49 protein-coding genes, 1 tRNA gene and 3 pseudogenes (1 of these 53 running past the window's edge) are annotated in these 57,671 nt (G+C 70.9%); 35 read left to right on the top strand and 18 right to left on the bottom strand.

What is annotated here, in order from left to right; genetic code table 11:
- The 3 genes from pepN to F0L68_RS05265 form a co-directional block, all read left to right on the top strand.
- Positions 1-2,538, top strand: partial view of an aminopeptidase N gene (gene pepN, locus F0L68_RS05275; protein ID WP_149848290.1) — the 3' portion only. It extends 24 nt beyond the left edge of the window; only the last 2,538 of its 2,562 coding nucleotides appear in the window; the start codon falls outside the window, past its left edge; the stop codon is at positions 2,536-2,538.
- Between the two features lie 101 nt (positions 2,539-2,639).
- On the top strand, positions 2,640-2,870 hold the full coding sequence (locus F0L68_RS05270; protein WP_149848288.1) for a hypothetical protein: 231 nt from the start codon (positions 2,640-2,642) through the stop codon (positions 2,868-2,870).
- Positions 2,860-3,174 (top strand): type II toxin-antitoxin system PemK/MazF family toxin, encoded by a 315-nt coding sequence (locus tag F0L68_RS05265; protein ID WP_149848287.1) that lies wholly within the window; start codon positions 2,860-2,862, stop codon positions 3,172-3,174. Before F0L68_RS05270 ends, F0L68_RS05265 begins: the two co-directional genes overlap by 11 nt.
- 74 nt (positions 3,175-3,248) lie before the next feature.
- On the opposite strand, the gene F0L68_RS05260 is transcribed toward F0L68_RS05265, so the two are convergent.
- From F0L68_RS05260 to F0L68_RS05250, 3 genes are all read right to left on the bottom strand, one after another.
- On the bottom strand, positions 3,249-3,761 hold the full coding sequence (locus F0L68_RS05260; protein WP_438672248.1) for a DUF5130 family protein: 513 nt from the start codon (positions 3,759-3,761) through the stop codon (positions 3,249-3,251).
- Positions 3,748-4,017: an aa3-type cytochrome oxidase subunit CtaJ gene (gene ctaJ / locus F0L68_RS05255; protein ID WP_149848284.1), complete on the bottom strand. Its 270-nt coding sequence runs from the start codon at positions 4,015-4,017 to the stop codon at positions 3,748-3,750. The genes F0L68_RS05260 and ctaJ overlap by 14 nt, the downstream gene beginning before the upstream one ends.
- Positions 4,018-4,249: 232 nt before the next feature.
- Complete coding sequence (locus F0L68_RS05250) at positions 4,250-5,629, bottom strand: MFS transporter (protein WP_149848283.1); 1,380 nt, start codon at positions 5,627-5,629, stop codon at positions 4,250-4,252.
- Positions 5,630-5,922: 293 nt separating this feature from the next.
- Here F0L68_RS05250 and F0L68_RS05245 point away from each other — a divergent pair, with 293 nt between their 5' ends.
- Positions 5,923-6,483 (top strand): DUF2345 domain-containing protein, encoded by a 561-nt coding sequence (locus tag F0L68_RS05245; RefSeq protein WP_149848282.1) that lies wholly within the window; start codon positions 5,923-5,925, stop codon positions 6,481-6,483.
- Positions 6,484-6,527: 44 nt separating this feature from the next.
- On the opposite strand, the gene F0L68_RS05240 is transcribed toward F0L68_RS05245, so the two are convergent.
- Positions 6,528-7,049 carry an HNH endonuclease gene (locus F0L68_RS05240; protein ID WP_149848321.1) on the bottom strand — a complete coding sequence of 174 codons (522 nt, stop codon included), beginning with the start codon at positions 7,047-7,049 and terminating at the stop codon, positions 6,528-6,530.
- 311 nt (positions 7,050-7,360) lie between these two features.
- Here F0L68_RS05240 and F0L68_RS05235 point away from each other — a divergent pair, with 311 nt between their 5' ends.
- The 4 genes from F0L68_RS05235 to F0L68_RS05220 all read left to right on the top strand — a co-directional run bounded on the left by F0L68_RS05235 (position 7,361) and on the right by F0L68_RS05220 (position 12,570).
- Positions 7,361-9,493, top strand: a complete 2,133-nt coding sequence (locus tag F0L68_RS05235) for a prolyl oligopeptidase family serine peptidase (RefSeq protein ID WP_438672247.1) — start codon at positions 7,361-7,363, stop codon at positions 9,491-9,493.
- Positions 9,490-10,431: a mechanosensitive ion channel family protein gene (locus F0L68_RS05230; RefSeq protein ID WP_149848281.1), complete on the top strand. Its 942-nt coding sequence runs from the start codon at positions 9,490-9,492 to the stop codon at positions 10,429-10,431. The genes F0L68_RS05235 and F0L68_RS05230 overlap by 4 nt, the downstream gene beginning before the upstream one ends.
- A gap of 80 nt (positions 10,432-10,511) precedes the next feature.
- A complete protein-coding gene (locus tag F0L68_RS05225) occupies positions 10,512-10,895 on the top strand; it encodes a globin (protein ID WP_149848280.1) in 384 nt (127 codons plus the stop codon).
- A 79-nt stretch (positions 10,896-10,974) separates the two neighbouring features.
- Complete coding sequence (locus F0L68_RS05220) at positions 10,975-12,570, top strand: glycoside hydrolase family 13 protein (RefSeq protein WP_149848279.1); 1,596 nt, start codon at positions 10,975-10,977, stop codon at positions 12,568-12,570.
- 11 nt (positions 12,571-12,581) lie between these two features.
- On the opposite strand, the gene F0L68_RS05215 is transcribed toward F0L68_RS05220, so the two are convergent.
- From F0L68_RS05215 to F0L68_RS05185, 7 genes are all read right to left on the bottom strand, one after another.
- Positions 12,582-13,385 carry a hypothetical protein gene (locus F0L68_RS05215; RefSeq protein ID WP_149848278.1) on the bottom strand — a complete coding sequence of 268 codons (804 nt, stop codon included), beginning with the start codon at positions 13,383-13,385 and terminating at the stop codon, positions 12,582-12,584.
- 43 nt (positions 13,386-13,428) lie between these two features.
- Positions 13,429-14,064 (bottom strand): DUF8010 domain-containing protein, encoded by a 636-nt coding sequence (locus tag F0L68_RS05210; RefSeq protein WP_149848277.1) that lies wholly within the window; start codon positions 14,062-14,064, stop codon positions 13,429-13,431.
- A 132-nt stretch (positions 14,065-14,196) separates the two neighbouring features.
- Entirely contained in the window at positions 14,197-14,628 is a 432-nt protein-coding gene (locus F0L68_RS05205) for an acyl-CoA thioesterase (RefSeq protein ID WP_149848276.1), read from the bottom strand.
- Positions 14,629-14,801: 173 nt separating this feature from the next.
- On the bottom strand, positions 14,802-19,778 hold the full coding sequence (locus F0L68_RS05200) for an NAD-glutamate dehydrogenase (RefSeq protein ID WP_149848275.1): 4,977 nt from the start codon (positions 19,776-19,778) through the stop codon (positions 14,802-14,804).
- A 194-nt stretch (positions 19,779-19,972) separates the two neighbouring features.
- Positions 19,973-25,873, bottom strand: a complete 5,901-nt coding sequence (locus F0L68_RS05195; protein ID WP_149848274.1) for a diguanylate cyclase domain-containing protein — start codon at positions 25,871-25,873, stop codon at positions 19,973-19,975.
- Positions 25,874-25,924: 51 nt separating this feature from the next.
- Positions 25,925-27,601 (bottom strand): energy-dependent translational throttle protein EttA, encoded by a 1,677-nt coding sequence (ettA, locus tag F0L68_RS05190; protein ID WP_149848273.1) that lies wholly within the window; start codon positions 27,599-27,601, stop codon positions 25,925-25,927.
- A 419-nt stretch (positions 27,602-28,020) separates the two neighbouring features.
- Positions 28,021-28,542, bottom strand: coding sequence for a single-stranded DNA-binding protein (locus tag F0L68_RS05185; protein WP_188316401.1), 522 nt, complete (start codon positions 28,540-28,542; stop codon positions 28,021-28,023).
- Between the two features lie 239 nt (positions 28,543-28,781).
- Here F0L68_RS05185 and F0L68_RS05180 point away from each other — a divergent pair, with 239 nt between their 5' ends.
- Genes F0L68_RS05180 through F0L68_RS05170 form a run of 3 tightly spaced genes read left to right on the top strand, consistent with a single transcriptional unit; the run spans position 28,782 to position 31,224 of the window.
- Complete coding sequence (locus F0L68_RS05180; RefSeq protein WP_223198508.1) at positions 28,782-29,426, top strand: TetR/AcrR family transcriptional regulator; 645 nt, start codon at positions 28,782-28,784, stop codon at positions 29,424-29,426.
- The gene (locus F0L68_RS05175; protein ID WP_149848270.1) at positions 29,423-30,364 is read left to right on the top strand and encodes an ATP-binding cassette domain-containing protein; all 942 of its coding nucleotides are present in this window, start codon (positions 29,423-29,425) and stop codon (positions 30,362-30,364) included. Before F0L68_RS05180 ends, F0L68_RS05175 begins: the two co-directional genes overlap by 4 nt.
- Before the next feature lie 20 nt (positions 30,365-30,384).
- A complete protein-coding gene (locus F0L68_RS05170) occupies positions 30,385-31,224 on the top strand; it encodes an ABC transporter permease (protein ID WP_149848269.1) in 840 nt (279 codons plus the stop codon).
- A gap of 81 nt (positions 31,225-31,305) precedes the next feature.
- Here the strand turns inward: F0L68_RS05170 and F0L68_RS05165 are convergent, their stop codons facing one another.
- Positions 31,306-33,342, bottom strand: a complete 2,037-nt coding sequence (locus F0L68_RS05165) for a bifunctional copper resistance protein CopD/cytochrome c oxidase assembly protein (protein WP_223198507.1) — start codon at positions 33,340-33,342, stop codon at positions 31,306-31,308.
- Positions 33,343-33,857: 515 nt separating this feature from the next.
- On the opposite strand from F0L68_RS05165, the gene F0L68_RS05160 reads away from it, so the two are divergent.
- The 5 genes and pseudogenes from F0L68_RS05160 to F0L68_RS05140 all read left to right on the top strand — a co-directional run bounded on the left by F0L68_RS05160 (position 33,858) and on the right by F0L68_RS05140 (position 38,174).
- Positions 33,858-33,933: transfer RNA gene (locus tag F0L68_RS05160), tRNA-Arg, on the top strand.
- Between the two features lie 77 nt (positions 33,934-34,010).
- On the top strand, positions 34,011-35,840 hold the full coding sequence (locus tag F0L68_RS05155) for a tyrosine-type recombinase/integrase (RefSeq protein WP_149848268.1): 1,830 nt from the start codon (positions 34,011-34,013) through the stop codon (positions 35,838-35,840).
- 78 nt (positions 35,841-35,918) lie between these two features.
- Positions 35,919-36,101, top strand: a pseudogene (locus F0L68_RS44860) (DUF2510 domain-containing protein); the annotation flags it as partial.
- A gap of 66 nt (positions 36,102-36,167) precedes the next feature.
- Entirely contained in the window at positions 36,168-37,508 is a 1,341-nt protein-coding gene (locus F0L68_RS05145) for an outer membrane protein assembly factor BamB family protein (RefSeq protein ID WP_149848267.1), read from the top strand.
- Positions 37,509-37,820: 312 nt separating this feature from the next.
- Complete coding sequence (locus F0L68_RS05140; RefSeq protein ID WP_223198506.1) at positions 37,821-38,174, top strand: hypothetical protein; 354 nt, start codon at positions 37,821-37,823, stop codon at positions 38,172-38,174.
- Between the two features lie 166 nt (positions 38,175-38,340).
- Here F0L68_RS05140 and F0L68_RS05135 read toward each other — a convergent pair whose 3' ends face one another.
- Positions 38,341-38,946: a M15 family metallopeptidase gene (locus F0L68_RS05135; protein ID WP_149848266.1), complete on the bottom strand. Its 606-nt coding sequence runs from the start codon at positions 38,944-38,946 to the stop codon at positions 38,341-38,343.
- A gap of 304 nt (positions 38,947-39,250) precedes the next feature.
- Here F0L68_RS05135 and F0L68_RS05130 point away from each other — a divergent pair, with 304 nt between their 5' ends.
- Positions 39,251-39,580: a DHCW motif cupin fold protein gene (locus F0L68_RS05130; protein WP_149848265.1), complete on the top strand. Its 330-nt coding sequence runs from the start codon at positions 39,251-39,253 to the stop codon at positions 39,578-39,580.
- A 160-nt stretch (positions 39,581-39,740) separates the two neighbouring features.
- Positions 39,741-39,854, top strand: a pseudogene (locus F0L68_RS44855) (transposase); the annotation flags it as partial.
- Here the strand turns inward: F0L68_RS44855 and F0L68_RS44850 are convergent.
- Positions 39,846-39,968 (bottom strand): SWIM zinc finger family protein, encoded by a 123-nt coding sequence (locus F0L68_RS44850; protein ID WP_223198514.1) that lies wholly within the window; start codon positions 39,966-39,968, stop codon positions 39,846-39,848. The pseudogene F0L68_RS44855 and the gene F0L68_RS44850 overlap by 9 nt on opposite strands.
- Positions 39,969-40,078: 110 nt before the next feature.
- Here F0L68_RS44850 and F0L68_RS05120 point away from each other — a divergent pair, with 110 nt between their 5' ends.
- The 14 genes and pseudogenes from F0L68_RS05120 (at position 40,079) to F0L68_RS05055 (ending at position 49,903) form a co-directional block, all read left to right on the top strand.
- Positions 40,079-40,459 (top strand): hypothetical protein, encoded by a 381-nt coding sequence (locus tag F0L68_RS05120; RefSeq protein ID WP_149848263.1) that lies wholly within the window; start codon positions 40,079-40,081, stop codon positions 40,457-40,459.
- A gap of 27 nt (positions 40,460-40,486) precedes the next feature.
- Positions 40,487-40,756, top strand: coding sequence for a hypothetical protein (locus F0L68_RS05115; RefSeq protein WP_149848261.1), 270 nt, complete (start codon positions 40,487-40,489; stop codon positions 40,754-40,756).
- A gap of 57 nt (positions 40,757-40,813) precedes the next feature.
- Positions 40,814-40,963: pseudogene (locus F0L68_RS05110) on the top strand (WhiB family transcriptional regulator); the annotation flags it as partial.
- 210 nt (positions 40,964-41,173) lie between these two features.
- Positions 41,174-41,440 carry a M35 family metallo-endopeptidase gene (locus F0L68_RS05105; protein WP_223198513.1) on the top strand — a complete coding sequence of 89 codons (267 nt, stop codon included), beginning with the start codon at positions 41,174-41,176 and terminating at the stop codon, positions 41,438-41,440.
- Between the two features lie 119 nt (positions 41,441-41,559).
- Positions 41,560-42,534: a hypothetical protein gene (locus F0L68_RS05100; protein ID WP_149848260.1), complete on the top strand. Its 975-nt coding sequence runs from the start codon at positions 41,560-41,562 to the stop codon at positions 42,532-42,534.
- A 170-nt stretch (positions 42,535-42,704) separates the two neighbouring features.
- Positions 42,705-43,910, top strand: coding sequence for a hypothetical protein (locus F0L68_RS05095; RefSeq protein ID WP_149848259.1), 1,206 nt, complete (start codon positions 42,705-42,707; stop codon positions 43,908-43,910).
- A gap of 18 nt (positions 43,911-43,928) precedes the next feature.
- The gene (locus F0L68_RS05090) at positions 43,929-44,273 is read left to right on the top strand and encodes a hypothetical protein (protein ID WP_149848256.1); all 345 of its coding nucleotides are present in this window, start codon (positions 43,929-43,931) and stop codon (positions 44,271-44,273) included.
- Complete coding sequence (locus F0L68_RS05085; protein ID WP_223198505.1) at positions 44,270-45,091, top strand: ESX secretion-associated protein EspG; 822 nt, start codon at positions 44,270-44,272, stop codon at positions 45,089-45,091. Before F0L68_RS05090 ends, F0L68_RS05085 begins: the two co-directional genes overlap by 4 nt.
- A gap of 38 nt (positions 45,092-45,129) precedes the next feature.
- Positions 45,130-45,558, top strand: a complete 429-nt coding sequence (locus F0L68_RS05080) for a YbaB/EbfC family nucleoid-associated protein (protein ID WP_149848255.1) — start codon at positions 45,130-45,132, stop codon at positions 45,556-45,558.
- Positions 45,555-45,866 (top strand): type VII secretion target, encoded by a 312-nt coding sequence (locus F0L68_RS05075; protein WP_149848253.1) that lies wholly within the window; start codon positions 45,555-45,557, stop codon positions 45,864-45,866. Before F0L68_RS05080 ends, F0L68_RS05075 begins: the two co-directional genes overlap by 4 nt.
- Positions 45,866-47,122, top strand: a complete 1,257-nt coding sequence (locus F0L68_RS05070) for a hypothetical protein (RefSeq protein WP_149848252.1) — start codon at positions 45,866-45,868, stop codon at positions 47,120-47,122. Before F0L68_RS05075 ends, F0L68_RS05070 begins: the two co-directional genes overlap by 1 nt.
- Before the next feature lie 27 nt (positions 47,123-47,149).
- Positions 47,150-47,524 carry a WXG100 family type VII secretion target gene (locus tag F0L68_RS05065; RefSeq protein ID WP_149848251.1) on the top strand — a complete coding sequence of 125 codons (375 nt, stop codon included), beginning with the start codon at positions 47,150-47,152 and terminating at the stop codon, positions 47,522-47,524.
- A 39-nt stretch (positions 47,525-47,563) separates the two neighbouring features.
- Positions 47,564-49,444, top strand: coding sequence for a hypothetical protein (locus F0L68_RS05060; RefSeq protein ID WP_149848250.1), 1,881 nt, complete (start codon positions 47,564-47,566; stop codon positions 49,442-49,444).
- Between the two features lie 33 nt (positions 49,445-49,477).
- The gene (locus tag F0L68_RS05055; RefSeq protein WP_149848249.1) at positions 49,478-49,903 is read left to right on the top strand and encodes a hypothetical protein; all 426 of its coding nucleotides are present in this window, start codon (positions 49,478-49,480) and stop codon (positions 49,901-49,903) included.
- Positions 49,904-49,915: 12 nt separating this feature from the next.
- Here the strand turns inward: F0L68_RS05055 and F0L68_RS05050 are convergent, their stop codons facing one another.
- The 3 genes from F0L68_RS05050 to F0L68_RS05040 are packed head-to-tail and all read right to left on the bottom strand — an operon-like array spanning position 49,916 to position 52,252.
- Entirely contained in the window at positions 49,916-50,410 is a 495-nt protein-coding gene (locus tag F0L68_RS05050; protein WP_149848247.1) for a hypothetical protein, read from the bottom strand.
- Between the two features lies 1 nt (position 50,411).
- Positions 50,412-51,443 carry a helix-turn-helix domain-containing protein gene (locus F0L68_RS05045; protein ID WP_149848246.1) on the bottom strand — a complete coding sequence of 344 codons (1,032 nt, stop codon included), beginning with the start codon at positions 51,441-51,443 and terminating at the stop codon, positions 50,412-50,414.
- A complete protein-coding gene (locus F0L68_RS05040) occupies positions 51,440-52,252 on the bottom strand; it encodes an alpha/beta fold hydrolase (protein ID WP_149848244.1) in 813 nt (270 codons plus the stop codon). The genes F0L68_RS05045 and F0L68_RS05040 overlap by 4 nt, the downstream gene beginning before the upstream one ends.
- A gap of 255 nt (positions 52,253-52,507) precedes the next feature.
- On the opposite strand from F0L68_RS05040, the gene F0L68_RS05035 reads away from it, so the two are divergent.
- Genes F0L68_RS05035 through F0L68_RS05025 form a run of 3 tightly spaced genes read left to right on the top strand, consistent with a single transcriptional unit; the run spans position 52,508 to position 56,654 of the window.
- Entirely contained in the window at positions 52,508-53,419 is a 912-nt protein-coding gene (locus F0L68_RS05035; RefSeq protein ID WP_149848243.1) for an ATP-binding cassette domain-containing protein, read from the top strand.
- Positions 53,416-54,237 (top strand): ABC-2 transporter permease, encoded by an 822-nt coding sequence (locus F0L68_RS05030; RefSeq protein ID WP_149848242.1) that lies wholly within the window; start codon positions 53,416-53,418, stop codon positions 54,235-54,237. The genes F0L68_RS05035 and F0L68_RS05030 overlap by 4 nt, the downstream gene beginning before the upstream one ends.
- Before the next feature lie 11 nt (positions 54,238-54,248).
- A complete protein-coding gene (locus F0L68_RS05025; RefSeq protein WP_149848241.1) occupies positions 54,249-56,654 on the top strand; it encodes a penicillin acylase family protein in 2,406 nt (801 codons plus the stop codon).
- 51 nt (positions 56,655-56,705) lie between these two features.
- Here the strand turns inward: F0L68_RS05025 and F0L68_RS05020 are convergent, their stop codons facing one another.
- Positions 56,706-57,590 carry a sigma-70 family RNA polymerase sigma factor gene (locus F0L68_RS05020; RefSeq protein ID WP_223198504.1) on the bottom strand — a complete coding sequence of 295 codons (885 nt, stop codon included), beginning with the start codon at positions 57,588-57,590 and terminating at the stop codon, positions 56,706-56,708.
- Between the last annotated feature and the right edge of the window lie 81 nt (positions 57,591-57,671).

Raw genomic sequence — 57,671 nt, 5'->3', positions numbered from 1 at the left:
GACCAGGCCCAGCAGCGCGCGGAGCTGCTGGAGGTGGAGTCCTACCGGATCGAGCTTGACCTGACCGACGGCGGCGGCAAGCCCGGCTCGGACGTGTTTCGGTCCACCAGCACGGTCCGTTTCCGCAGCCGTGAGGTCGGCGCGTCGACCTGGATCGACATCGTGGCCGCGTCCGTGACCCGGGCCGTGCTCAACGGCGTCGAACTGGACCTGTCCGGTTACCGCGAGGACGACGGCATCGCGCTGACCGACCTCGCCGAGGCCAACGAGCTGACCGTCGAGGCCGACTGTCGGTACATGAACACCGGCGAGGGCCTGCACCGGTTCGTCGACCCGGTCGACGGCGAGGTCTACCTGTACTCGCAGTTCGAGACCGCCGACGCCAAGCGCATGTTCGCGTGCTTCGACCAGCCCGACCTGAAGTCGATCTACGACCTCACCGTGGTCGCGCCGACGCACTGGAAGGTCATGTCGAACGCGGCCATCGAGTCGACCGACCAGGCCCCCGGCGGCGCCGACCGGCACGTGTTCGGCACCACCAAGCCGATGTCGACCTACCTGGTCGCGCTCGTGGCGGGCCCGTACGCCGAGTGGCGCGACGAGTTCACCGATGCCGAGGGCTCGATCCCGCTCGGCATCTACTGCCGCGCGTCTCTCGCCGAGCACATGGACGCCGAGCGGCTGTTCACCGAGACCAAGCAGGGCTTCGGTTTCTTCCACGGCGCGTTCGGCGTTCGGTACCCGTTCGGCAAGTACGACCAGTGCTTCGTACCGGAGTTCAACGCGGGCGCGATGGAGAACGCCGGCTGCGTGACCTTCCTTGAGGACTACGTCTTCCGCAGCAGGGTCACCCGCTACATGTACGAGCGCCGCTGCGAGACCGTGCTGCACGAGATGGCGCACATGTGGTTCGGCGACCTGGTCACCATGCGCTGGTGGGACGACCTGTGGCTGAACGAGTCGTTCGCGACCTGGGCCAGCGTGCTCGCGCAGGCCGAGTCCACCGAGTACACCGAGGCGTGGACGACCTTCGCCAGCATCGAGAAGTCGTGGGCGTACCGGCAGGACCAGCTGCCCTCGACGCACCCGGTCGCCAGCGACATCCCGGACCTCCAGGCCGTGGAGGTCAACTTCGACGGGATCACCTACGCCAAGGGCGCGAGCGTGCTCAAGCAGCTCGTCGCCTACGTCGGGCTGGACAGCTTCCTCGCCGGGCTGCGGGTGTACTTCGCCAAGCACGCCTGGACCAACGCGACGCTGGCCGACCTGCTCGCCGCGCTCGAGGAGGCGTCGGGCCGCGACCTGTCGTGGTGGAGCACGCAGTGGCTGGAGACCACCGGCCTGAACCTGCTGCGCCCCAAGTTCGGCGTGGACGCCGACGGCCGGTTCACCGAGTTCGCCGTGTTGCAGGGCCCCGCCCGGCCCGGCGCCGGTGAGCTGCGCACGCACCGGCTGGCCATCGGCGTCTACGACGAGGACGGGACCGGCAAGCTGGTCCGCACGCACCGGGTCGAGCTGGACGTGACCGGCGAGCGCACCGAGGTGCCCGAGCTGGTCGGCGTCACGCGCGGCAAGCTCGTGCTGGTCAACGACGACGACCTGACCTACTGCACGATGCGGCTGGACAACGACTCGTTGGCGACGCTGGTCGACCGGATCTCGGACATCACCGAGACGCTGCCGCGCGCGCTGTGCTGGTCGGCCGCGTGGGAGATGACCCGCGAGGCCGAGCTGAAGGCGCGCGACTTCGTCAACCTGGTGCTCGGCGGGCTGCACGCGGAGACCGACATCGGCGTGGTGCAGCGGCTGCTGCTCCAGGCGCAGACCGCGCTGTCCTCCTACAGCGACGTGTCGTGGCGGCCGGAGGGCTGGCGTCGGATCACCGCGAAGGTGCTGGAGCTGGCCCTAGCCGCGGAGCCGGGTTCGGACCACCAGCTGGCGTTCGTGAACGCGCTGACCGGCGCGGTGCTGGACGAGGAGCTCCAGGTCGTGGTGGCCGGCTGGCTGGACGGCTCCGCGCCGCTCGAGGGGCTCCAGGTGGACGCCGACCTGCGGTGGCGGCTGCTGCACGCGCTCGTCGCGCACGGCGCGGCGGACGAGGCCGCGATCGACGCCGAGGAGCAGCGCGACCCGACCGCGACGGGTCGGCGGCGTGCCGAGCAGGCCCGCTCGCTGCGGCCGACCCTGGCCGCGAAGGACGAGGCGTGGGAGCGGGCCGTGCGCGACGACGACCTGCCCAACGCCGTCAGCGAGGCGATCATCGGCGGCTTCGCACACCCCGGCCAGAAGGAGTTGCTCGCGCCGTTCGTGAGCCGCTACTTCGCCGACGCGGCCGACGTGTGGGAGCGCCGCTCGAGCGAGCGCGCGCAGTCGATGGTGCTCGGCCTGTTCCCGGCCTGGTCGGTGCAGCCGAGCACGGTCGAGGCCGCCGACGAGTGGCTGGCTGGCGACCACCCGCCCGCGCTGCGCCGGCTGGTGTCGGAAGGGCGCGCAGGCATCGTCCGGGCCCTCGCCGCGCAGGAGTTCGACCGCTCATAGGTCGACGGAGTTGTCACGAAGGGGCCCGTCAGGACGCTGAATGTCCTGACGGGCCCTTTCGTCGCACGACCTGTCTTACATACCGTAGTACGCTCTGTCGTATGGGCACGATTACATTCCGGCCTGACGACGAGACCGAACGCGCGCTCGCCGAACTCACCGCCGATGGCCGCAGCGTCTCGGTGGCGATCCGCGAGGCGGTGCTGGCCGCCGCGCACGCTCACGAGGACGACCGCCTTCGCGCGGAGTCGTTGGCCTTGGCCGCCGACCCTGGCGACATCGCCGAGGTCCGCGCGGTACTAGCCGACATGGAGCCGTTGCGTGCGTGGTGAGATCTACCGACTGCGGGCGCCCCAGGGTGCCCGCGGCCACGAGCAGCAGGGTTCGCGCTATGCCGTCATCGTGCAGTCCGACGCGCTGCTGCTGAGCACCTGGCTGGTCGCACCGACGTCGACCTCTGCTCGTGCCGCGTCGTTCCGACCGGAGATCGAGATCAACGGCCAGTCCACCAGAGTGCTGGTCGAGCAGACCGCGGCGATCGATCCGCAACGGCTCGGGGAGCTCGCCGGCCGGCTGGCACCGCACGAACTGGCCGAAGTGGATGCGGCCCTACGGATCGTGTTGGGCCTGCGCTGACGAAAATGCGGGCCGCCACGCCTCCACAACTGGCGTAACGGCCCGCACTTCGTTCTCGTCCGGTGAAACTCGGGTCAGCCCCTTGGCGCGTTGCCCGCCTGGTCGGCGAGCATGCGCAGGCCGCCGACGATGCCGCCGGCCAGGTCGCCCTCGCGGAACGACGCGACCATGCTCATGATGGCCAGCTTGCAGCCACGATCGGACAGCCGTCGGTGCGACTCGTCGCCGGTCACGACCTCGACGACGCGCTGGCCGGGCGAGACCGCCACCAGCACGGCGTGCGGGGCGCGCTCGCCGGTCAGGGCGTGCAGCCGCTCTGCCGTCGGCCTGTTGTTCTCGCCGAGGTCGCCGAGGTACACGCTGAAGTCCAGGCCGGTGCTCCGGCTGGCCAGCGTCAGCGCCTCGTCGAGGTTGGCGAGCTGCACGGGCGTGAACGGCACGCGCGGGGCGGCGGGCTTGAACTGCCGCGCCACCGAGATCCGGCCGCTGTTGGTCACCACCTCGCCGAGCTCGAGCTCGGACTCGTCCGCCGGCACGGCGACGCCGTGCGTCGCGTCCGCGTGCGCGGCGACTTCACCAGCTACCACGGGCACCTCCCCGAGCGGTGCGCGCCGGCTCGCCGGTCGCGTCGTCCTCAACCTGCTGCGCGTACGGTCCCGAGGCGCCGGTCGAGCCGACGCCAGCGGGGTTCGCGCTCCACCACACCGGTTCGAAGCCCCACTCCTGACCGGGGCGGTACCTGGGAGTGCGAGTGGCCTTCGGCCACAGTGTCAGAAGCGTGATCACGCCGTAGATGGCCAGCGGGATCAGCGCGAAGACAAGCACGGTCTCCACGATGGTCACGGGCGGTACCGTAGCCGATCCGCGCGCGACACGCGGCACAGGGCGGCCCAGGCCGTGTCCCGCGGATCTCTTTCCTGCTGCGCGGGGCCCAGCCGCCGCCTCGCCGCGTTGCGCCCACGCCCCCATCCAACACCGGGATGGGGACGCGTGCGCGCCTTGCGAGACGACACCTGGATCCCCGCTCGCGACGGAAAAGACCCACGGGACACGGCCAGTTCTCAGCTCCGCGTTCTCAGCTCCGCACGAGGGGGCGGGCGAACACGAACGCGGTGAGCACGATGACCGAGCCCGCCGCGAGGAAGACCGTGCCGAGCGAGGTCAGTTGCGCCAGCGGCCCGGCGAGGCCGGCGCCCAGCGGCATCAGGCCCCACGCCAGCACCCGGTACGCGCTGGTCACCCGCCCCATCATGGCGCTGGGGGTGAGCCGCTGCCGCCTGGTCGCGGACAGCACGTTCCAGCCCGCCGAGCCGAACCCGGCCAGGAAGCAGGCCACCGCGGCGACGGCCACGTGGTGCACCGCGCCGAGCAGCACGAAGGACACGCCGAGGGTCGCCAACGCGCCGACCATCGTCTGCCCCGCGCCGAACCGGGGCGCCAGCGCCGGGGTGGTCCGCGAGCCGGCGATCGCGCCGATCGACATCGCCACCACGAGGCCGGGCACCACCGCCGGCGGGACGCCGAGCGTCTGGATCGCGAACAGCGCGAGCACCGCGTTGCCGGCCGCCGCGCTGATGGCGGTCAGCATCACGGCCGCGACCAACACCCGCAGTCCCCTGCTGCGCAACAGGTATCCGCCGCCCTCGGCCAGCTGGGCGCGCAGGCCGGCGAGCATCGAACCCGCCGATGGCGCGCGCTCCGGCACGACGTCGGGCAGCCGAGCGACGAACACGGCGGCGAGCACGAAGGAGAGCGCGTCCAGGGCGAAGCAGGCCGCTGGCTGCCAGAGGAACAGCGCGCTGGCCGCCAACGGGCCGGCGAGGTCCATGCCGACGGTCTCCACCATGACGAACCGGCCGTTGGCGCGCTCCAGGTCGTCGGGTCCGGCCAGCTCGACGAGCAGCAGCTGGGCGGCGGAGTCCGCGAACGTCTCGGCCGAGGCGAGCACGAAGGCGACCGCCGCGAGCAGCGCGACCCCGGCGTGGCCGGTGAACGCGGCGACGGCGAGGACGGCGGTGACGACGGCGCGGAAGGCGTGCGCGGTGGCCACCACGCGGCGCGGCCGCCAGCGGTCCACCAACACACCGGCCGGCAGCGCGATCAGCAGCCACGGCAGCACCGCGGCGACGGCCACGGCCGAGGCGGCCAGCGGGCTCCTGGTGCTGATGGCGGTGTAGAGCGGGAGGGCGACGATCCGCACGCCGTCGCCGACCAGCGAGACGGTCCACGCCCCCATGAGCCTGCGGAACGCGGGGGTCCGCACGCCCTGTTCGACCGTCTCGCCGGCGGCTGGGAGACCAGGATCGTTCCCGGGTTGACGATCCGCCGCCCCGGTGATCTCGGCTCGACCGTCCTCGGCCGGAACGGGCCGCGACTGACCCGAGGGCGGCCGTCCGGCCTGCGCCTGCTCGCCGTCGCCGCTACCGGCCTGCTCGGCCTCCAGCCGTTCGCTCACGTGTCACCCTTCCGAGCAGCCGGCCTGCCTGCAATGGCAGTCCGTGATCCCGTGAACTCGCCAAGTTCACACGGAACGGTAAGACTTGTCAGCTCAAAGTATGAACACCGTCACAGAGCATCACGCGGGCAGCTGACTGGTGCGTCCAGACGGACCCGGACCGGACGGCGGCGAACGGCGGACGGTTTGGCGTCTTGTTCCTCGCTTCAGAGGCTCCTAGCTTTCACCTGTACGGACCTTGCGAAGCCGCCCCCTCGGCTTCTGCTTCCCGCACGGCCACAGGAGGACACGCCATGTACACCGCGACCACCCCCGTTCAGGCGACCACCGACACCCGTTCGTGGGACACCCCGTCCGACATCGCTGACCTGGCACAGTCCGTCCGCATCACCGCAATCGACTCGGTCCGGATCACGGCGGCCGGGTCCGTTCGGATCACCGCAGCCAAGTCCGTTCGGATCACGGCTTCCAGGTCCGTTCGCATCACGGCGGCCAGTTCCGTTCGCATTACGGCAGCCGACTCCGTTCGGATCACCGCGGCGGGGTCCGTTCGCATCACCGCGGCGGCACGATCCGTCCGCATCACGGCCGAATCCGTCCGGATCACGGCCAGGTCCGTGCGCATCACGGCCGAGTCCGTTCGGATCACCGCGGCCGACTCGGTCCGGATCACCGCGGCCGACTCCGTGCGCATCACTGCGGCGGACTCCGTGCGAATCACGGCGGCCGACTCGGTTCGCATCACGGCCGCCGACTCGGTTCGCATTACCGCGGCCAACTCCGTGCGGATCACGGCGGGCCACGCCGGAGACACGGCCGCCGCGACCCGCCGGCAGTTCGAACTCGCGGCCTGACGACCGCGAGCACTCGTCCCGGAACGTGTTGGGAGCCCGTGGACTCAGGCGGCGGGCTCCCCGAGATACGGCAGCCACAACGGATCGGCCTCGGTCACGCCAGCGAGCAGTCGCCAGTGCGGACCGCGCGGGGCGTTGGGCACCACCCGCAGCCGCCAGCCCAGTTCGGACAGCAGCTTGTCCGCCTTGCGGTGATTGCACTTCGCGCAGCAGGCGACGCAGTTCTGCCAGGTGTGCGGGCCGCCACGGCTACGCGGCACCACGTGGTCGATCGTCTCGGCGCGGCCACCGCAGTAGGCGCAGCGGTAGCGGTCCCGGTGCATCAGACCGGCCCGGGTCATCGGCACGCGGCCGCGATAGGGCACGCGCACGTAGTTGCTCAGTCGGATCACCGAGGGCACCACGACGGTCGCGGTGGAGGAGTGCAGTAACAGCCCGGCCGGATCGCCGTGCACCACCTCGGCCTTACCGCACACGATCAACACCACCGCGCGGCGCAGCGGCAGCGCGGTCAACGGTTCGAACGTGGCGTTGAGCAGTAGCACCCGCCGACGTCCCCACGGCATTGGACCGTGGATGGCCCGCTGTTCGGGGATCTCCGCGCCCTGCACCGCCTTGACGACCACACTGGGCGTGTGACCTGCCGAGGCAGCCTTCGGGCGCGGTGAAATCCTCGACGCAGGCCCTCCTGGGGCGCCGAGCGGGGTCGGTTGTCGGTCGGGCACGCGACCACCTCCACCGGTGCAGCCATAGCAGACCACACATTGGACCCGAAACGCACCTGTGCTGAGTGACGTGTCACGTAGGCGTGATCGAAAATCGCGTGAACACCGGGTAGATGGTGATGGTTTTCAAAGGACTCGTTATCGTCGGCGGTGTGACTGGAACTCCCGCCTCGACGATGACCTACCCAGCGGCCGAACGGCTCGATCTCGTCGAGGACCTGCACGGCCACCAGGTGGCGGACCCCTACCGCTGGTTGGAGGACCCGGCCGACCCCCGCACCGAGGCGTGGTCGGCGAGCCAGGACACCCTGACCAGATCGTGGCTGGACACGCTGGCCGGTCGGGACTCCCTGGACGGGCGGCTGCGGGAACTCCTGCACACCGGATCGGTGTCGACGCCGACCTGGCGCGCCGGTCGCGCGTTCTTCACCCGCAGGGGCCCCGGCGAGGACCACCCGGTGCTGTACCTGCGCGAGGCCGACGGCACCGAGCGGGTGCTGCTCGACGTCGGTCAGCTCGACCCGTCCGGGCGGACCACTCTGGACAGCTGGTCGCCGAGCCTGGAGGGCAGGCTGCTCGCCTACCAGATCTCGGTCGGCGGCGACGAGCACTCGTTGCTGCACGTGCTCGACGTCGAGACTGGCGAGCTGGTGGAAGGCCCGATCGACCGCTGCCGCTACTCCCCCGTCGGCTGGCTGCCCGGCGGCGAGGAGTTCTTCTACGTCCGCCAGCTCGACCCGACCGCGCTGCCGGAGGACGAGCGACTGTTCCACCGCAGGGTGTGGCGGCACCGGGTCGGCAGCGACCCGAGCACCGACCTGAACGTGCACGGCGACGGCCTCGACCACACCTACTACTTCGGCCTGACGACCTCGCAGGACGGCCGCTGGCTGGTCGTGCACGGCTCGCCTGGCACGGTCCGCCGCGACTCGGTGTGGATCGCCGACCTGACCGCCGCCGTTGACGGCCTGCCGAGGTTCCGCCAGCTCACCACGGACGCCGACGGCATCCGGTGCTCGGCCTGGGTCGCCGCCGACGGCCGCCTCTACCTGCTGACCACCCTCGACGCGCCGCGCTTTCGGCTGTGTGTCACCGATCCGACGCGGCCGGAGCGCGAGCACTGGACCGAGCTGGTCGCCGAGCAGCCCGACTCCGTGCTGGACTCGGTGCGGCTGCTGGGCGGACGCGACGGGGTCGAGCCGACGCTCGTGCTGGCCAGGACCAGGCACGCGGTGTCCGAACTGCACCTGCACGATCCGGCGACCGGCGCGCACCGTGGCGAGATTGCCTTGCCCGGCAGCGGTTCCGTGCACGGAATGTCCACTGTGGACAAGCTGACCACCGACGAGGACGGCGTGCTCTGGTTCGGCTGGACGGACTTCGTCACGCCGGTCTGCGTGCAGCGGTTCACCCTGTCCACCGGCCGCGTCGAGCTGGCCGAGGCCGCGCCGGGCGCGGTCAGCGTGCCGGACGTGCACACCCAGCAGCTCGAGTACACCTCGACCGACGGCACCACCGTGCGGATGTTCGTGGTGTCCAGCCATGCGACGCCGGACCTGCCGAGGCCGACGCTGCTCACCGGCTACGGCGGCTTCGCCGTCAGCAGGCGCCCCGGTTACAGCGCCACCACGCTCGCCTGGGTCGAGGCCGGCGGCGTGTGGGTGGTCGCCTCGCTGCGCGGCGGCGACGAGGAGGGCGAGCAGTGGCACGAGGCCGGGACGCGGGAACGCAAGCAGAACGTCTTCGACGACTTCCACTCCGCGGCCGAGCGGCTGGTGCGCGACGGCTGGACCACCCCGCAGCAGCTGGCGATCATGGGCGGCTCCAACGGCGGCCTGCTGGTCGGCGCGGCGCTGACGCAGCGGCCCGAGCTGTACGCGGCGGTCGTCTGCTCCGCGCCGCTGCTGGACATGGTGCGGTACGAGAGGTTCCTGCTCGGCAGGCTGTGGGCTGAGGAGTACGGCAGCGCGAGCAAGCCGGAGGAGCTGCGCTGGCTGCTGTCCTACTCGCCGTACCACCGGGTGCGCCAGGGCGTCGAGTACCCGTCGGTGCTGTTCACCGTGTTCGAGTCGGACAGCAGGGTCGACCCCAACCACGCCCGCAAGATGTGCGCGGCGCTCCAGCACGCGACCGCGAGCGACTCCACCAAGCACCCCGTGCTGATCCGCAGGGAGACCGAGGTCGGGCACGCCGGCCGCTCGGTCAGCCGCACCGTCTCGCTCGCCGTCGACCAGCTGAGCTTCCTGGCCGACGCCACCGGGCTCGGCCTTGAGGACCGGACATGACCTTCCCGCTGCTCGCGCCCAACCTCGACGACCTGACCAAGGACCCGAGCGTCGCGGCGGCGTGGCTGGCCGACTACGGCCCCAAGCTGGCCGTCGGGTCCGGCCGCATCCTGTTGATCGTCGTCGTGGCGTTCCTGGTGCGCATGGTCGCCAGGCGCACCATCGACCGGCTGACCAAGGGCGCCAGCAACGACCGGACGCCGACGCTCCTTCGCCCGTTACGCGAGCGCGCACCGCAGGCGCTCGGGCAACTGGTCTCCGAACGCCGCGAGCAGCGCGCCAAGACCATCGGGTCGGTGCTGAAGTCGATCACCACGTTCGCGGTGTTCGGGCTGGCGTTCATCCTCGTGCTCGGGCAGCTCGGCATCGACCTCGCGCCGATCCTCGCCTCGGCCGGTGTCGCCGGCGTCGCGCTCGGGTTCGGCGCGCAGAACCTCGTCAAGGACTTCCTGTCCGGCATGTTCATGATGCTGGAGGACCAGTACGGCGTCGGGGACGTCGTCGACGTCGGCTCGGCCAGCGGGACCGTCGAGGCGGTCGGGCTGCGGGTCACCACGCTGCGGGACGGCAACGGCACGGTCTGGTACGTGCGCAACGGCACCGTGCAACGGGTCGGCAACTCCAGCCAGGGCTACGCGGTCGCCGTCGTGGACCTGCCGCTCGGCTACAGCGCGAACGTCGAGCACGCGTCCGAGGTCATCGGCACGGTGGCCACCGCGGCCGTCGCGCAGGAACCGCTGTCCGCCGACGTGATCGGGGACCCCGAGGTGCTCGGCGTCGAGAAGGTCACCCCGGAGACGATCACGCTGCGGCTGACCGTGAAGGTGCGGCCGGGCCGCCAGTGGGCGGTGCAGCGCGCACTGCGGGGCAAGATCATGGCGGCGCTGGACGAGGCCGGGGTCGAGCCGCCGTTCGGACGCCAGAACGGGCGCGCCTAGAGCTGCATTGCCGATGTCGGCGCGCGGCGCAAACCTGCCCTGCGTGCTCGTGGCGCGCCCGCGTGAGTCAGGATGGACAGGTGGGCACGCCGGAGAACTTTCACCAGGCAGTTGGCGGGGACGAGACCTTCCATCGCATCGTCGCCCGGTTCTACGCCGAGGTGGCGAAGGACGAGCTGCTTCGGCCGATGTACCCCGAGGAGGACCTCGGGCCGGCCGAGGAGCGGCTGCGGCTGTTCCTGATCCAGTACTGGGGCGGCTCGCACACCTACTCCGACCGGCGCGGGCACCCGAGGCTCCGGATGCGGCACGCGCCGTTCAAGATCGGGCCGCTCGAGCGGGACGCGTGGCTGCGCTGCATGCGCATCGCGGTCGACGAGGAGAACCTGTCGGAGCCCCTGCGCGCGCAGCTCTGGCAGTACCTGGAAATGGCCGCGAACAGCATGATGAACGCCTGGGTCTGACGCCGACAGCCGAGTGGCACAGATCTCGATCACCCGGACGGGGACAATTCAGCCCCCTTGGATGGCAGGATGACTCCTCGTGCGACGATCCGCCGACATCCAACGAGAGATCGCCGACCAAGCTGCCTGGTGGCGGGACGCGGTCTTCTACCAGGTCTACGTCAGATCGTTCGCCGACGCCGGCAGTGACGGTGTCGGGGACCTCGAGGGCATCCGCAGCAGGCTGGGCTATCTCGAGCTGCTCGGCGTCGACGCGCTCTGGCTGACGCCCTTCTACCGCTCCCCCATGGCCGACCACGGCTACGACGTGGCCGACCCGAGGGACGTCGACCCGCTGTTCGGCGATCTGGCCACGTTCGACCGGCTGATCGAGGACGCGCACGCGCACAACATGCGGGTCACCGTCGACCTGGTGCCCAACCACACCAGCAGCGAGCACGAATGGTTCCAGGCCGCGCTGCGGGCCGGCCCCGGCAGCCACGAGCGCGCCAGGTACCTGTTCCGCGACGGCACCGGCTACGACGGCTCGCAGCCGCCGAACAACTGGACGAGCATCTTCGGCGGCCCGGCGTGGACCCGCGTCGCGGACGGGCAGTGGTACCTGCACCTGTTCGCGACCGAGCAGCCCGACCTGAACTGGGACAACCCCGAGGTCGCAGGCGACCTGGCCCGCACGCTCCGGTTCTGGCTGGACCGGGGCGTCGACGGGTTCCGGATCGACGTGGCGCACGGCATGGCCAAACCGTACGACCTGCCCAACATGGACTCGCGCGCCACCCACGGTTCCGGTGTGCTGCACGACAACCAGCTCGACCCGAGGTTCGACGACGACGGTGTGCACGAGATCCACCGCATGATCCGCAAGGTGCTCGACGAGTACCAGGACCGGATGGCGATCGGCGAGGTCTGGGTGCAGGACGACGAGCGGTTCGCCCGCTACGTCCGCCAGGACGAGCTGCACCTCGCGTTCAACTTCCGGCTGGTCGACGCGGAGTTCGACGCGGACGCGGTGCGCGGCGCGATCGAGCACTCGCTCGCCTCCGTCGCCGCGGTCGGCGCGCCGGCGACCTGGACGCTGTCCAATCACGACGTGGTCCGGCACGTCACCAGGTACGGCGGCGGCTCGCTCGGTGCGAAGCGCGCAAGGGCGATGGCGCTGGTCGAGCTGGCGCTGCCCGGGGTCATCTACCTGTACAACGGCGAGGAACTCGGGCTGCCGAACGTGGAACTGCCCGACTGGGCGCTCCAGGACCCGGTCTGGGAGCGGTCCGGCCGCATCGAGCGCGGCAGGGACGGCTGCCGGGTGCCGATTCCCTGGGAGGGGTTCGCGCCGCCGTTCGGGTTCACCAGCGGCCACGACAGCTGGCTGCCGATGCCGCACGAGTGGTCCGGGCTGACCGTCGAGTCGCAGCTGGAGGACCCGGCGTCGATGCTGTCGCTGTACCGGCAGGCGCTGGAGATCCGCAAGACGTCAACGGGCTTCGCCGGCGACGAGCTGGAGTGGTACGGCGCCCCGCCCGGCTGCTTCGCGTTCCGCCGCAAGGGCGGTGGGCTGATCTGCGCGCTGAACACCTCAGGCGGCCCGGTGCCGCTGCCGCCGGGCGAGGTGCTGCTGTCCAGCGGGCCGGTCGAGGGCGAGCACCTGCCGCCGGACACCGCGGTCTGGCTGCTCTGACCGGTGCCGCGTCAGCTGAGGGCGGTGGCGACGGCGAGCAGCTCGGCCAGCGGCAGGGTGGTCGTCCTCGGCGGCGTGTCCTCGATGACCGGTTCGTCCTGATCCACGAACGGCTGGCTGATCACCGCGAACGTGTAGCCGTCGGCCTGCCAGGTGACCGCGAGACCGGCGGGGGCGCCCCTGACCTCGGCAGGGTGGTCGCCAACCGTGTCACGCCCGAGCGTCGGCCAGGAGTCGGGCACGGCCGCCGTCTGGCCGAGCACCTGGGTGATCGTCAGCGGAGCCGACCGAGAGATAGCCGTATTCATCCAGGCCGGCGCTGGCCCGGCGCCGTACTGGCGCGTCCAGGCCCGCGCGCCCGGCCGAAGCGCGGGTCCGTCCCGCACCAGCAGCGGCAGGTCGGCCGCCCACAGCGTGTAGCCGGCGGGCAGGTGGCCGGCCCGCGCGAGCCGGTGCTCGTCGAAGGACGGCAGCACCTGGCCGTCGGGGCCGATCAGCGTGCGACCGCCGAGCGGCGACCGCAGGCTGACCCGCAGCAGATCGTCGTGCGCCGCGGTGCACAGCCCGGCGCCTGCCGGCTTCGACACCACGGTGTGCTCGATCAGCCGCACGCTGGTGGCCGTCTCGGTCACCTTCAGCTCGTGCGAACCGCACCCGGGCACCTGGCTCCACGTGGTCAGCGACCCGCCGTCGAGCGCGATGAGCACCACGGCCTCCGGCGGGCGGTCGGTCTCCGTCGGCGGGCTGTCGACCCCGCACCCGGCCGCGCCGAGGGAGATGGACATCGTCACCACGAACCCCGCCAGCGCGCACACCAGTCGGCTGCCCCGAGGAACCCGTGACGGACCCACCGCGCGGTCAGACCAGCAGCGGAAGCATGGAGTGGCGCCTGCGCACCACCGCGCCGTAGCGGGCGTCGATCCGCAGCCAGGAGTCCGTCGCCGTCACCCTGACCACCTCCTCGTCCTGTGTCGAACCGAGGAAACCCATGCCGGACAGGGCGAACAGGCACCGCAGCGGCACCTTCACGTCCAGCCCGCTGCCGTGCACGGTCACCACCGTCTGGTCCAGCAGCGACGCGGGCGGCGTGCCGTGCGGTCCCGCGTTCTCCTTGGCCAGCTCGACACCCCGGTCGGCCAGCTCGGACACGACCGTCACCGGCAGCTGGTCGACGGCCAGCCAGCCGTTCGTCGGCGGCAGCGCCGAGCGCCACATCAGGTCGCGGGCCGGGCCAGGGTCGATCCGCTCGCCGCCGACCACGGCCAGCCCGGCCAGCAGCTCGTTGCCGGGCACCGTCACGTCGGCCGGCGCGACCTGGCCCGCCACCGTGCGGGTGGCCAGGGCGTCGAACGGGGTCGCGACCCACGCGTCCACCCGGTCCTCGGACCGGTTGCGCAGCCGCACCACGGTCTGGGTGTCCAGCCGGACCGCCCTCGCGACGAACGCGCCGAGGTCGTCCCGCTCACCGGGGTCTGGAAGGAACAGTTCAGGCACCAGTACCTCCGGCGCTGTCACACAGCCAAACAGTCACCACATCATGAACAGCCACGAAACGTTCAGGCACCGGTACCTCCGGCGCTGTCACACAGCGAAACAGTCACCACATCATGAACAGCCACGAAACGTTCAGGCACCGGTGCCTCCGGCTCGCCAACCGGCGAGGAAGTCGCGTTCCGCGTCGGTCAGCCGACGCGGCGAAGAGCTGGCGATGCCGTACGCGGCGAGCAGCACCTCGGCCTGCACCGCCACCGGGCTGTCCGCGCGCTTGCCCGCGCGGATCGTGTGCGCCAGTGTGAACGAGGCGTAGCGCAGCTCCTGCACCGACAGCTCGACCCGCACGTCCTCGCCGGTGTGCAGCAGCGGGGCCCGGAAGTCCACCGTCAGCTTGACCACCACCACGCCCTTGGCCAGGTCGGTCACGCCGTGCCGCGCGGCCTCGCTGAACAGCAGCGCCACCCGCGCCTCCTCCAGCAACGTCACCGTCTGCGCGTGGTTGACGTGACCGAACACGTCCATGTCCGACCAGCGCGGACGCACTTCGGCGACGAACACACCCAAGGCAGGCGCCTCCTAGCTAGACGTCGTGTCAGGAAGGACGCCGTCCTAACGCCGGGTGTCCCCTAGGCGTCCTTCATGACACAGCTTCGCAGAAGGCCGGGTGGGTCAGTGACCCTGGTGGGTGTCACCGTGTCACCCCACCCGGCGTCGTCGTCGGTTTCACCGAGCGAACCTCAGCGAACCATGCTTCGAATCTGCCGCGCCGCCACCGAGAGCGTGGCCAGGTCCAGCCGGTTGACCCGGTTGATCTCGGCCAGTGCCGCCCTCGCCCGCCCGAGCCGGGAGGCGTTGGACTCCTCCCACTTGGCGATCTTCTCCGCCGCGCTGTCGTCGGGATCGCTGTGTCGCAACACATCCAGCGCGATCGCCCGCAGCGACGAGTACAGGTCGTCGCGCAGCGCGAGCCGTGCCAACGCGTGCCACCGGTTGCCGCGTTCCAGCTGGCTGACGGAGCTGAGCATCTGGTCGATGTCCAGGTGCTCGGACAGCGCGTAGTACAGCTCGGCGGTCTCCTGGTGGCTGCGCTCGACGCCGGAACCGGTGCCGCCCTCGCGCTCGGCCAGCTCGGCGACCTCGGCGATGTCGAACAGGCAGTAGGTGAACAGCAGCGCGGCGATCCGCTCGGCGAGCGGGGCCGGCACGCCGACCCCGATCAGCGACTCGGCCCGCTTCAGGGCGTAGTCCTTCTCCACGCCCTGCAACAGCGCCGGCAGCTGCGGCGCGATCTTCCTGACGACCGGGGAGAACCTGCTGATCTCCGCGCCGACCGGCAGCGGCTGCGGGCGGTTGGCCAGTAGCCACCTGCTGGCGCGGTCGAGCAGCCGACGGGTCTCCAGCACCAGCTCGTCGGCGACCTCGGTCGACACGACGTTGTCCAGGGCCTGGATCTCCCGCCACAACGCGGGCAGGTCGAACACCGTGGTGGCGACGGAGAAGGCCCGCACCGCGTCGGTCGCGGTCGCGTTCATCTCCTCGGCGAGCCGGTAGGCGTAGGAGATGCCACCGCCGTCGACCATCTCGTTGACCAGCAGCGTGGTGGTGATCTGCTTGCGCAGCGGGTGCGCGGGGATCGCGTCGGCGAACCGCTCGCGCAGCTCGCTCGGGAAGTACTCGGACAGCCGCCGCGCGAACGTCTCAACGTCGGGCAGGTCGGTGGCCAGCACCTCCTCCTTCAGCGCCAGCTTGACGTGCGCGAGCAGCGTCGCCAGCTCCGGCGAGGTCAGGCCGTCGCCCGCCTTGTCCAGCGCCCGGAACTCGGCCGCGCTGGGCAGCGCCTCGAGGTGGCGGTCCAGGCCCCTGCGCGATTCGAGGTCGGCGACGAGCCTGGCGTGCACGGACAGCATCGGCGCGGCGTGCGCCCTGCTGACGCCGAGCACCGCGTTCTGCTCGTAGTTGTCGTCGAGCACCAGCCGACCGACCTCGTCGGTCATCTGGACCAGGACCTCGTTGCGCTGCTCGCGGTCGAGCTTGCCCTCGGTGACCAGGTGGTCGAGCAGGATCTTGATGTTGACCTCGTGGTCGGAGCAGTCCACGCCGGCCGAGTTGTCCAGCGCGTCGGTGTTGACCTTGCCGTCGGCGCGGGCGAACTCGATCCGGCCGCGCTGGGTCAGGCCGAGGTTGCCGCCCTCGCCGACGACCTTCACGCGCAGGTCGGCGCCGTTCACCCTGAGCGCGTCGTTGGTCTTGTCGCCGACCTCGGCGTGCGTCTCGGCGGCCGCCTTCACGTAGGTGCCGATGCCGCCGTTCCACAGCAGGTCGACCGGGGCGAGCAGGATCGCCTTCATCAGCTCGGCAGGCGGGAGGCGCTTGATGCCCTCGTCGATGCCGAGCGCCGCCTTGACCTGCGGGGTCAGCGGGATGAACTTGGCCGTGCGGGGCCAGATTCCGCCGCCCTCGCTGATCAGCCCGCGGTCGTAGTCGTCCCAGGACGAGCGGGGCAGCTCGAACAGCCGCGTGCGCTCGGCGAAGGACGGCGCGGCGACCGGGTTCGGGTCGACGAAGATGTGCCGGTGGTCGAAGGCGGCGACCAGACGGATGTGCTCGGACAGCAGCATCCCGTTGCCGAACACGTCGCCCGACATGTCGCCGACGCCGACGACGGTGAACTCCTCGGTCTGGGTGTCCACGCCCAGCTCGCGGAAGTGCCGCTTCACGCTCTCCCAGGCGCCCTTGGCGGTGATGCCCATCTGCTTGTGGTCGTAGCCGACCGAGCCGCCCGAGGCGAACGCGTCGCCGAGCCAGAAGCCGTAGCTGGTGGCGACCTCGTTGGCGATGTCGGAGAACGTCGCGGTGCCCTTGTCGGCGGCGACCACCAGGTAGGTGTCGTCGCCGTCGTAGCGCACCACCTGCGGGGCCGGCACGACCTGGCCCGCGTCGAGGTTGTCGGTGAGGTCGAGCAGCGCCGAGATGAACATGCGGTAGCAGGCGATGCCCTCGGCGAGGCTGGCCTCCCGGTCGATGCCGGGGTCGCCCGTCGGCACTGGCGGGCGCTTGACGACGAAGCCGCCCTTCGCGCCGACCGGCACGATCACCGCGTTCTTCACGGCCTGCGCCTTGACCAGGCCGAGGATCTCGGTGCGGAAGTCCTCGCGCCGGTCCGACCAGCGCAGCCCGCCCCTGGCCACCGACCCGAACCGCAGGTGCACGCCCTCGACCCTCGGCGAGTACACGAAGATCTCGAACCTCGGGCGGGGTTCCGGCAGGTCGGGCAGCGCGCGCGGGTCCAGCTTCACGGCGAGGTAGGACCGCAGCGCGCCGTCGGCGTCCCGGACGAAGTAGCTGGTCCGCAGCGTCGCCTGGATGAGCGTGAGCAGGCTGCGCAGGATGCGGTCGGCGTCCAGGCTGGTGACGTCGTCGATCAGCTGGCCGATCTCGCCGATCAGCAGGTCGGTGCGGCCGCTGCGGGCGCTCTCGTCGACCGAGGGGTCGAAGCGCGCCTCGAACAGCCGCACCAGGGCGGTGGCCACGTCGGTGTGGCCGAGGACGGCGTCCTCGATGTAGTCCTGGCTGTAGGGCGTGCCGGCCTGGCGCAGGTACTTGGCGTACGCGCGCAGCACGGCCGCCTGCCGCCAGTCCAGGCCGGCAAGCAGGATCAGCGAGTTGAACCGGTCGACCTCGGCCTCGCCGCGCCAGGCCGCCGCGAAGGCCTCCTGGAACCGCACCCGGCCCGTGTCCAGGTCGGCGCCGGCGAGCTTGTCCAGCGCCGGCTGCTCGATGCGCAGGCCGAAGTCGTAGATCCAGCAGGTGACGCCGTCCTCGCGGTCCACCTCGTACGGCCGCTCGTCGACCACGACGACGCCCATCCGCTGGAGCACCGGCAGCACCTGGGACAGCGTGATCCGCTCGCCCGCGAGGTAGAGCTTGAAGCGCCGCTCCCCTGGCTCGGCGTTGTCCGGCAGGTAGAAGGACATGTCCAGGTCGCCCTCGGACAGCGCCTCGATCCTGCGGAAGTCCCGCAGGCCCTCGTCGGCGGAGAAGTCCTCCTTGTACGCCTCGGGGAACGAGGCCGCGATGCGCTGGCCCAGCTCGGTGGCGGACTCCGCGCCGAGCACGATCCCCTCGCCGCCGTCCGCGCCGTTCTCGGACAGCAGAGCGTCCACCATCAGGTCGTCCCAGCTGCGCACGGCCTCGGTGAGCAGCTGCTGGATGCGCGCGGTGTCCGGCTCGACCTGGCGGCCGGGGTCGGTGTGCACGGTGAAGTGCACGCGGGCCAACGCCGACTCGCCGACCCTGGTGCTGTACTCCAGCGTGGTGCCGCCCAGCTCGGCGAGCAGCACCTCCTGCATGGCCAGCCGCGAGGTCGTGGTGTAGCGGTCGCGCGGCACGTAGACCAGGCACGAGAAGAAGCGGCCGTACGGGTCGCGGCGCAGGAACAGCCGCAGCCTGCGGCGCTCGGCCAGCGCCAGCACGCCCGTGGTGGTCGCGTACAGCGAGTCGGTGTCGGTGGAGAACAGCTCGGTGCGCGGGTAGTTCTGGATCACTTCCAGCATCCGCTGGCCCGAGTAGGACTGGAGCGGGAAGCCGGCGCGGTGGATCACCTCGCGCACCCGGCGCTCGATCACCGGGATGTCCAGCACGTCCTCGTGCAGCGCACTGGTGCTGAACACGCCGAGGAAGCGGTGCTCGCCGGTGACCTGGCCGTCGGCGTCGAAGGTCTTCACGCCGACGTAGTACGGGTAGATCGACCGGTGCACGGTCGACTGGGCGCTGGCCTGGGTCAGCACCAGCAGCTCGGGGGCGAACGCCTGCGCGCCGGCGTCCGGTCCCGCAGTGAGGCTGCGGGCGGCCAGGCTGTCCTGGCGCAGCACGCCGAGGCCCGAGGCGAGCACGGCGCGCAGCGCGGCTTCGCCGCCGGTGGACGGGTCGTCCCTGACGACCTCGTAGCGCCGGTAGCCGAGGAAGGTGAAGTGGCCGCCCGCGAGCCAGCGCAGCAGCTTCGCGCCCTCGGTGGTCTCGTCGGCCGGCAGGGCGGGAGGCGTGGCCTCCAGCGCGTCGGCGAGCGCGGTGGCCGTGCCGACCATCTTCTCGGTGTCCTCGACGACCTCGCGGACGTCGTTGAGGACCGTGAGCAGCCGGTTCTCCAGCTCGCGGGCCCGGTCGGGGTCGGTGAGGAGGTCGACCTCGATGATCATCCAGGACTCCACGAGGGTGTCCTGGGGAGGGTCGGAGGGGTCGGCGCCGGGGAGCACCTCGCGCAGGTTGCCGGCGACGTCGCGGCGAACCACCACGATCGGGTGGACAACCCGCTGCACCTGCACGCCGCCCCTGGTGAGCTCGGAGGCCACCGAGTCGACGAGGTAGGGCATGTCGTCGGTGACGACCTGCACGACGGTGACCGGGCAGGTCCAGCCGTCGTGGGTGCGGGTCGGGTTGAGCACCCGCACGACCGGGCGGCCGGGCACGCGGTTCTCGGCCAGCCGGTAGTTCGACCGCACCGCGCCGGCGAGATCCACCGGGTCGTCGTCGATGACCTCCTCCGGCGGCACGTACCGGTAGTACAGCCGGATCAGGTCGGCGAGCTCGGGTGCGTTGGCGATGGCCCTGTCGATCAACTCGTCGCGGACCTGCTCCGGACTGGCCGTTCGGCCGCTACCGGGATCGGTGTCATTCGCGGCGTTGGCGGAACGGGACGGGACTCCAGTCGAGATCATTTTCAGGCGACTCCACGCTATCCGGCACCTCTGTGTGCCGGGTCCGCGTCCCACCCTAGTTGGCAGAGAAACCGCCAACGGGGAGGGGCCGGCGGGCAAAACCGGCTGGCAGCGAGCTGAATCGAAAGCTGAATCGAGCCACGTGCCCGCCCCGTCACAGCGGGTGCAGCGACACGGATTTCAAGATCACCGACTCAGGCGTCCGGCAGGGTCCAGGCGCCGTGCCGCGACCCGCTGTCCGGCGCGGCGGAGCGGGCCTCCGGCGCGCCGGAACCGGCGCGGAACCGGATCGGGCCGGTGGTCTCCGCGTCGGACGGCGGACCGGCCGCACCCGGCTCGACCTGCGGTTGGACGGCCTGCGGGCGGCCGCCCAGCACGATCGGCCCGGTGCGTTCGGCGTCGGACTCCTGGCTCGTGCCTGGCTCGGTCCGACGTTGGCCGGTATCCGCGCCCACCGGCTCGGCTCCCGACCGGCCCGACGTGTCGAAGCTCACGATGCCGGGATGCGACAGACCGCTGTCCTGCTGGCCCGCCGGCTCGGGCCCGGCCGGCAGCAGGGCCGCCGACCGCGCCCAGTCCTCCACCGCGTCGTCGTCCGGGTCGGCGCCGCTGCGGCGGCCCGTCTCGTAGGCGACCAGCGCCTCGGTGAGCAGCTCGGCGAGCCCGGGACCGCCCTTCCTGCGCCGGCCCCGGCCTGCGGACGGCTTGCCGAAAGCCTGCCCAGGCGCGCGGTCCTCGTCCCGGGACGGCTCGTCCTCGACGTCGGCCGCGCCAAGGAACGCGACCTCCGCCAGCGACGGCCCCGGTTCCGAGGGAATCCCGTCGGGTCCTGGCTCGAACGGCGACGGCACCGGCTCGGGCGGCGACGGGATCTCGTCGGGCTCGGCCGGCCGAGGGATCTCGTCGGGCTCGGGCGGCCGAGGGATCTCGTCGGGCCGAGGAGTCGGCGGCACCTCGTCCGGCAGCGGATTCAGGCCCCGGTCCCGGCGCGGGGCGGACTCGCGCGGCGAAGGTCCGTCCTGATGCTGCGGACGCAGGTAGGTGACGGCCCCGAACGACCCCGGCTCGGACGCCATCGAGGTGCCGGCCTCGGACTCGCTCGACGCGAACGCCAGCGGCTCGCGCGTCATCCGCTCGCGCGTCACCGGCGTTGGCTTGACCGGCGGGCCGTCGAAGCTCGTTGGCGCGAACGGCAGCGGGTCGGCCAGGCCCTCGGATGTCGAGCCGGCCGAGCCCGGCGAGCCCGGCGACGAGCCGAACTCCGGGGCCGACCCCGGCTCGGGGATCCGCGCCGCCGGCACGTCGCCGTCCGGCGCGGAGAACACGGCGCTCACCGGCGGACGGCCCGGACCGGTCGCCTGGCTCGGCACCGGCGGGACGGTCGGATCCGACGAGGCCGGGTCGTGGGCAGGCGTCGCCGGTGGGTCAGCCAGGATCGGGCTCTGGCTCGGCACCGGCGGCGCGACCGGCTCCGACAGCGTCGGAGCATGGCCGGCCGCGACGGAGTCCCCGGGCATCGGCGCATGGGCCGGCGCAACTGACGTGAACGAGTCGACCGACGCGGCGAACGGGTCGCCCGGCATCGAGGCCGCACTCGGCGGCGATGGCGCGAAGGGGGCGGCTGGCGTCGAGGCATAGCTCAGCGCCGGTGGTGCTACGGGATCCGCCGAGGCCGAGCCATGGGTGGCCCCCGCCGACGCGGACGAGTCGGGCAGGGTCGCGGTTGCCGCAGCGACCGGGGAAGCGGCGGGTTGTCCGACAGGCAACCCGTCCTTGCCGACCTTGGGCTGCGGCACGGTCGGCGTCTCGCCGAGATCGATGGAGGCCGGGTTGTCCGCCGCGCTCGGTTCACCCGACGCGACCGATCCACGCGCGGCCAGGGCCAACTGCTCCGCGACCGACTCGTACGCGGCGATCAGGCCCAGCCCGCTGGGCAGCTCCGACGCGGCCGTCCCGGCAGCGGACCCACCGGACGCGGCCAGGTCGTACGAGCCCGAGGAATCGTGCCCGCCCCCGGCCGCGTACGCCGAGTCCGAATCGTGCGCACCGGGCAGTCCAAGCGCACCGGACGAATCCCGCCCAACCCGCGACCCGTACTCGCCAAACGCTCCACCGCTCACAGGAGACTCACCCGGGTCAGCCGACCGCTGGCCGGAACCTCCACCGGCCGCGTACGCCGAGTCCGAATCGTGCGCGCCAGGCAGTCCAAGCGCACCAGACGAGTCCCGCCCGACCCGCGACCCGTACTCGCCAAACGCTCCGCCACTCACGGAAGACTCACCCTGGTCTGCCGACCGCTGGCCGGAACCCCGCGTGCCGGGCAGTTCGAACGCGACTGAGGATCCGGTCTCGCCGGCCGACCGATACGTGCCGGCCACCTCTCCCTCGGCCGCAAGCCCCAACTCGTCAGTCGGCTGGCCCCTGGTCCCCGCCGCCCCGCCAACAGCCGACCCGCTCCCGACGGTCAGCCCGCGTCCGTCGGCCGGCGTGCCCGCGGCAGCCGATCCGCCATGCCCCGCAACCATGTCGTGCGCCACCACCGCTTCGGGCCGCGAACCCGACCCGCGCTCGGCAAACTGCCCGAGGCTGGTGGTCGACCCGGCAGCGCCGAACGCCTCGCGGTCGGCCTGCTCTCCGCCAGAGGCCGGCCTGTCTCCGGCGGGCACGCCGAAGGGCGCCTCCTCGCCACGACCGGCGGCCGATCCGTAGCTGCCAGCCGACTCGACCGAAGACCGCTCGTGGCTCGCCGCCGTGTCGCCGAGCCGGACCTCCGCGCCGCGATCGGCGACGGAGTCGAACGCGGCGAACGGAGTGGGATCGGTCGATTGACCGGCGGGCTGCGGTTCGGGATCGGCGGACGTGCCTGGCTCGGGAGGCGACCGGTGCCCGGCCGAGGTCTCGGTCGTGGTCGTGGTCGTCAGCTCCTGTTCTGCTGAGTGCTCCACGTCGAACGAGTGCTCGCGCAGGGCCTTGGCCAGCGCGGCCAGTTCCGCCAGGCCGGGGTCGAGGAACGCCGGCAGCGGGGCCGGCGATCCCGTGTCCCCGGCCGACGGCTCGGGCGTCGCGTCGAGCGGGCCCTGCGTCCAACCGGGCTCGCTCGCGGTCGCCCGGTCCGAGTCCTCGTCGCTCTGGGACCGCCTCGGCGGCTCCACTCGCCATTGCAGGGCTGCGCGGCCGGCCGCGTCCCCGTGCTCGGCGGTCCGGCCCGGCAGGTCACTCGTGTCCTCGGCGGTCCGGCTCGGCAGGCCGCCCATGCCTTCGGCGGCCCGGCCCGGCAGGCCGCCCATGCCTGCGGCGGCCCGGCCCGGCAGGCCACCCGGGTCCATGGAGCCCGGTGACTCGCCGCCGCCGTCGGCGCGGAGGTCAGCGGCCGGCGATGCGGCGTCGCCGAGGTCGGTTGGCTGGCCTGCCTCGGTCGGGCCCGCGGAGTGGCGGCTCACTAACTTGTCAGGGTCGAGCATGATCGAGTTCATCGCCGGCCAGGACGCCGACTGGCGCTGGTGATCAGCCGGCGTAGCCGGCGCCTCGGCCGCCGAGGATTGGGGCTCGGTGTCGGCGATGTCGTCGTCGGACGGCGCACGTCGGCGTCCGCCCGTCCCCTTCGCGCCGGACAGGCGGGCCGCAGCCAACAGCGCGTCGAGGCCGGTGGCCGCGTCGCTGCCGTGGCGGGCGGCGCCGCCGGCCGGAGCCGCAGGCTCGTCGTGGGCTTCTGTCGAAACGTTGGGCCGTCGGCCTGTCGTCGGCGCGGGCGGCGACGTCTCGGGCGGGGCCGTCGACCGGGTCGTCGTCGGCACGGAGGGGTCCTCGGCGGCCGAGCGCTGCCGTGGTTGTGGCGCAGGCTCGGCGTCGGAGCGCACCGCGTCCTGGTTGCCGGGGCCGGGTTGCGTCGCCGACGGCTGGCCTGGCCCGGTGGGGGCGACCGACCACGCGGCGGAGGGATGGCGGCGGTCGGCCTCCGCGTCTGCCCGCGCCGTCGTCGTCGTTGCTGGTCCGGTCGATGCCGGGCCGGGGAGTGGCGGGAGGTCGGCCGGCTGTTCTGCGGACGACTCGTCCTGCGGGTGTTCCTCGACGGCTCGGCGGCGGCCGCTGCGCAGCGCGCCGGCCGCCGCGATCAGGCCGGCCGCCGGCACGGCCGCGCCGCCGGAAGTCTCCTGCGTCGAACCCGACGGCTGCTTGTCGGCCCTGCGCCGGCCGCCGCGCACCTGCTCGTCGTCGCGGAGATCCTCGCGGACGTCCTGTGGCGAACTCTCCTCACCGACACCGACACCGACACCGACACCGGCCTCGGCTCCGGCCTCGGCCTCGGCCCCGGCTGCGGCTCCGGCTCCGGTCGCAGTGTCGCCGCCGTCCGGTGCCACGTGGCCCAGCCGCCACCGATCGGCTGCCTGCGCCCAGGCCGCGGACAGCACCTCGGCGGTCGACTCGTCGCCGGATCGCCGGACCCGCCTGCGCACGCCCTCGGGCCGATACGCCTGGCCAGGTCGCCACTGCCGGCCCGGCGTGGCGGGCTCGGTCCCCTTGGGCTGGCCGCCGTCGACACCAGCGGCGCTCAACGTCTTGGCCGTCAGCAGGGCGTGGTCGGCCTCGGTGAGGAACACGTCCGCGTCGCTGCCCGGCTGGTACTGGGCGACCCCGGTGTGCACGGTGACGGTGTGCCCCGGCGCCAACCCGGCCCACTGCTCGGTGGCCAGCTCGGACCGCAGCTCCTCGGTCCACCGCTTCGCCTGCTCGCCCGTGCTGCCCGGCAGCAACACGGCGAGCTCGTCCCCGCCGACCCTGGCCAGCTCGGCGCGCTCGGGCGCGGTGCCCCGCACGCGCTCCGCCAGCTGGAGGAAAACCTGCTCCAGCAACGGAACCGAGTCCGGTTCGAGACCGCTGACGTCCAGCAGCACCAGCGACAGCGCCTCGCCATCGGTCGCCTCCCCGACGGCCTCGTCGAGGGTCCGCCGGAATCCGCGTCGGTTCAGCAATCCGGTGCTCTCGTCCGTCTCGGTCGGGGCGTCGCCGCGCTGGTGGATCAGCGTGGCGAACTGCTGGCGCAGCCCGGCGGGCTGACCACGCAGGCCGAAGAACTCGACCGTGAACTCCTCCGCGAGCCGCGCCCGGACCAGGTAGACGGACCGGGCCCGCCGACGCTCGGCCGCGTGCGCGGACCGCAGGCTGGTCAGCGCCTCGGTGAGCTCGCCGGACATCTCGTGCACGTGCGCCAACGCCAGCAGGCTCTCCGCGTGCAGCGAGTCGAGCTGATGCCGTTCCGCGCTGTCGGCGGCATCGCGGAGCAGGTCCCTTGCCAACTCCACCCGCCCTGCCGGCAGGTGCAGCCGGGTGGCGAGCGCGAGCCGAAGCCAGCCGGCCGTGGTGGCCGACGGGGCCCTGACCGGCAGCGCCAGCAGCGGCGCTGCCGCCGCCGCCGCGTCGCCGAGCTGGTCGGAGTCCATCAGCGCGCAGACCAGCTCGAGGGTGAGCTTGCCGCGCGCCTGCCCGTTGTCGGTGTCGGGATCCCGCAGTTGGTCGAGCAGCGCGAGGCCGGCCCGCGCGGACGCGAGCGCGGCCTCGAGGTCGCCCCAGCGCCGGTGGTGGGCCGCCGCCACGGCGTGCAGCAGCCCGCGCAGCAGCAGCCGGGTGTCCGAGTCCAGTTCCGGGTCGCTGCCGTAGAGCCGGTCGGCCTCGGCCAGCGACTCGGTCAGCTCCTTGCCCCGCCCCAGCGTCACCAGACACTCGCTGGCCTGCACGAGCGCCGCCGCGCGCAGCGACTCGGGCACGCCGCCCGCCTCAAGGACGGGCCGCAGGGCGGCGAACCCGGTCAGCGGTGCCCCCGCCGACCGGGCGCAGCCCGCCAGCTCCACCCGCAGCCGCCAGATCAGCTCCTGCTCGCCGGCGGCCTCAGCGGCCCGCAGCGCGCCGAGCGCCCGGTCGGCCACCCGCACCCCGCGCCCGAGGCGGTTGCTGGCGAACACGACCAGCGACTCGGCGCGCAGCCGGTCCGGTTCGTCCCGGCGGGCAGCGGCGAGCGCGGCGGCTCGTTCGCCGAGCACCAGAGTCAACTCCGGTGCTCGCCAACGCAGCCGCCAGGCGGGCACGACAAGCGTGCTCACCTCGACGTCCGCCTGCGCTTCGCCCCTGGCCGCCACGACGTCGATGCCTGCTCAGCCGCGTGTCAGCTTGCGGTAGGTGACCCGGTGCGGCCTGGCCGCGTCGGCTCCCATGCGCTCGACCTTGTTCTTCTCATAGCCCTCGAAGTTGCCCTCGAACCAGAACCACTTGGCCGGGTCCTCGGCGGTGCCCTCCCAGGCGAGGATGTGCGTGGCCACCCGGTCGAGGAACCACCGGTCGTGGGAGATGACCACCGCGCAGCCCGGGAACTGCTCGAGCGCGTTCTCCATCGACCCGAGGGTTTCCACGTCCAGGTCGTTGGTCGGCTCGTCGAGCAGGATCAGGTTGCCGCCCTGCTTGAGGGTCATCGCCAGGTTCAGCCGGTTGCGCTCACCGCCGGAGAGCACGCCGGAGGGCTTCTGCTGGTCCGGTCCCTTGAAGCCGAACGCGCTGACGTAGGCGCGCGAGGGCATCTCCACGTTGCCGACCTGGATGTAGTCCAGGCCGCCGGAGACCGTCTGCCAGACCGTCTTCTTCGGGTCGAGACCCGCCCGGTTCTGGTCGACGTAGGACAGCTTCACTGTCTCGCCGATCTTGACGGTGCCCTCGTCCGCCTTCTCGAGGCCGACGATCGTCTTGAACAGCGTGGTCTTGCCGACGCCGTTCGGGCCGATCACGCCGATGATGCCGTTACGGGGCAGGTCGAAGGTCAGGCCGTCGATGAGGACCCGGTCGCCGAAGCCCTTCTTCAGGTTCGCCACGTCGACCACGACGTTGCCGAGGCGCGGGCCCGGCGGGATCTGGATCTCCTCGAAGTCGAGCTTGCTGGTCTTCTCCGCCTCGGCGGCCATCTCCTCGTAGCGTTCGAGCCGCGACCTGGACTTGGTCTGGCGAGCCTTGGCGTTGGACCGCACCCAGGCCAGCTCGTCCTTGAGCCGCTTCTGGAGCTTCTGGTCCTTCTTGCCCTGGACCGCCAGCCGCTCGGCCTTCTTCTCCAGGTAGGTGGAGTAGTTGCCCTCGTACGGGTAGAGGTGCCCCCGGTCGATCTCCAGGATCCACTCGGCGAGGTTGTCCAGGAAGTACCGGTCGTGGGTCACGGCGAGCACGGCGCCGGCGTACTTGGACAGGTGCTGTTCGAGCCACAGCACGCTCTCGGCGTCCAGGTGGTTGGTCGGCTCGTCCAGTAGCAGCAGGTCGGGCTTGCTCAGCAGCAGCTTGCACAGGGCGACCCGGCGGCGCTCGCCACCGGAGAGCTTCGAAACTTCAGCGTCCGGCGGCGGGCAGCGCAGCGCGTCCATCGCCTGTTCCAGCTGCGAGTCGAGGTCCCACGCGTCAGCGTGGTCCAGCTCCTCCTGGAGCTGACCCATCTCCTCGATCAGCTCGTCGGAGTAGTCGGTCTCCAACTGCTTGGCGATCTCGTTGTAGCGGTCGAGCTTGACCTTGATCTCGCCGACCCCCTCCTCGACGTTGCCGAGGACGGTCTTCTCCTCGTTGAGCGGCGGCTCCTGCTGGAGGATCCCCACGGTGTAGCCGGGGGACAGGAAGGCCTCGCCGTTGTTCGGCTGGTCCAACCCGGCCATGATCTTGAGCACGCTCGACTTGCCGGCGCCGTTAGGCCCGACAACACCGATCTTGGCGCCAGGGAGGAACTGGAGAGTGACGTCATCAAGGATGACCTTGTCCCCGTGCGCCTTGCGCACCTTCTTCATGGTGTAGATGAACTCGGCCATGGCAGCGATCGTAGAGCGGCAGCCGACGGGCCAGAACCACGGTCGCCAGCAGCGGGCCTCGGGACACGACAGAGTTAACGCGAAAGAGCGTCCCGCCGGGTGGTGATTCCACCGCCTCGACGCCGCTGCGCATCCCTCCGGCAGGGCGTTGACCAGCCCGTCCGCTGATCGCCCCGCCGACCGGCCGGGGTCGAGACCCTCCCGCGTTCGCGGGAGCCCGGACTCCGCCGATTCCCCAAAACCTGATGACCGTGGCCGCCCACGCGGCCGACCCTCGACCTTCCCTCCTTCGGTGACTCGTGCACGCACCAGATGATCTTGGGTGGATTCGCCCCGCCTCGGCGGTGTGTCCTGATTCGGTGTGCTGACTTGTGTTTCCCGCCGGCTCGGCGCCCATCCGACCCGCCCGTCCGACAGGCTCAGGCGGCCACCTCCGCCGCGGTCTGCCGCGCCGCGTGGCGCGCCGTGCCCGATCCGGCCTCGGCGGCGGCGCTGCTGTCCGCGTCGACGGACGCGTCGAGGCCCTCGGCGGCCCGCGCGGTGTCCAGCGGCGTCGAGTCGGGCCGATCGGCCTGCCTGCGGTTGCGTGCCAGGGTGGCGACGCACCTGGTCAGGTCGGGGCCGACCGAGACCGCGGTGAGTTCGACGCTGAACTTCGCCTGGCCCTCCGCTTCGTAGCTTCTCGTGTAGAGCCGGCCGGTGACCACCACCGGATCCCCCATGGCGAGCGACGCGACGACCCCGTCGGCGAGCCGTTTCCAGCAGGTGACGTTGACGAACAGCTGTTCGCCGTCCCCCCACTGACCCGTCTGGTTGTCATATCTGCGCTCCGTGCTGCGGACCCTGAAGCGGGCCAGGTTGACGCCGTCCGTGGTCTGCCGTTCGTTCACCTTGCTGATCACCGTGCCCACGATCGTCGTGATCGTCTCGTTCACACCCATGTCCGTGCTCCCTTCCGCTCGTCGCCGACGGGTCGCCGGCCTGTCCAGCATCGACGGCCGGGCCGGGCCCACCAACCGTGACCTGCGGATCTGTGGATGAACGGACCTGTTGTGGATAACCGCCCCGGAATTCCGCCGCGCGGCCGGGCAGTGTCGGGGAGCTGTGCTATCGGACACAGTTTGAATGAGTGAGGGCTCACTCGTTGACTTGAGTGAGTCCTCACTCATAAGCTCGTGCCATGTCCGAAGCAGAACCGGCCCGCCGACGCCGAGCTCCCGCGATGAGCCTCGACGAGCGTCGCGCGGCCATCGTCGCCGCCACGCTCCCGCTGCTGCCCGAGCACGGCGCGAACGTGACCACCAAACAGATCGCCACCGCCGCCGGCATCGCCGAAGGCACCGTGTTCCGGGCGTTCAAGGACAAGCAGGAGCTGCTCACCACCTGCCTGGAAGTCGCCATGCGCGCCGACGCCGAGGTCGACCAGATCACCCGCATCCCCACCTCGACCCCGCTGACCGAGCGGCTCGCCGAGGCGACGGACGCGGTCTCCGGCTACCTCGACCGGCTGTGGTCGCTCATGCAGACCATGCACCGCTCCGGCTTCGACCCCCGGCGCGAGCACGAGGCCGAGGGCAGCAGGAAGGGTCCAAGGGAACAGATGCAGCGGGTGTCCACCGCCATCGCCGAGCTGCTCGCCCCCGAGGCCGACTCACTGCGGCTGACCCCGGACCTCACCGCGCGGCTGCTGCTCGGGCTGGTCTTCACCAATCGCATGCAGGGCAAGGGATTCGGCGACGAGGCGGACGACGCAGCCGAGCCTGCCCAGCTCGTCGAGGTCTTCCTGCACGGCGCACTCAACTCCACTGGGGGAAGGAAGAAATGAACGAACCGATGATCGAGGCCGTCGACGTGACCAAGACGTTCGGCGCGCTGACCGCGCTGGACTCGGTCAGCGTCACCGTGCCGAGGGGCACCGTGCTCGGACTGCTCGGCCACAACGGCGCCGGCAAGACCACCCTGGTCAACGTCCTCACCACGATGCTGCCGCCGACGTCCGGCACCGCACGGGTCGCCGGGCTCGACGTGGTCCGCAAGGCGCACCAGGTGCGCAGCCGGATCGGCCTCACCGGGCAGTTCGCCGCCGTCGACGAACAGCTCTCCGGCACCGACAACCTCGTGCTGATCGCCAGGCTGCTCGGCGCGAGTCCGCGCGAGGCCAGGGCTCGGGCCGCCGAGCTGATGGACCTGTTCGACCTCGCCGACGCCGCAAGGCGACCGGCCCGCACCTACTCCGGCGGCATGCGTCGGCGGCTCGACCTCGCCGCGAGCCTGGTCGGCCGGCCCGACGTGATCTTCCTCGACGAACCGACCACCGGGCTCGACCCGACCAGCCGGCTGGCCATGTGGGAGATCGTGGAGAACCTGGTCGGCGACGGCACCACCGTCCTGCTCACCACCCAGTACCTCGAGGAAGCCGACCGGCTGGCCGACTCGATCACCGTCCTGTCCGCCGGCCGTGTGGTCGCCTCCGGCACCGCGGCCGAGCTGAAGGCGGAGGTCGGTCAGCGCACCGTCACCGTCACCCTGGCCGCCGATGCCGAGGTGCCACAGGCGATGCGTGCCATGGAGGGCGCGGGTTTCCAGCCGGTGCACGACACCGAACGGATCGCGCTGACCACTCCCGTCACCGCGTCCCGCGACCTCGCGGTCGTCGTGCGCGCCCTCGACGAGGTCGGCATCGAGGCCGCCGAACTCGCTCTCGGCGAACCGACGCTCGACGACGTGTATCTCGCCCTCGCACACCACTCCGCCGCAGCCTGAGCGACCAGCAGGAGACACCGATGACGTCAACGCTCACCGCCGAACCACGCACCGCCGAGCCGCTGGCCGGCCCGAGCACGTGGCACGGCAGCGGACTCGGCACGCAGATTCTCGTGCTGACAACCAGATCCCTGCGCGCCGTGGTGCGCGATCCCCGCATGATCATCTTCAGTCTGTTGCAGCCGCTGATCATGCTGCTGCTGTTCAGCCAGATCTTCAGCAGCATCGCCAACACGCCGGACTTCCCGCGCGGGGTGAACTACATCGACTACCTGATGCCGGCCATCCTGGTGAACACGGCGATGCAGTCCGCGTTGCAGGCCGGGGTCGGGCTGATCAACGACATGAAGAACGGCGTACTGGCCAGGTTCCGGTCGCTGCCGATCCGACTCGGCTCCGTGCTCGTCGCGCGCAGCCTGTCCGACCTCGTCCGCACGGCCATCCAACTGCTGGTCATGCTGCTGTTCGCGACGGTGCTGTTCGGCTTCTCGCCGTCGGGCGGCGTGCTCGGCGTGCTGGCGGCGCTGGCGCTCGCGCTGGTGGTCGGCTGGGGGCTCAGCTGGGCGTTCCTGGCCATCGCCACCTGGCTGCGCAACGCGGAGGTCATGCAGATGGTCGGCTTCCTCGCGATGTTCCCGCTCATGTTCGCCTCCAGCGCGTACGTGCCGGTGCGCGGCCTGCCCGGCTGGCTCCAGGCGGTCGCCAACGTGAACCCGCTCACCCACGCCGTCGACGCGGCGCGCAACCTCGCGCTGAGCCACCCCGTCGGCGGCGGGGCGCTCGCCGCGATCGTGACGAGCCTGGTCATCGCGGCGGTCGGCGCGGTCTTCGCGGTGCGGGGATTCCGCCGGCCGCTGTAGCGAGCGCGTTTCGCCGGCCGCTGTAGCAAGCGCGTTTCGCGGACTCCCCGCCGGGTTTTCCTTACCCGGCGGGGAGTCCGCTCACTTCTTGGGGCCGCGTTCGGCGAGCTTGCCGAGCATCGCGTTGTAGGCGACCAGATCCGCGTCCCCGTCGGCGTCGGCCCGCCGGTCCGCGCGGCGCGCGTCCCGCTCGTCCGAGCGCGACCACTGCACCAACAGCGCGACCACGACCACCAGCAGCGGGATCTCGCCGGCCGCCCAGGCGATGCCGCCGCCGAGCCGCTGGTCGGCCAGCTGGTCGGTCACCCATGGCAGCGCGAGCGAGCGGTAGAAGTTGTCGCCGATGACCGTCTGCATGCTCATCAGGATGATGCCGAAGAAGGCGTGGAACGGCATCGAGGCGAACAGCAAACCCAGACGCCCCAACGGAGGCAGCCGCTTCGGGGCGGGATCGATGCCGATCACCGGCCAGTAGAAGACGTAGCCGACCAGGATGAAGTGCGCGTTCATCGCCAGGTGCGCCCAGTGGTAGTTCAGCGCGGAGTCGAACAGCCCGGAGAAGTACAGGCCGTAGAACGAGCCGACGAACAACGCCAGCGCCACAAAGGGGTTCGTCAGCACCCTCGCCACCGGCGACTGCACGAAGGCGAGCAGCCACTCCCTCGGTCCTGGCGGGTCCTGCTTGCCCGCGGCGGGCAGCGCGCGCAGCGCCAGCGTCACCGGGCCGCCCAGCACCAGCAGCACCGGCGCGAGCATCGACAGCATCATGTGGCTGCCCATGTGCGCGCTGAACATGGCCGGCGAGTAGCGGCCGAGGCCGGACGAGGTGGCCAACAGGATCATCAGGCAGCCGCAGACCCAGGAGATCGTGCGGCCGACCGGCCAGGCGTCCCCCCTGGCGCGCAGCCGCCGGACACCGAGCAGATAGGCGACCGCCAGCGCGATCGACACGGTGCCGAACAGCAGGTCGAACCGCCAGTCGAACAGCATCCGCAACACCGTCGGCGGGCCGTTCAGGTCGTAGCCGATGAGCTGCTCGACGGGGCTCGGCGTGAAGTAGGCGTCGGTCGGCGGCGGCGTGCGGCTCAGCGCGGCGGCCACGCCGATCGTGACGAACATGATCAACACCTCGACGCCTGCCAGCTTCAGCAACGCCCGGCCGGTGCCCTTCGCCACCACCTCGCGGACGCTGCGCTGCCGCTGTAGGAAGCCGATCACGCCGAGCAGCCCGAGCAACACGATCTTGGCGACCACGAGCAGCCCGTAGGTGGTGGCGAACAGGTCGCGCAGGGGCAGCCGCACCAGCGCGTTGATCACGCCGGAGACCGCCATCACCAGCCAGCACGCCAGCGCCAGCCTCGAGAACCTGGTGGTGGCGAGCGCGAGATGCGGGCCGCGGCGGCGTCCGTGGGCGAGCAGCGCGATCAGGCCGCCGACCCACAGGGCCGCGGCGAGCAGGTGGAACAGCAGGCTGTTGGTGGCCATGTCGTGCGAGCCGCCGCTGGAGGAGTGACCGGTGACCGCCACCGGCACGAGCCCGAACAGCGCGAGGAAGAACGTCGTCGCGGTCCAGCCCCACGAGAGCACCAGCCGGCAGGCGATCAGCACCAACAGCGTGATGATCGTGGTGATCACCCACGCCTTGCACTGCTCGACGGCCCCGATCAGCTTCAACAGCTCGGCGGGTTTGAGCACCTCGGTGACGGGCGCGCCAGCGGTGTCGGCCGCCGTGAACACCACGGACAGCGCGGAGCCGAGGCACCACACGAGCGCGGCCCAACCGGCCGACCGGATCGCGGCGTAACCGTCCGGGGAGAGGCGGCCGGAAGGCTGCGGCGGCACCAGGAAGGCGGCGAACAGCAACGAGCCGACGCACACGACCGCACCGACCTCGGTGAGCACGCGCACGGCCGTGAGCCCGTAGCGGGTCAGCACGCCGGGATCGGGCAGGCCGTAGATGAGGTACTGCTCGCTGCCGGACAGGGACACCAGGGCTGCGGCCAACACGGCGGCGAGCGCCGCGCCGCACACCAGCAGCGGAGTCAGCCCCGCCCGCCTTCGTCCCGAGCTGACGGGAGCCGGTTCGGCGGGAACGACTGGCGCGACTTCAGATGGCACGTCACGAGGGTAAGCGCCGCGTCACCGACGACCGAACGAATGCGGCCGGTTACCGTGACGAACCGATCATTCGGCGAGATCCCTACGACCGGACAGAGCAGCCGGCACGGCTCCCCGACGAACCTGGGTCGAGGCGGCCCGCCTCGGTCGCGATCACCCGCGTCAGCAGCCGGTTTCCGGTCCCGGTGTGCATGCACGCCGGGACCGTTCAACTGTCCCGAACGGTCCCAATCCGCCGGTGCCCCGCAGGTACCGCACCCGATCACGCTCGGTTCGCGCCGTTCGAGCAGCAGCGCGAATCACACGCGTGAGCCGCATCTCGCGGTAGTCGCGACAGTGTCCTCCACCTCCCCAGGATGTGATGCGACACACACCAAAGTCGCCCGTTTGGCTACTTGATGCGGCACGAATCACCCGACTGGTGACGGCTCGGAAACGGTCCAGCCACGACGGACGATGTGCTGCGTGGGGCCAGCTAATCTGCTCACGCGGCGGGTCGGCAGCCCCGAAGCACCGCCCCCGTAGCTCAGCGGAAAGAGCGAAGGACTTCTAATCCTTTGGTCGCAGGTTCGAGTCCTGCCGGGGGCACCACGTCAGAGCCTTGATCAGCAGAGATACCCCGCGTTCATGGCACGCTTCATGGCACAAACGCGGGTTATCCTGGCCTCATGGCACGGACTGCGGGGCGCAGACCGACGCGGCAGCGCGGCAACATCGAGGAGCTGCCGAGCGGCGCCTTGCGCGTGCGCGTGTACGCGGGCACCGATCCCGTGACCAAGAGACGACACAACCTCGTCGAGACTGTTCCTGCCGGCCCTAAGGCGTGGGAGGAAGCGGAGCAGGTCCGCACGAGGCTGCTCAACCAGATCGACGAGCGCCGCAATCCCCGCACCAACGCCACGCTGAACCAGCTGCTCGACCGGTACCTCACCACCGAGAGGTTCACCGGCGAGGCGTCCACGCTCCGCGGGTACCGTCGATATGCCAAGAACCACATCAGGCCGCTCATCGGCGGCGAGAAGGCCGGCGAGATCGATGGAGACATCCTCGACTCGTTCTACGCCGAGCTCCGCCGCTGCCGTGACCACTGCGACAGGCGTCACCGTATCGACCACCGCACAGCCCAGAAACACACGTGCGACAAACGCTGCGCGCCGCACCAGTGCCTGCCGCTGGCGGCGTCGACAGTTCGGCAGATCCACTTCATTCTGAGCGGTGCCTTCAAGCGAGCGGTCCGCTGGCGTTGGACGGCGACGAATCCGATCAGCCAGGCCGAACCTCCCGCTCCGCCCAAGCCGGCCCCGCAGCCGCCCAGCACCGACGAAGCCGCACTGCTTCTCACCGAGGCATGGAAGGACCCCGACTGGGGCACGTTGGTGTGGTTGGCCATGACCACTGGCGCACGCCGAGCCGAACTGTGCGCGCTGCGATGGCGACACGTCGACCTGGTCGAGGGCGTGCTGACGCTTCACCGCAGCATCGGCCAGGACGAGGACGGCAAGCCCAAGGAAAAGGACACCAAGGACCACCAACAGCGGAGAGTCGCGCTAGACCCCGAGACCGTGGCCGCGTTGACCCGACACTGGCAACGCTGCGGAACGCGGGCGAAGGTGTTGGGCCTCGTGATCGGCCCAGACGCGTTCGTGTTCTCGCTGGCCCCGGACAACAGCGCGCACCTGCTGCCTGACACCGTCACGCAACGGTATGACCGGATGGCTCAGCGACTCGGACTGCACACCACGATTCACAAGCTCCGGCACTACTCGGCCACGGAGCTCATCGCCGCCGGCGTAGACGTGCGAACCATCGCCGGCCGGCTCGGCCATTCCGGCGGCGGCACAACGACTTTGCGGGTGTATGCCGCATGGGTCAGCGAGTCCGATCAACGCGCGTCGACAGCCCTCATGAACCGTATCCCCGCGTTGCCTGCTCTCCCTGCGGATCCCAGAGAGCAGTCCAAGGTTGATCCGCACAGCCCGTACGAGAAGATCGCCGCCGCGATCAGGCAGCGAATCCTCGATGGCGAACTGAAAGTCGGCGATCCCGCACCTTCACTCAAGGACATCGCCGCCGAACATCAGGTGGCGGCCGGGACGGCGCACCGGGCGATGGCGCTCCTCAAGGAGTGGGGCCTGGTCGAGGCCAGCCGCGGCCGCCGAGCGGTGGTCGTCAGCACTGAGGCACTCCCGTCGCGAGAGCCAACCAACTCGGAACCGTCGCAGCCTGTCGGCATACTGGCCACGACAGTCACCGCGCCCTCTGGAGCTGTTGGGGTGGAACGGAAAGCACTCGAACTGGAGATCCGCCGCAAGGGCTACGTCGTCGCAAAGCTCACCGCCGAAGCAGACCCGGAGGAGCTTGGCGAGCTGCGGCAACTGCTGGTCGACGGCATCCTGCGGGATGGCTACGACGAGTCCAGGATCGCCGAGTACGAGATGGACGTCCACTACCTCGGCAACCCTGACCTGCTGATGACCTTCGTCGCCTCAGCCCGCTAGCGGCGAGGACTGCGACCAGCGCCGCCCACCGAGGACTTCCCCCGGACCCAGGGCTCTTGCTGTGCACGGACGTCGGCCGTGGCCTGCCCTTCCCAGACGCCCGCCTGGGTCGCTTGTGTCATCGGGATTTCACCGCCTCTGGGTAGCCTGCGGCACCGGAAGAGAGGACGGGTGGTGACGCAACCGGGTTGGTACCAGGATCCTGCTGGCGGGCCGGGCCTGCGCTGGTGGGACGGCGGCCAGTGGACCGCGCACCAGTGCGCCGCGCCTGGGGCCAGGCAGGGTGTCCCTGGGGCGGTCGCCCAGTATCCGGCTCCAGGGTCCGACATGCCCACCGGGCTGGGCCCGGTCGAGCCCGCCGCGCTGTTGAGCCCACTGCACGCCGAGCTTCCTCACCGCCAGCAGGAAATCGCCGTCCCGCTGGCCACGGTCCAGCAATCGCCGCCGATGGCCACACCGATGCCGAATCGACGCAAGTTCCTGTGGATTGCCGGGATCAGCATCGCCGGCCTTGCCGCTGCGGGTGGCGTCGTCGCGGTCGCGCTGACCCGCGACCCGTCATCGCCGCCCACCGATGCTCCCGTGCCAAACGGCCCCGCGCCGACCTGGACCCACGCCCTGGACGACCACTTCAACAACGGCGACCGCAGCGGCGGCCTCGGCGTGATGGGTGACGTCCTCGTCCGGTGGGATAGGACGATGGCGCAAGCGTTCGACGCGGCGACCGGCGCGCCTCGGTGGACCCTGCCTGACGGCCAACCACGCTTCTCCTGGATCGGCCTGCATGGCTCGTCGCTGATCGGGACCGCGCAGGACGCCGAGACCGACTCGAATCTGTTGGTCGCCATCGGCTCGGACGGCAAACAGCAGTTCAGCCACAACCTCGGCCGCGTCGACGGTCACGGCAGCGCCTTCTCGCAGGTTCTCGATGTCGCCGGCAGCATCGCCGTACTCACTACCTCGGGCGGCCCAGGTGACATCGTCGCGATCGATGTGTCCAGCGGTAAGCAGTTGTGGACACGCGCGCTCACGGCATACAACCGCGCCCTCGCCGTCACCGACGACCAGCGCTGCTACCTACAGGACAACACCGACACCGTCTGTCTGGACCTGACGACCGGCAAGCAGTTGTGGGCCACACCCAACACGTGCCCGGTCAACGCTCCAACGAGCATCGCGTTGGTCGCGGGCGCCCTGGCGATCGCGGGAGAACGGCTGGTCGTTCTCGACGCCGCCACCGGCGTCCCGCGCCGGACGGCGCTCCAGGCGTCGACCGGCATCAGAAGGGTCGGCGTGTCGGCCGACCTGCTCGTCGTCGGCGAGCACAGCGAAACGGCATCGGGAGACGACAACCACACGGTATGGGGGATCGACCCGCGCGACGGCACGAAGGTATGGGCGACGCACGTCCCGCTCCCGATGGTCACGGGCGTGACCACCTCGGCGAACCTGGTCATCGTGCCCACCTCGACCCCGGTCAGCATGAAACCGGCCGGTATCCTCGTCCTGGACGGCAAAACAGGTGCCATTGCCTGGACCGAATCCGGCGGCGGCACTGCGGACTCCGAATCCGGCCGCGGCACCGCGGATTGGCTCGCGTGCGCCACGCCGGACGCGGTCTACGCGGCGTCATCGACCACTGTCTACGCCTATCCTCGCCACCCGTAGCACGGAGCCTGCACGGTGCGATGAACGACCCGCCGCCGAGGCGATCCCGGGTCAGTTCCGCGTCCGGCATGTGGCGACATACGGACACCCGCCAACATTTCTCCCAGTCGGCCGTTCTCCCCGTCGGCCGTGTCGGCCCATGCCCGCTCAACGCCCAACCGGTGACTCCCTGGCTCGCCCGTGCCTGGCTAGGAACCGGTCAGCTGCTGGCATGGGCTGAACCAGCCCTTCGTCTGCTCCATCCTGGCTGTTGGGTGCCGGGATAGCGTTCAAGCTTGTCGGTCACGGAGCCGGTTTGGCAGGCTGGCAGCTATGCGGAAGCTCATGGTCCAACTCTCCGGCACGGTCGACGCGCCGACGGCCCGGGTGATCGACCTGCTTGCCCGCAGGCTGAGCGGGACGCCGGGGCTGGACCCCGCGCGAGTGGAGGTCGACCGGGAGCGCGGCAGACTCGCCTACCAAGGCGGCTGGTGGTATCGGGGCGAGTACGACGTCGTCGGGGAGGAGTCCGGGGGCACTCGCGTCACGCACCGGGTCTACAACGTCGCCAGTCCAGGCAGCCGATGGGCCGTGCCACTGGCGAACCGACTCTTCATCGGCTTCCGCGAGAAGACCGAGGCAGGCTTCCACGAACTGCTGCGTGAGGCCGGCGAAGAAGGCCTCTAAGCGAGCAGTCCGTCATAGGTGGCTGCCACCGCCTTGGCAGACAACATGAATTGAGACCTCAGCCCGGATCTCCGGTTGGCAGACAACGTTAGTTGAGACTTCGACCAACTAGCGTCTTGCTCGACTTTGTCTCCGCGCTGGTAGAACCCCTAATCACCGACAAGATCTACTGAGAAGGGACAGCCGCGTCGGCGCGCTGCGGCGGGCACTGGCCGCCAGGGCTGGTGAGCAGCTCGAAATGCCACATCTCGTTCTCGTACACCTGGCACAGGCCGTAGTCGGAGCCGTGCCGGCCGACCCAGTCGGCGGCGGCGGTCGGGCCGATGTCGACGGCCTTGCCGAGCACGTGCGCCGACTTGTCTGGCGTGCTCACGAACCGCAGCGCCTCCTCCCTGTTCCGGTACTTGGCCACGGCCTGGTCGAGCAGGCGCTGCTGGTACTCCTTGCTGCGCCAGCCCGAGGTCACTCGCACCTCGACGCCGGCGGCCTTGGCTGCGTCGGCGGCCTTGCGTACGGCGGCGAGCAGGTCGGGGTCGAGCTTGCGGATCGCGGCGTTCGCCGAGTCGTTCGGCGAGATGCTGCTGTTCTCAGGGATGCTGCCGTCCTCGGTCTCAGGAGCCGAGGCGGTTCCGGAAGTGGAGGCGCTCCCGGGAGTCGGAACGCCGATCACCGAGGCGCGGCCGGCCACGGGCTGTGGCGTACAGGCCGACAGGGCCACGGCGACGATCCCGACGGCCACCGCCACAGGTACCTCAACGCGCGTGCGGAACATGACATCCTCGCTGGTAGAGCCTGAGTTGGACGCCTCCAACGATGCCCGCGCGATGCCCGCGTGGGGTGCCCGTTGTGTGCGCGTTGTGTGACAGTCGACTTTCCCGGCGCGGCGATGCCGTCACCGAGACGCGCCCGCGAACGTTTCGTCATGCGTCGAGACAGGACGGGGCCATGAGCTGCACAAACTGGGGATCGAAGACGGCCATTGACGGTGTGGATCTTGCGGCGGCCGCGTGAGAGCCTTGGCCGATGAACGTGTTGCTGGCAGTGGATCGGCGCGAGTCGGCGTCGGAGGGTGCCCGGTGAAGCTCGGCGGCGTCGCGTTCGGCCTCACCGACTGGGACGACGTGGAACGCACGGAGCACCCCGGCGAGACGGGGCTCGCGTACTGGCGCACCCGGCAGTTCGGGGACGTGCGCGTGCGCATGGTGGAGTACACGCCCGGCTACGTCGCCGACCACTGGTGCAGTCGGGGCCACGTGCTGCTGTGCCTGGCCGGCGAGCTGCGCACCGAACTCGCCGACGGCCGCGTGTTCGACCTGCGGCCCGGCGTGAGCTACCAGGTGGCAGACGACGCGGAGCCGCACCGGTCCTCGACGGCGACGGGCGCCACGCTGTTCGTGGTCGACTAGGGCCTGTCCCATGGATCTTGGTCGACTCGTCTGATGCAGCTTCCGCGGGGATGAGGAACGCCTGAAGCGGCACGATCTGTCCGATGAGGAATGGCAACGGCTGGAGCCGTTGCTGCCCTCGATCGTGCCGCGGCGGGGCCGGTAGGCCGATCACCTCACGGTGATCAACGGGGTGTTCTTCCGGACGCGTTCCGGCACGACCTGGCGTGATCTCCCGCCGGTGTACGGCAACTGGAAAGCAGTCGACAACCGGCATCACCGCTGGTCAACCGACGGCACCTGGACCGGCTCCGCGCCGGCTGCGACGAGGCCGCGCAAGCGGAGCAGCGACGCAGTGCTTGCAGAACACGCCGTCAGCTCCGTACGGGCACGAGCACCGCCCGCTCAAACCCTCCCGTACACCGCGAGCCGTCGAACCTGCCCCGACGCGAAGTACCGCTCACCTCGCTCGAACGACCTCGCGTCAGCCAGCTTCCGCACCACGCTCCTGCTCAGGCGATGACCGCCGGCCCGCAGCCGCTGTCGCTCGACTGCGCGGCACTCGGATGCGGCCTGCCCGACGAGGAACTGCCGCTGGACCAGGTGCGCCTACTGCTCCTCAGACGACGGACGAGCTGGGTGACCAAGGACGCTGTGTGGCAGGAGCTCGTCCGAAGGGCACACGCGACACCGGAACCGTGGACGACGGTGGCCGCCGCGATGATGATGCCCGGTCTCAAGCACATCGCTGGAAAGCTGGGTTCCCGCTTCTGCGGTGACCGCAACGACCTGGACTCCGAGTTCCTCGAAGGCTTCCTCCAAGCACTCGACGTCGCCGACGCACGATCGCCGAAGATCTTCGGGCAGCTCTATTGGGCAGCCTTCCGGCGCGGCCACTAAGCCTGCAACAGCGAAAGGCGGCGAGCGATGTCCCGGTCCGAACTCACCGACACCGCAATCGACACCCGTACAGCCGACGGGCACCCGGACCTCGTCCTCGCAGGAGCCATGCTGTCCGGTGTCATCACACCCCACGAAGCCGACCTCGTCTCCGATGTGCTCCTCGACCACGGAGATCGATCAACCGCGGCCAAGCGGCGCGGGATGAGCCGCCACCAGGTGACAGCGCAGCTCAACACCGCCTCCCGACACCTCGCCGACTACCTCCTCGGCGGCCCCCTTCGTCCAGCCGCATGACCACACTCATGGCACTGCGCGTACCGCGGTGGCGCCTGTGGAAGCAAGGCTGCGGCGGACTGCAAATCGATCTGTCGCCTGTGCCCGGTCCGCCTCACCTGTGCCATCACAGCACTCGCCAGTGGCGAGAGATATGGCGTGTGGGGCGGCATGGACCAAGCCGACCGCGAAGCACTGGGACACGCTGAGGCTCAGGTCGCAGCATGAACACGACGCCCAACTCCACGCAGCGGACCCGCCGTCAGCAGCAATGCAACAACCTAGATGTCGCCTTCGAGATCAACCTCGTTGACGACACCGAAGCTGAGCGCCTTGGCATGCAACAGGCGGCGGCCATCCGCGACGTAGTGCTGTGGCACCACCGAAACGACGCAGTCCAATGTCTACGCCTACGTCTATGCCAACAGGTACGGACGCATCTTCCTGCGCCCTATCTTCCGGAGAGCACCGTTGACCGGCACTGATTCCAAAGCCGGGACCCTGGTGCACGAACAGGGCCACTTCACGGTGAACGGCGGCACCGGTGACTATGTCTACGGCCAGAGCGGGTATCGGCAACTGGCCAAGGACAACCCGAGCGGCAGACGGCGGCGTGAGCTGAGCGGCCTCCGGTCATTCGAGGATCGCGCGCAACTCGACGAACAGGTCAAAGGACACCGAAACGGGGACGATCGGCCAGGCTAAGAAACGTCGTCACCCGTTTCGACTATCAGCCTTTCCGACAAAACCCTCGTACGCCGCCTTTTGGGCACCCTTCTGCGAGTACTCTTCACGTTGCATGCATCCGACAGGGGAGGCTCTTCGTGAGAATTCGAACCGCAGAAGGTCAGGAATACTATCTCAGCGACTATCACTTTGTTTTTCGCTATCGATTCGTCGGCAAGATCGGCGGTAAGCCGACCGATGTGCACGCGGTGATGCTCGACGACTTCACCGACTGGAACGGGCTCGCCGACGCGGCCGCAAGCGCCAAGCGAATGGACTTCAAGTTCGGGGGCTACCTGTGGCAGCGGGCCAGCGACAATGAGGTCTGGCCGGTCGAGGACGGTGTCACGGTCATCGGTCTCACCGGGGAGGAGATCGAGGCACTGGCGATCAGTGCCAAGGGCACCGGCTCGCCGCCGGCTCGCCTCTCCCGCGCCTTGTTCCGGAGGGCCCTGGTCGAGATCGAGAGGATCAGGGACACCGCGCCGACGGAGGAACTGGGCATCCAGTGGCCGGCGAAGCTCCCGAGCGGTATCGGTCACGACCCCAAGAAGACCTCCATAGCGGCGTCGGACAACTACATCTGGGGCGCCGACGGCAGTTTCGAATATCCGCACATCCACTGCTTTATGACAAAAGGCTACATCACCAGCGCACTCGCGACGCTGAAGCCGACACCCGGCTTACACGAGAAACGGCACTTCAAGTTCCGGAGCGATCTGCTGACGGTCCGGAAGAACCTCCTTGCCGGCGACGACGCGGTGCTTGACGAGCTGGAGAAGGTGCTCCGCTCCCTGGTGACCGGGGAGGCGCGGCAGCCGCAGGTCGTCGCCAAGCCCAAGAAGGAGAAGAAGGAGCGGAAGACGGAGGCGGACGATACGGATCAGGCGCCGCCCGTGGCGCAGCGGGTCTTCGCCGACTTCGTGGTGACGTATGCGAGGGAGAACAACGTCGAGGTCGGCTGGCTCCAAGATGCTGTGGACGACCTCGGGTGGGATGCCAACGACCTCGATGGCCTTGAGCGGGAGAAGTTGGAGGAGGCGGTGGGCAGGAAGGCCCCGGCCGCCACCTAGGAATCAGGACAGAAAGGGCACCGCGGTCGGCACTTTCGTCGGCTGGTCGACCGGGTCGCCGATCCGGTAACCGCGCGCGTGACTGTCGTGTCATCAGGATTTCATCCACCCTGTCTAGGTTCACGCTACGTCACACCCCAACACGGTGGCGGACGGGACAGGGACGGGACATGACCGATGACTCCGGCGCAGGCAGCCCGGTCGAAGGCGCAGGAAATCTGGTGGACGCGGTGTCGTCCGGCGTGGAGGGCCTCGCGAACGCGGCCACATCCGCGCTTGGCCAGAGCGGACCGATCGGCGCGCTGCTGGCACCCGTCGTGAACGCCCTGCGGGATGTGTGGGAAGGGTATTTCGGCTCACCCATCCCGCCGGGCGGCACGAACTGGAACGCCTACACACACCAGCAGTTGCACCAGATGCTGTGGGAGAACGCCGACGTCGGCGACGTCAGCGCGGTCGCCGACGAATGGCAGCGACACGGCACCGCGCTCGCCGGTCATGCGACGGAGCTGCGCGACCAGCGGACCGCCCTCCAGACCAACTGGACCGCGCAGTCGGCCGAGTCGGCGACGAGCCGGCTCGGTGAGCTCGGCGACCGAACCTCCGGCATCAGCACCCGCGCGAGCACCGTGCACCAGGCCGCCCAGTCGGCCGGCGACGCGCTCGCCACCGCCCGCCACGCCATGCCGCCACCGCCCGGCGACCACACCGGACAGACCGTGGCCGCCGGCGCGGCGGGAGCCGGTGCCGGCGCTGCGATCGGGGGCCTGCTCGGCACGCTCGCCGGCGGGATCGGCGCGGGGCCCGGCGCCCTGATGGGCGGCGCGATGGGCGCGGTTGCCGCGGGCGGCGCGAGCATGTTCCTCGACAACGTGGGGGCCTCGGCGGGCAAGGCCCAGGCGGTGCACGTGATGCAGCACTACGAGACGAGCCTGCACCAGAGCAGCAAGACGATCTCGCCGACACCGGCCGGCGCGACCGAGGCAGCGGTGTACGGGGTGGAAGGCGCGTTCGGGCCGACCGGGTCCGGCGGGACGACGAGCGCGTCGGGCTTCGTCGGCGGCGGTTCCGGCGGCGGCGACGGCTCGACCGGACGCGGCGTGGCGTGGCGGCACCTGGTCGGCAGCGACGCCCTCGGGGCGCGGCTGGGGGCCGGTATGCAGGTCGGTGGTGCGGAGAACGCGATGGTGGCGCGGAACGGCCTGATGTCCGAGCTCGCGGCCGCGCGCGCGACCAACGGGGGCGCGATGTGGCCCGGCGGCGCCGCGCGGGCACGCAACGACGAGGACGACGAACACGTCAACGACCTGCCCGGCGCCGACCACGGGATCTTCTCCGTCGGCAAGTCCGGCAGCACGCCGGTCATCGGACTCTAGGAAGACGGGAGCGAACCGTTGAACTCCGGACCGTCGCAGAAGCACGGCTTCCAGGTCGCGCCGCAGGAGCTTACGGCGCAGGTCGCCGCGCTTGCCGCGATCGGCGACCAGACCAACGGCCTGGTGAACTCCGCGGGCAGGTTGGCCGCGCGCCTGCCGATGCTCGGCACCTCGCCGCCCGCGCTGCACCTGGCCATGCGGCTGCGCGAGGCGGCAGGCCGGTCGGGGCTGACCGGCGAGGTCAGCGCGGCCGACACCGAGCTGAGCAACTTCCACCGGGCGCTCAAGGAAACCGTCGCCAGCTACGAACAGGGCGAGCACGACATCACCTGGACGTTCAAGACCGTCGACGGTGCGAAGTGACCGCGCAGGCCGCCGACACCGGCATCGCCTCGACGGACGACGGCTGGCTCCGCTTCGGCCTCGTCGAACTCGACCTGCTCGCCACGCACGCGGGTGTGCCGTTCCCGTTCCCGCTGCGGGTGCCCTCGTTCGGGCGGATCGCCGGCGAGCGGGAGGTGCTGCTGGCCGTCGCGGGGCAGACCCTGTGGACGCGCGGCCTCGCCGACGAGGTCGGGCCAGCGGGCCCCGCCGCCGACCTGGTGACGGCGCTGCGCGAGCACCGGGGCACCGTCGACCTCGTGCTGACCGGTGACGACGGCGCGGTCGGCATCGTGGCGATCGTCTACCAGTCGTGGGCGCTGATCTGCCGCCAGCAGCTGGACGACGACCTCGCCGGCACGGTGCGGATCCGCCGCGTCGCGGAGACCGCGCTGGCGGCCGAGCTGTTCGCGATGGTGCCCGATCTCGCACCTGCCAGGTCGATGCCGATCACGCTGCCGGCGTCGGCGGTGCGCATCGCGACGCGGCTGATCGACGGCGTCGAGGACGACGGCGAGAAGGAGCTGCGGCTGCGGGATCTGGTGCGCGACAACGGGGGCGACCCCGACACGCTCGACCAGCTCGCCGGTCTGCTCCCGACGGTGTCCGCGCGCGGGCAGGTCGGCGCGACCCGCCAGGGCGCGCGGGCCGGCACGGAGCTGTCCTGGCTGGACGGCCCGCGCGGCCGGGTCCAGGTCAGCTCGGCGAGCGCCGGCTGGGTGAGCGTCAACCCATTGCGGCGCAACGACTTCCGCTTCGCAGTAGCCGAGCTGGCCGGCATCGCCCGCGCCCCTCGATGACCATCGAGGGGACCCGACACGTCGAAGGGGGAAACACCGTGGATCCAACACAGTGGCTGGCCGGCTACGACGAGAAGCTCGCGAGTGCCGCGAAGAACGCCGAGCTGGCCAACGCGAGCCTGCGACGGGTCGGCGCGAACGTCACCTCGCCGCGCGGCGAGGTCGAGGTGCACGTCGGCGCGAGCGGCGCGCTCGAAGACCTGCGGCTGACCACGGCCGCCCGCGCGCTCGAGGTAGACCAGCTCGCGCGGCTCATCCTGTCCACCGCGCAGCAGGCGCAGCGCGAGGTCGGCGCGCAGGTGGTCGAGATCATGACCGACTACGTCGGCGACGGGCCCGCGCTGGAGCTGGTCAAGCAGAACATGCCGCCAGCCGCCGGCATCGAGTCCGGTCCGGCCGCGCGGCCGGTGCCCGACACCCGCGATGACGACGACTACTTCACGAACCCACCGGAGATCGTCCGATGACCGAACCGAACGCCTTCGAGCTCGATCCGGCCCAGCTGCACGAGCACGCGAACACCGTCGGCAAGGTCGCCGACCAGCTGTCCTCCGTGGCCGGCGGCGCGCCGAGCGGACTGGCGGACAACGCGCTCGGCGAGTTCGTCCAGTTCCTCGCCGCCGGGTTGCAGGGCGCGATGTCCGCGACCACGGACGTGGTCACGGGCGCGGCCACCTCGGTGGAGGAGATGAGCACGGGCCTCAAGCAGACCGCGAACGACTACCAGCAGACCGATGACGGCCATGCCGCAGCGCTGCGTTGGAGGAACGGCTGATGTCCACCACCGCGCAGTTACTCGCGGACCAGAGGGCGAACACCGCGGCCGTGCAGGGCGGCGGCTGGCGCTCCGACGAGCTGACCGGGTCGGACGGCGGGCTGCCCACTCTCGGCCAGACGTCCAGCCCGCTGTCGGGACTCGCCGACGCGGGCTTCGGCTCCCTCATGGGCATGGTGTCCTTCCTCGAGGAACCGCTCAAGGTGTTGTCCGGGAACCCGAGTTCGATCTCGTCGAGCTCGCAGGGTCTGCACGGCGCCGGCACGCAGGTCTCCTCGCTGGCCGACTCCTACCGGCAGTCGACCTCCGCGCAGACCAGCAGCTGGTCCGGCGCGGCCGGGTCGGACTACCGCAACGCCGGGTCGCAGCACGCCGACGGGATCCAGGCGATCGGCGAGGCGCTCACGTCCATCGCCACCGCGGTCGCCGGCGCTGGCGAGGTGGTCGGGCAGGCCGTGCAGATCGTCACGGAGCTGATCACCCAGGCCGTCGGGGAGATCGTCCCGATCATGACCCAGGCGGTGGCGGCGGCACCGGCGACCTTCGGCCAGAGCATCGCGGTCGCGATTCCGCAGTGCGTCGAGATCGCCGTGCGCTACGGCCAGCAGATCGGGCAGAAGCTGGCCGCCCTGGTGTCCACGGGGCAGAACCTGATGAAGCTCGTCACGGCGGGAGTGCAGACCGCGAAGGCGGTCGGGGACGCGATCTCCAAGATCAGCAAGTCCGCGTCGCAGGGCGGTTCGGGCGGTGGCACGGGAAGTGGCGCGGGCGGCATCGGCACGAGCAGTCCGTACGACCTCAACCAGGGCTCGCTCGGCAACGACCTCTCGACGTCGCCGAGCCTGTCCGGGCTGTCGTCCGGCGACTCCGCGCTGTCGACCTCGGCGGCCGGCCTGACCGGCGCCGGCCAGGCGAGCGGAATCGCGCCGGACCACGCGGGCGGCACGTCAGGACACGCTGTGCTCGCACCGGGTGCCCGTTCCGGGGCCGGCCAGACCGAGTACCTCGCCCCCGGCGCCGGCAGGCTGGCCAACCGCCTCGGCGGAGCCCAGGCAGGCGGCATGGTCGGCGGCGGCCCGATGGCCGGAGGCGCTCCCGGCGGCCAGAGCAAGCAGCGTCAGCGGCCGGGATACCTGTCGCAGCAGGACATCTTCGACGACGGAGCCGAGGACGGCGACCAGGAGGGCGGCGACGTCGAGGTCGTCTCCCCCGCGGTGCTCGGCGAGGTGCCCGAGAAGCAGGACAGCAAGGACTGACCGGCGTCAGGGATCGGGGGAAACGCGATGGGTAAACAGGAAGACGGATTCGGGCTCCACGCGGACGCCGTCAACGGGCTCGCTGCCGTGTTCGCCAACTGCAAGAGCCAGGTCGACGACATCAGGAAGTTCATGTCGCCGGTCGGTGCCACCAAGGACGACTTCGGGAAGACGTGGGCTGATGACTCCGGGAAGACGTTCATGGAGTGCATGGACAAGCTGAACCAGGATCTCAGCCACCTTGCTGAGCACCTCGGCGACATCTCGACCAAGCTCGTGGCGGGAACCAAGCTGACGGTGTCGACGGACAACGATGCCCTCAACAGCGTGAACGGCCTCCAGGACGAACTGGCCGGCCGCCCGGTCGCTCTACCGCAGAGTCCCAGGACCATCAACAAGTGACGCGGAGGCACGGTCGTGCCCTCAGCAGCGAGGTGAACTATGGGCTCTGACAACACGGACGCCGTCGACGCGATGGTGAGCGCCGTCAACGGCCAGAGCGGGGCCGGGCGGGCCTGGGAGTCGATCGGCGCCCCGCTCGACGACGGCGTCATGACCATCCTCCCCAAGTACGACCGGGCGTACGACCTGCACCTGAGTCCGGCGTCCTGGGACAAGCGCAAAGAGGTCGGCAGCGACGACGTCGGGGACGTCCGCTGGGGGAACATCGCCAAGGGCGCGGCGCGGCTGAAGGGCCTGCACGACGCGACCAAGGATCTCAGCGGGCTCATCACCACCAAGATGGCGGAGATCGACGGCCAGTGGCACGGCGATTCGTACGAGAAGTTCAAGGAATACATCAAGAACGTCACCGACACCCTTGATCGCTACTCGGCCGCCGCTCGACTGGCCTACGCGAGCCTGATGGCCGGTGTGGACACCTACGGTTCGCTGCAACCGCTCTATGCCAGCTACACCGCGGCAAGCAAGAGCCACTTCCAGGCCGTCTCCGCGTACCCGGACGACCCGACCGGCGATGACTACGACGCCTATTATTACGACGTGCGGGAGGCCGTCCACGCGTGGTACGTGGACACCGACACGCTCAAGGACGACATCAAGCAGACCTACGACGCCATCCTGAAGGACCTGCGCGCGCTGGCCGACGCCAAGGTGTTCGAGCACATGGTCGTCACCGGGCTCTCCACCACGGACCAACCCGCTAACACGCCCAACAAGGACAACAACACCGGCACGCCCAGCGGCGGCGGCACCCCCTCGTCTGGCGGCGGCACGCCCACCAACACCACCGCCAGCAACGCCACCACCACGGACACGCCGGCGACCACCACGACGCCCAAGACGACGGACCAGACCACCAACTCCTCCACCACGTCCCAGGGCACCAACGACCTGGCGTCCATGCTGAAGCAGGCCACCCAGTCGTCGAGCGGGACGCCCTCGAAGACCGCGACCTCCGGCATGGCTTCGCCGCACGAGGACGTGACCATCAAGGACGGCGACGAGAAGATCAAGGTCGGCAGCCCCGACGAGAAGGGCCGCTACAAGGTCACACTCGGCAAGCCGCCCAAGGACTACACCCTCGACTTCAAGCCGAAGAGCAAGGACGGCACCGCGGGCGGCCCCGACGCGAAGCGCGGCTACCTCGACCCGGTGACCGGCAAGTTCGTCGAGGACCCCGAGGGGATGGACGCCGACGGGGTGATCCACGCCGGCGCGGACGGCAAGATCGTCCTGCACGACGGGGACAAGAGCTACACGTTCAGCAAGGATGCCGGCGCGGCGAACGGCGTCCAGCTCACCACCGAGTCCCCTGGCAAGGAGCCGCACACCTACTCCGTCGAGTTCAGCGGCACCGGAACGGCCTCGGGCCTCGGCGACGCAACGAAGTTCGGTGGCCTGTCCGACCTCGCGTCCCTGTCGTCGACGGGCCTCGGCGACCTGACCGGCGGCGCGTCGGTCGGCACGGGCTCCAGCGGCCATCACCTCGGCGGCGGCGGCGGGGGTGGCGGGGCCGGGATCGGCGCGTCGACGGCGTCGGCGTTCGGCTCCGGCCAGGACGGTCAGCACTCGGGAACGTCGGACCAGCAGCACGTTGGCTCCGGGCAGGCCAGCGGGCAGATCGCCGCGCGCCTCGGGGGTGGCTTCGGGCCGCAGGGATCGGGCGCGGCGGCTGGCCAGCCGGCCGCGGGCATGGCACAGAGCGGCATGGGTGGCGGCGGGATGGGCCGAGGCGCGGGCGGCGGTCACGGCGGCGGCGGCGACACCGAGCGCGGCCCCAGCAAGTACCGGGTGCCCGACAAGTCCCTGTTCGAGTCCGACGACCGCGTGCTGCCCAACCGCGCCATCGGTGAGGACTGATCGGCGCGATGACTGAACCGGGAGGAGCCAACCGTGCTTCCTGACGAGGCGGACGGCGCCGCGACACTCCAGCGGATCGCCGACATCAAGCAGGCCGGGCTGCGGCGGTTCGCCGAGAGCGCCGCGCAGGCGAAGGAGCGGGAGAAGGACGTCACCGCGACCGTCGCCCGCCGCAAGGAGGAGAAGGCCGAGGCGGCGCGGAAACTCGAGGAGGAGGCCAAGAAGGCCGCCGCGCAGGCGGACGAGCCGCCACCGCCACCACCGACGTGGGCCAAGCGGACGCCGACAACCGTTGGCGGCCAACGCATGATGTCGTCCGGCGTCGAGGAGATCGAGGACGAGGAGCCCGCCAGGCCGGCGGCCCGCCGCCCTCCGCCGACCGGGCGGCCCGCGCCGCGCCGGCCTCGTCCCGCTGAGGACGAGGAGGAGGACTTCGGCGAGCGGAGCCTGTTCAGGTAATCGCCGAGATGGTCACACTTCCAGCCGCACAATGGCTTCCTGGGCGAATCCCTCCAGGTCGCCGCCGTAGGGCTGCACGCCTTCGTGGACCTCGTGCAGGCGGATTCGGCCGCCAGGCTTGCCCTGGTAGTGATATCGCACGGACACGATCCCGACGACGGTCGCCCGGGGCAGCGCCGGGTCGATGCGCGCGAACAGTCGGGTGACAAGCCGGTATCCGCGGGCGGCGAGGATGCTCAGCGCGTCCGGAGTCGCGGCGTCCACGCCGTCGTCGGGCACGTCCATGCGGTTGACGCTGGTCTCGTAGCCCATGAGGTCGAAGTCCCGGCCAGGGTCGTAGTCGGGCTCGACGGAGGCCCAACCAAGGACCAGCGCTCCCGAGGACCGACGCACCCAGCCGCCCTCGATGATCTGGACGTACCTGGGCGGCCACGGCATCGCTCCATGGCTGTCCAGGTCGCGACCCGCCAGCAGTTCGGCCATGGCTCGGTTCATGGACACCGTCATGTCAGTTCCTCTGCAACTGCTCGGTCGACACCTGGTAGCCGCCATCGGTCATGCGGTCGGGTGGGGCCGCGTCGAGTGCGCCGAGGAACCACAGCGCCGAGGGGACCGGATCGGCCCTGACCGGTTGGCCGTTGAGCACGGCCAGCAGCCGCCAGTACCGGGAAACCCTTGCGTCGGCGCCGATGCGGACCCGTTCGGTGAGCCAGGCGCGGAACTCGGCGTCGTCGGCACGACGATGCGCGTCGGCGAACACGGCCACCAGCTCGTCGACGATCGCCCGCGCCCGCGCGCCGGTCACCGGGACACCGTCGGCGAGCGCCCCGCCCGCCAGGGTGAGGACGGCCTCCTCCGCCCGCCGCCAGCTCGCCGAATCTCCTTGCTCCGCACCGGAAATCCGGTCGGCGGCGTGCCGCTCGAACGCGGCGCGGGCGCTCGCGCGGAAGGCCGGGTCGCTGACCAGGTGCGCGAGTTCCAGCCATGCCTCCAGCTGCTCGACCGTCGGGTCGGCGGGCAGCTCGGGCAGCATCGACCGCAGGTGCGCCGCGAAACCGGGCTCAAGGTCGAGGCCGTCGGTCGCCTCGGCGATGAGGTCGGCCACCAGCCTGCGGCGCTGTGCGGCGGACAGCCGGGCGAACTGGTGTGCGCGCAGGATCTCGGCGGGGCCCGCGGCGTTGCCGGTCACCTGGCGCAGCACCGCCTGGCGCAGGCGCATGGTCTGGATCTTGGCCTCCATGGCCGCGATCTGCCGCTCGGCGACCTCGGCGAGGTTCCGCGCACCGGCCAGCACCTCCGTGATCGTCGCGAGGTCGACGCCGAGATCGCGGAGCGTCCCGACGAGTTCGAGCCGGCCAAGCGCCTCTCGGTCGTAGAGCCGGTAGCCGCCCGGCGTCCGGCCGATCGGCGCGACCAGGCCCTCGTCGGAGTAGTAGCGGATCGTCGGCACCGAAAGGCCGGTGCGGTCGGCCGCCTGGCCGATCGTGTAGACGCCGGCCTCCTCGGTCGCACCGGTCCCGTCGACGCCGTTCTCGTTCACGCCGTCCAGCCTCGCTCATCCCCCGGCGACCGCGCCAGCCGGTCGAGGACGAGGTCCGCGACCCGGCCGGGCGCCTCGAGGTGCACGTAGTGGTTCGTCGCCACGTCCACCACCGACAGCAGCGGTGTCGCGGCGGCAACCTCGGCCAACTCGCGCGCGAACCCCCGTTGGTAGGCGGCGAACGCGGTCGCGGTCTCGGGCGGCAGCAGATCCTCTCCGCCGAGGCCGGCCGACGCGACCACGAGCAGCGGGCAGCGCGTCGCGCGGTAGGTGGCGAACAGGTCGAGGCTGCCCAACTCGGCCACCAGTCGGGCCAGCGCGGGATCGCCGGCCTCCCGCACCGAGGTGTCCAGGAAGTCGCGCATGGTCCGCTCGGCGGCCAGCGCGGCGTCCCCGTCGAGGTCGAACGGGCCGACGGGGTTGGTGTGCCCGTCAAGGTTGACCGCGAGCGGGCACTCCGGGTGCCGCGTCGCCCAGACGGCCGCGACCAGGCCGCCGAGCGAATGTCCCAGCACGGCGGGACGTCCCAGGTCGAGCCGGTCGATGACCTCGGCAAGATCGTCGACCGCATCCGACCAGGACCACAGGGCTGGCCCGGAGTTCCCGTGCCCGCGCAGGTCCATGGCGACGACCCGCAACCCGGCGTCCAGCAACAGCGGCACCACCAGGTGCCAGTCGTCCATGGTCCGGCCACCGCCGTGCAGCAGGACGACCGCGTCACCCGCCCCGCCGTGATCCCGGACGGCGATGTCGACACCGCCGGAGGACACGACGTGATCCGACCACGGCGAACGAACAGACTCGATCATGCGGACTCTCCCACTCTCGGCGCTGACGCGTGCTCGGTCCGACTATGGAGTCTCAAGTCGCTTGAGACTCAAGCCCTGCGGCAGTGCGTGATCAGGAGACCCGCGCCCGGCGCGGCGGGACTCGCGGGCCGCAGGCGGCGCTCGCGCGGCGGCCGTCGTCGGTCTGGAGGCGTACGCCTGCGGGCTGTCCCGGCGACGCGGAATGCCACCTGCGGTCGATGTCCGGCGACCCGGGTCTGCGACAGCGTTTGCGGCGTGATCGAAGTGAACGAGCTCACCAAGCGCTACGGCAGCGTTCTCGCCGTGAACGGCCTGAGTTTCACCGTGCGGCCGGGACTCGTGACCGGGTTCCTCGGCCCGAACGGCGCGGGCAAGAGCACCACGCTGCGCATGCTGCTCGGGCTGAACACGCCGACCAGCGGCACCGCCACCATCGACGGTAAGCGGTTCCGGGACCTCGGCACCGGGCTGCGGCACGTCGGCGCGCTGCTCGACGCCGGCGACGTGCACAGCGGGCGCTCTGCGGCCGCGCACCTGTCGGCGCTGGCCCGCAGCAACGGCCTGCCCCGCCGCCGGGTCGACGAGGTCCTCCAGGAGGTCGGCCTCGCCGACGTCGCCCGCCGCCGCATCGGCGGGTTCTCCCTCGGCATGCGACAACGGCTCGGCATCGCCACCGCCCTGCTCGGCGACCCGCCCGTGCTGCTGTTCGACGAGCCCATCAACGGCCTCGACCCCGAGGGCGTGCTGTGGGTGCGTCGCCTGTTCCGCCGGTTGGCCGCGGAGGGCCGCACAGTGTTCGTCTCCAGCCACCTGATGAGCGAGATGGAAAACACCGCCGACCGCCTCGTCGTGATCGGCCGGGGCGAGCTGATCGCGGACGAGGGGGTCACGGAGTTCGCCGCCCGTGGCACCAACTTCAGCGTCTCCGTGCGCACTCCCGACACCGCCGTGCTCGCGGGGCTGCTGGCGACCGAGGGAGCCGAGGTGACCTCGGACGGCTACGAGTCGCTCACGGTGACCGGGCTGACCGCGGCCCGCATCGGCGAACTCGCCTTCCACCACCGACTGATGCTGCACGAGCTGGCCACCCACACCCCGTCGCTGGAGGAGGCGTTCATGGAACTGACCGCCGACAGCGTCGAATACCTGGCAGGACAACCACAATGAGCACAACGACGATGGCAGCGCCGACACCTGCCAGGATCCGGAACCTCTTCGCCGCGGAGTGGACCAAACTCTGGTCGCTGCGGTCGACCTACTGGGTGCTCGGCGTCGGCACGCTGCTGATGATCGCCGCCTCGATCACGGACGCCATCCGCACCACCAGCAGATGGTCGGAGCTGATGGAGGACCTGCGGGCCAGGTTCGACCCGATGTCGGTCGTCCTCGGCGCGCCGTCCGCCGCCCTCCTGATGCTCGGCGCGAGCAGCGTCGGCGTGCTGGTGGTCGCCGGCGAGTACTCCAGCGGGCTGATCCGCACGACGTTCACGGCGGTGCCGGACCGCCGCCGCGTGGTGCTGGCCAAGGTCGGCGTCGTCGCCGGCACCATGCTGTTGGTGGGCGTCGTGATCGCGACGATCTCCTTCTTCGCGAGCCAGGCCGTCCTGTCCAGCGTCACCGCCGGCGTCTCGATCGGCGATCCCGCCGTGCTGCGGTCCCTGGCGTCCGACGCGCTGCTGGCGCCCGTCGCCGCGCTGGTCGGCATGGCCATCGCCGCCCTGCTCCGGCACACCGCAGCCAGCGTCATCACGTCCTGCGTGGTGCTGGTCATCGTGCCCAGCTTCTTCAAGATCACCGTCTACCCGTGGGTGGACGACATCTACAACGCGTTTCCGCTGTACGTGTGGCGCAACTGCCTTTCCATGCTGGACCCCATCACCCGCCCGTACTTCCCGACCGTGACCGGGTCCTGGATCGTCTTCGCTGCCTGGCCGTTGGTCGGGATCGTCGTCACCGCAGTCATCGTGCATCGGAGGGACGTATGAGAAAGGGACGTATGCGAAGCAGACACCGCACGTGGACCCTGGCCGTCGCCGGGGCGCTCGCCCTGGCGGGCATCGGCGCGGCGGCCCCGGCGTCGGCAGCACCGTCGGACCAGGAACTCGTTGCCGAGCAAGGAAACGGCCACTACCGGGCCGAGGTCCGCCGCACCGAGTACGGCATCCCGCACGTGCTGGCGCACGACTTCGGTGGGCTCGGTTTCGGCTACGGGCACGCCTTCGCGCAGGACAACCTGTGCGTGCTCGCCGACCGGGTGCTGACGCTGCGCGGCGAACGCTCGGCCGCCTTCGGCCCGACGGCGGACTCCGGCGACGCCCTGGCCAGGCCGACCACCAACCTCGCCAGCGACACCTACTACCAGGGCCTGCGGCGGTCCGGCGTCGTCGAGCGGCTGCTCGCGCGCCCCGCTCCGCTCGGCCCGACCGCGCAGGTGCGGCAGCTGGTCGACGGGTATGTCGCCGGCTACAACCGATACCTGCGCGACACCGGGGTGGCGCGGCTGCCCGACCCGACCTGCCGGGGCGCGGCCTGGGTCACGCCGATCACCGCGCTCGACGTCTGGAGCGCCGTCTACGACATCAACCGGTTGAACGGGACGGCGAACTTCAAGGCGGCCATCGCCGACGCGGGACCGCCCGCGCCCGGCGCGGCGGCGGCGAAGTCGGGGCCGGACTTCCCGAGCGCGCCGGAGGACCGCGCCGACGGCATCGGCAGCAACGGCTGGGCCATCGGGCGGGACGCGACCGCCGCGCACGACGGCATGGTGTTGGCCAACCCGCACTTCCCGTGGAGCGGGATCGGCCGCTTCTACCAGGTACAGCTCACCATTCCCGGGGTCATGGACGTGTCCGGCGCGAGCCTGTACGGCACGCCGGTGGTCGAGATCGGCCACACCGGGGGCGTCGCCTGGACGCACACCGTGTCCACCGCGCAGCGCGCCACGCTCTTCCAACTCGCCCTGGTGCCGGGCGATCCGACGAGCTACCTGGTCGACGGCCGTCCCGAGGCGATGACCCGGCAGACCGTGCCGGTCACCGTGCGGGCCGCCGACGGCACGGTGTCGACGGTGCAGCGGACCACCTACAGCTCGCGGTACGGGCCGGTGCTGGCCACCGGTTGGACGGCGACGGCCGCGTTCGCCATCGCCGACGCCAACGCCAACAACCTGCGTTCGATGAACGAATGGCTCGCGATGGACCAGGCACAGCACCTCGACCAGTTGCTGGCGGCGCAGCGCACCTTCCAGGGCATCCCGTTCACCAACACGATCGCCAGCGAGACCGGCGGAACCGCCTACCTCGCCGACGCCTCGGTCGTCCCGCACGTGACCGACGCGGACGCGGCGCGCTGCGTCGACACCCCGCAGGGCAAGGCGGCCTACCCGCACACGATCATCCTGGACGGGGCCGCCTCGAACTGCGGCTGGGGCAGCGATCCCGACGCGATCGAGCCCGGCATCTTCGGCCCACACGCGTATCCGGCGTTGACCCGCAACGACTTCGCGGCCAACTCCAACGAGAGCCCGTGGCTGGCCAACCCCGCCGCGCCGATCACCGGCTATCCCGCGATCTTCGGCGACACCGGCACCCCGCGCGGCCTGCGTCCACAGCTCGGGCAGGACATGATCGCCGCGCGGATCGCCGGCACCGACGGGTACGGCGCGCCGGGCTTCACGATGGCGTCACTGCGGGACACGATGCTCGGCGACCGCAACCGCAGCGCCGACATCGGTCGCGCCGACATCGTGGCTATGTGCCAAGCAAACCCGAGCCTGCCGGCCCGCGACGGGACCCAGGTCGACGTGCGGTCGGCCTGCGACACCCTCGCCGCGTGGGACGCGCGCGACAACGCCGACAGCCGGGGAGCCGTGCTGTGGCGGGAGTTCTTCTGGCGGCTGTTCGACGACGACGCCCCCGGCGGCTGGTGGCGGGTGCCGCCGGACCCGGCCCAGCCGCTGACCACCCCGCGCGGGATCGACGGCAGCCGCCAGGGCGTCCAGCACGCCCTCGCCGACACGGTGCAGTTCTTCCAGGCCAACCACATCCCGGTCGACGAGGCCCTCGGCGACGCGCAGCGTTACGCCACCGTGCCGCTGCCAGGCTGCCTCGGCCCCGAGGGCTGTTTCAACGTCGTCTCGTCCAACCCGCCGCTTGGCGCGGACGGCCGTTACGCCGACCTTACCCAGGGCCATGGTTCGAGCTTCATCATGGCCGTCGAGCTGACCAGGGATGGCCCCCGCACGAGCACGCTCCTCACCTACTCCGAGTCCGCCAACCCCGACTCGCCGCACCACACCGACCAGACCGTCCTGTTCTCCCACCGGCAGTGGGTGACCGAACGGTTCACCGAGGCCGAGATCAACGCCGATCCGCACCTGCACAGGACCGTCCTGCGCGGCTGAGCGCACGGTCGGCGCTGACCCACCGTTCGCGGTGGGTCAGCGCCGGTCTGGTCAGCCCCCCAAAACCGTCAGGTCAAGCGTGGCAAGGCGCTCCGGGTCGGCCAGGATGTCGAGCGCGACGACCTTCCCGCCCGAGATGGTGAACGCGGCGACCGAGATCGGCCTGCCGTCGGACACCGCGACCGCGCCGATCCCGCCGTTGACGAGCGCCGGCAGCGTGAACTGGGCGAGCCGCGCGAACGTGGACGCCCCGTTCGCCACCGCGATGGCACCGCGCACGATCCGGCCGGGCTGGAGCGCGCCGGCGTCCGACCGAACCACGACGTCGGGGTCGAGCACCGCGACCAGCGCCGCGAGGTCGCCGCCCCGCGCGGCGGCGAGGAACGCGTCGACGACCTCGCGCTGGCGGGTCAGGTCGGGTTCGGGAGTCGGGGTCGCGCCCTGCACGCGGCGGCGGGCCCGGCTGGCCAGCTGCCGCGCCGCGGTCGGCGTGCGGTCCACGATCGGCGCGATCTCCTCGAAGGGCACCGCGAACAGGTCGTGCAGCACGAAGGCGAGCCGCTCGGCCGGCGGCAGCGTCTCCAGCACCACCAGCAGCGCGAGGCCGATCGAGTCGGCGAGCAACGCCTGGTGTTCCGGGTCGACGCCGTGCACGCCGCTGATGATCGGGTCAGGCATCCGCACCCGATCCTCGAGCGACTCCTCGCGCCGTGCCGCCCGCGAGCGCAGCATGTCAAGGCAGACCCGGCCGACCACCGTGGTCAGCCAGCCGCCGAGGTTGCCGACGTCGTCGGTGTCCGCCCGGCTGAGCTTGAGCCACGCCTCCTGGACCGCGTCGTCGGCCTCGCTGAGCGAACCGAGCATCCGGTAGGCCACCGCCCGCAGATGGGAGCGGTGGGACTCGAAGCGCTCCGCCAGAAAATCCTTCTCGATCACCCGGTCACATCTCCTCATCACGACGCGTTGACGCGTTGACGGATCAAACACGGCCGATGTGACCGAGAACAAGTCGGCGCT

The organism is Solihabitans fulvus (genome assembly GCF_008386585.1).
In the GTDB taxonomy this organism is placed as follows: Bacteria; Actinomycetota; Actinomycetes; order Mycobacteriales; family Pseudonocardiaceae; genus Solihabitans; species Solihabitans fulvus.
Note: the sequence above shows the minus strand (reverse complement) of the source record. Positions and strands in the feature narration are given on the sequence as shown.

Excerpts from the sequence above, each read along its gene's own strand:
- F0L68_RS05270 (WP_149848288.1), top strand. The coding sequence starts at position 2,640 with ATGGGCACGATTACATTCCGGCCTGACGACGAGACCGAACGCGCGCTC.
- F0L68_RS05245 (WP_149848282.1), top strand. The coding sequence starts at position 5,923 with ATGTACACCGCGACCACCCCCGTTCAGGCGACCACCGACACCCGTTCG.
- F0L68_RS05240 (WP_149848321.1), bottom strand. The coding sequence starts at position 7,049 with ATGCCGTGGGGACGTCGGCGGGTGCTACTGCTCAACGCCACGTTCGAA.
- F0L68_RS05230 (WP_149848281.1), top strand. The coding sequence starts at position 9,490 with ATGACCTTCCCGCTGCTCGCGCCCAACCTCGACGACCTGACCAAGGAC.
- F0L68_RS05200 (WP_149848275.1), bottom strand. The coding sequence starts at position 19,778 with ATGATCTCGACTGGAGTCCCGTCCCGTTCCGCCAACGCCGCGAATGAC.
- ettA (WP_149848273.1), bottom strand. The coding sequence starts at position 27,601 with ATGGCCGAGTTCATCTACACCATGAAGAAGGTGCGCAAGGCGCACGGG.
- F0L68_RS05185 (WP_188316401.1), bottom strand. The coding sequence starts at position 28,542 with ATGGGTGTGAACGAGACGATCACGACGATCGTGGGCACGGTGATCAGC.
- F0L68_RS05180 (WP_223198508.1), top strand. The coding sequence starts at position 28,782 with ATGTCCGAAGCAGAACCGGCCCGCCGACGCCGAGCTCCCGCGATGAGC.
- F0L68_RS05175 (WP_149848270.1), top strand. The coding sequence starts at position 29,423 with ATGAACGAACCGATGATCGAGGCCGTCGACGTGACCAAGACGTTCGGC.
- F0L68_RS05170 (WP_149848269.1), top strand. The coding sequence starts at position 30,385 with ATGACGTCAACGCTCACCGCCGAACCACGCACCGCCGAGCCGCTGGCC.
- F0L68_RS05155 (WP_149848268.1), top strand. The coding sequence starts at position 34,011 with ATGGCACGGACTGCGGGGCGCAGACCGACGCGGCAGCGCGGCAACATC.
- F0L68_RS05145 (WP_149848267.1), top strand. The coding sequence starts at position 36,168 with ATGCCCACCGGGCTGGGCCCGGTCGAGCCCGCCGCGCTGTTGAGCCCA.
- F0L68_RS05140 (WP_223198506.1), top strand. The coding sequence starts at position 37,821 with ATGCGGAAGCTCATGGTCCAACTCTCCGGCACGGTCGACGCGCCGACG.
- F0L68_RS05135 (WP_149848266.1), bottom strand. The coding sequence starts at position 38,946 with ATGTTCCGCACGCGCGTTGAGGTACCTGTGGCGGTGGCCGTCGGGATC.
- F0L68_RS05120 (WP_149848263.1), top strand. The coding sequence starts at position 40,079 with ATGACCGCCGGCCCGCAGCCGCTGTCGCTCGACTGCGCGGCACTCGGA.
- F0L68_RS05115 (WP_149848261.1), top strand. The coding sequence starts at position 40,487 with ATGTCCCGGTCCGAACTCACCGACACCGCAATCGACACCCGTACAGCC.
- F0L68_RS05095 (WP_149848259.1), top strand. The coding sequence starts at position 42,705 with ATGACCGATGACTCCGGCGCAGGCAGCCCGGTCGAAGGCGCAGGAAAT.
- F0L68_RS05075 (WP_149848253.1), top strand. The coding sequence starts at position 45,555 with ATGACCGAACCGAACGCCTTCGAGCTCGATCCGGCCCAGCTGCACGAG.
- F0L68_RS05070 (WP_149848252.1), top strand. The coding sequence starts at position 45,866 with ATGTCCACCACCGCGCAGTTACTCGCGGACCAGAGGGCGAACACCGCG.
- F0L68_RS05065 (WP_149848251.1), top strand. The coding sequence starts at position 47,150 with ATGGGTAAACAGGAAGACGGATTCGGGCTCCACGCGGACGCCGTCAAC.
- F0L68_RS05060 (WP_149848250.1), top strand. The coding sequence starts at position 47,564 with ATGGGCTCTGACAACACGGACGCCGTCGACGCGATGGTGAGCGCCGTC.
- F0L68_RS05050 (WP_149848247.1), bottom strand. The coding sequence starts at position 50,410 with ATGACGGTGTCCATGAACCGAGCCATGGCCGAACTGCTGGCGGGTCGC.
- F0L68_RS05040 (WP_149848244.1), bottom strand. The coding sequence starts at position 52,252 with ATGATCGAGTCTGTTCGTTCGCCGTGGTCGGATCACGTCGTGTCCTCC.
- F0L68_RS05030 (WP_149848242.1), top strand. The coding sequence starts at position 53,416 with ATGAGCACAACGACGATGGCAGCGCCGACACCTGCCAGGATCCGGAAC.
- F0L68_RS05025 (WP_149848241.1), top strand. The coding sequence starts at position 54,249 with ATGCGAAGCAGACACCGCACGTGGACCCTGGCCGTCGCCGGGGCGCTC.